Below are 46,322 nucleotides of genomic sequence, written 5' to 3' on the forward strand. Positions count from 1 at the left end.
TTTAAGCCGAATTGTCGAATGATATTTGGTGATGCAAAAGAAACATTGAATAGTCTTGTGCGTCAATTTGCAGATTAAATTAACTAAAGGCTCAATATATGATGTTATTTTCAGATTTACTTAACGGGCAGAAAATCCTGCCAATTATACAAACTAGCTCTGTTGAAGAGGGAGTACAAATAGCAAAGGCGATGCAGGAAGGAGGCTTGAACTTAGTTGAAGTGGTGTTGCGTAGCGAGGCCTCATTAGCGGCGCTCAGTGCTATCAAAGATCAGGTTCCAGGTTTGTTAGTGGGCGCAGGAACGGTTACTGACAGTGATGTTTTGCAACAAGCTATTGATGCTGGAGCTGATTTTATTGTTACTCCAGCGATATCCCCGCGTTTATTGGATGCCCTGAGCTGCTGTAAGATACCTGTATTACCAGGGGTATCCAACACTGCAGATATTTTACTTGCTAAAGAGTTTGGTTTTACACAAATGAAGTTTTTTCCCGCAAATTTAAGTGGTGGAGCTGCTTTTATAAAAGGTGTCGCAACTGTTTTTCCAACCATTAGTTTTTGCCCTACAGGAGGCATTAATGCGGAGAATAGGCAAGATTATCTCGCTTTAAATAATGTATTAGCTGTAGGTGGCACTTGGGTCTGCCAACCTCAATGGCTTGAAAATAAACAATGGCAACATATTAGCCAAGCCTGTAAAGAAGCTAATAGCTAAAAGTTATTGGCTGATAAGGATATTGGCCTTTTTAAATTGCATCGCAAGGGTCACAACTACGTGACAGAAAATGAATATAAATGCTGTAGAGAGCTCACCTTAACACTTTAACATTGTTCTTCATTTTGACCCTCTTTTCTATACTGACTACTTGATAATCAAATACCTTAAAAAAATTTACGATTTAAATTCATTTTAATATCATAAAGTTAACATTTGGTAAGGCCGCTTTACATCAAGGCCACCTTGCCTTTTCTGTGTTTGATGATAAATTGTTCTAAGCGCATATTTATTGTGCTCACACACAAAGATAATAAAATTAAAGATCGTTGGGGAACTCAATGGGTACTATTAGAAAAAATAAGACAATAAAGTTTAAACGTTCAGTGCTAAGCAGTGTAATCGCATTATATTGTTTAAATGGGGTTGCAGCCGAAACTGTTGCAAATAAAAATGAGTTCGAAGTTATTGAAGTGACAAGTGGCTTTAAACAAAATTTAGAGTCGGCTATTTTTGATAAAAAAGCATCGGATGAAATTGGTGACAGCATTTCTGCGGAAGATATAGGTTCATTACCAGCTCTAGATATGGGGGAGGCATTACAAGCCGTTCCGGGTGTACAACTAAATCGTGAAGGCTCACGTCGTGAATCGAGTGTTAATTTGCGAGGGTTGCCATCAGGTTTTGTTTTGACGACTGCCAATAATCAAGCTATTGCAACACCTACGCGTAACTCATCTAGCTCAGCATTTGGCCCAGGTAACCCATTTGGTGCTTATGACCCGTCTGTTTTTAGTGGCCTAAAAGTAGTTAAGTCATTATCTGCGGATATGATTGAAGGTGGTATCGCGGGTACTATTGACCAAGGCTTAAAGGGCGCACTAAGTAAAAAAGATTCATTTGTTACTCAAATTGGTGCTCGCTATGAAGAGCTAGCTGATGAAACTGATTTGGAAGGTGTTATTTCTGGTACCAAACATTTAATAGAAGATACTTTGGCTATTACTGCGACATTAGCTTATTCAGATCAATCGTTTCGACGCGATGCTATTAGAATAAACGCTTATGACACCATTTCAGAACAGCAATTTGATCAAGGTAATAACACTGACAGTTTTGCTGAATATAAAGCAGCGAATAATCTTCCTGACAACGCAATACTACAAATGCCTGGTGAATATCGCCAACAAAGCGAAACTAATTCAGGAGACCGAATTTCGTTTTCTGGCGGGATTGAGTATCAAGCGACAGAAGACTTGAAGCTTGGTTTTAATACTATCATCACAAAAAGAGAATTAAGTGGTGCTCGTTTAGAGCAACTTGAAATGCGCTTGGACCAAAAAACGGTGGGTATTACCCCTAAAGATGAATTCAAGCCTCGTGATACCGGGCAAACAGGCACCTCTGGTGAACCTATTTATGTTTTATCTGGCGTAGATTTTAACAATATACGTTATTACTTTGATAACCGCGGTGAAGCGCAAAAAGAGCAAGCGCAAGCGTATATTTTTGATGCAGAATACACCCTTGGTATGTGGAAGTTTGATGGTGCATTAACACTTTCATCGGCTGAAAATGAGTGGTCACAAGTGTTGATTTCTTCACGTATAGATAGCCCATCAGGTGTTGATGGTAGTATTTATACAGGTGAAGGGAATATTGAAAACTTTTATATGAATTTAACTGGCACTGAAAACTCTATGGATTGGGATGGTGCTACGTGGGTACCTAAAATGCAAGTTGCAAATACAGCTGTTACAAGCACAACCGGTGCTAATGGTTTATATATGTTACTTACAGGAAACTATGAAAAAATAGAGCACCAAAATGATTCATTTGAAATAAATGCAGAGCGAGATTTTGACGACAGTTTTATCAAAAGTATTCGTTTTGGTTATCGTTATGCAGAGACCACGCTTGATTCAGCATATGCAAAAGGTTCACCAGTGGGGGTAGATCCTACAGGTATTTTGACTTCAGATGCGATGATTGATCCATCTTATGTCAACGAGCATGCATTCTTTGGTGGCGATGCTCCTGGTTTTGTGACAGCGGCAAATGGTTGGCGCTCATTTGATTTTGATTCAGTAAACAGTGCGTTATTATCAACTATCGATATTAATCAAATATCACCTTCTGCAGATGGTGAAAAACCTGTTTTATCACCAACTGGTTACGTGACTCGTGGTGGTCGTCAAGCTGATGGTTTAGTATATTCATCAACACTTGAAACAAATGCTCTGTATTTAATGGCCAATTATGAGTTTATATTTGGCGATCATTATCTACGCGGTAACTTAGGTGGGCGGTATATTGAGTCTAAAACGGAATCTCGTGCACCACTTGCCGGTCAGGGTGATATAAATAATCTAGAAGAAGGGATATATCCTGATGATTACAATCACTTCTTGCCAACTTTAAATGCAGCAATTAATTTAGATGAAGATGACGATCTATTGTTACGCTTTGCGTATGGACAGTCGTTAGTACGACCAGATTTACGTTCAGCAACCCCATCAGCGTCGTTTAACTATATTCCAGGTTTAACAACAGTTCGCCTACCTGGCGTTGGCATTAAGCCATTTGAAGCAGACTCTTATGATTTATCGCTAGAGTGGTATAACCGACCAGGCAGTGCCATTAGTGTGGCCTTATTTCAAAAAGAAATTAAAAATTTATTCCAATCACAGCAGGTTTGTGATGCCTCTACCCTTGCTGGAACCGGTGTTAGTTTAGGTAAACTTACGGAAGATGCTGACGGTACATGCCGAACAGATGGTAATGATAATTTGACCGACACTGGATTAGTTTCTGCCGGTGATGAAGTACGCCTAAGTGGTATTGTTAATATCGAAGATACTATTGAAGTTAGAGGTTATGAACTATCAATTCAGCAAAATTTAGATTTTTTACCATACCCGTGGAATGGCTTTGGTGGTGTATTTAACTACTCAAAAACGTCGCAAGATGACTCTGATGAGATCCGTGTATCTGGTATTTCAGAAGATACTTTTAATGTGATCGGTTATTACGAACAAGAAAACTATGGGTTTAGGCTTGCATATAACTACCGCTCAGATTATGACTTAAGAACGGTAGGTACCTCAAATGGTTCAGGTGATAGAAGTGTTAAAGCTGCTGGTCGTTTAGATGCTTCAATTTATTACAACTTTAGTGAACAATTAACAATGAGTTTAAAAGCATATAACTTAACTAATACTTTGTATGAAGAGTATCAGAATAACGAATGGCAACCTCGTTCTACCATGTATGATGGCCAAGTTTATGCGTTAGCAATGAAGTATACTTTTTAATAATTACTGATAATAAAATTACAGTTGAGGTTAAACAATGTTTAACCTCAACTGCTGCATAAGATCATCAATTCCTGCTTTTTATAGGTGTGATGATTACTCTCATCTTTAGCTAACCCCCCCCTAAGCATTTATTGTGCAGTTGTTACTTTTAAACTTTTAACTACATGATATATAAGATATAAATCATTTGTCTTTTTCTTGAAAAATACCACATTGGCAAGGTTGCCTTACCAATAATTGTGTTCTATTGTTTAAAACGGTTGCAGTGAATTGCTTTTTGAGTCGCTGTACAAACCTCTAATAAAAAATCAGGACACACAATGAAAATAAATAAAAAAACAATCGCGGCTTTCAAGCTGAGTAACCTTGTTGCATGTATAATTTTAAGTACATATGTACAAGCTGAAGTAGTGCAGGTTTACACTGCTACTGAATTGCAAAATGCGTTGAAAACCGCCAGTGCGGGCGATGAAATAGTCGTAAATGCTGGCAGTTACGTTGGCAACAAAGCAACCAGTGGTAGTAGCAAAGCACATTTTTACAGTGATCGAAGTGGTGAAGCTAATGATCCAATAATACTCAGAAGCGCTGATATTAGTAATAAGCAAGTACTTAAAGGGTCTACCATTGATTCAGGTTATATCTTCTACCTTAATGGTGATAACTGGGTTATTAAAGATTTAAAATTTAGCACTGCACAAAAAGGCATCATGCTCGAAGGTTCAAACCACAACGAGATTGATAATGTAGAGTTATCAAATTTAGGTGCAGAAGCAGTACATATGCGTTATTTCAGTAGTGATAATGTACTGTCTAATTGCTATATCCACGACACAGGTAAGCGTGTTGGGCAGGAAGGCTTTGGTGAAGGAGTATATATTGGTACTCATGATGGTCATACTGCAGAAAAGCTTGACCATAGCGACAATAATCGCATTGGCGGCTGTGTTATTGGCCCAAACGTAACAGCCGAAGCATTTGATATTAAAGCGGGTGTAAGTGGTACTGTGATTGAATTTAACTCTATTAATGGCAGTGGCATTATTGGTGATGCAGGTAATCCTGCTGCAGATAGTTTTATTGATTTAAAAGGTACAAATAATGTGATTAGAAATAATCATCTTGATTGGGGGGGAGACAGTAATATTGCCCATGCGATTTTTACTTATCAGGAACATCGTTCTTCCAATATATATAACAATAAAATCAACCTAAGCGTCGACGCTCCCACTTATAAAATATTAGAAGAAACTATTCACGCACAAAATAATATCCGCTTAGATGGTGGAACCAAGCAGGTTGATGCAAGTTACCAAGCTAATAAAATTGATAGCATTCTTGATCAGTCAATTGAAAAACCTTCACGAAGCTATACTTGTTTTGATGAACTCAATGGTTGCGGTATGCCTACTACTTCCCCTAATCCGCCACCAACGTATCCAATTGTCACCGCTAGTAGTAATGATGGCAATGTACCTGAAAATACAGTTGATGGTGATTTGTCAGAAAGTTCTCGTTGGTCTGCTTATGGCATAGGAGAGTGGGTTAAGTTTGAGTTAGCGCAAGCTGAAAATGTCGCTTTATTGAAAATTGCTTTTTATATGGGCGATACACGCCAAAGTAATATTCAGATTCAGCGTTCTCTTGATGGTAATAGTTGGGATAACTTACTTACAACAACCAGTAGTGGTGAGACATTAGGGTTTGAGTCATTTAATTTAAATGGTGCACAAGGGCGTTACTTTAAAATAATTGGTAACGGAAATAGTGTTAATGACTGGAATAGCTTTACTGAAGTTGCATTTGAATTTGGTCAAGAAACAGCACCACCATCAAGTATTGCAGGCTGCAATGGAATAGCTGATATTAGCTGGGGAGATAAAACCGAGGTAAGTATAGCCGCAACTGACTGCATTCGTTTTGATACCGACCTAACAAATGGCGTTTTACAAGCTTGGGATAGTGATGCAAATAATTCATGCGATTTTAGAGGTGAAATTACGGCAACAAACAACAGCTCTATTGGTGTAACCATCAATTCAAACTATCACGCTATTAATAGCTTAAGTGGTAAAACATTTAAACTTAGCCCGAGTAATAACTGTCAATACATCAAACTCAGGGCGTATTAACCGCTTTTTATCCAACGTATATCCAAGTTTTTGAATAGTGGCTTGGGTATACATTCCCCTTTTTTCTTAGAAACAATCCCCATGAATATGAAAACATTGTATTTACAAAAAATTTAACCTTTTAAGTTATTGATCTTTAATTATTTACAAAAAATGTAGCAATTATTTTATTGGTAAGGCCGCTTTGCCGCTTTACCTTGGTGTGTTGAGGTGATATGTTGAGCTATAAATCACACACAATGATACATTTTAAGGTAATAAAGATGACTATAAGAAAACAGAATAAACATTCTCTAAACTTAAAAAAAACATTACTCGCTTCATTGATTGCTATGAATGTTACAAGTGTTAGTGCGCAATCGGAGCAAGAGCAACTTACCGAAGATGATCAAATTGAGGTTATAGAGGTCTCTGGTCTGCGTGATTCATACAAAAACGCTATCAGTACTAAACGTGCTGCAGTAACAATTGTGGATTCCATCTCGCTCGAGGATATGGGTGCTTTACCTGATAATTCAGTGGCTGAAACTTTAGAGCGTATTACAGGTGTTGCAGCTGATCGATTTAAAGGTGGAGCTAGTGAAATATCTATTCGTGGTTTAGGCCCTTTCTTAGGCATGTCGACACTTAATGGGCGTGCAATTTCGTCAGGTAGCGGTAACCGTAGTGTTGCGTTTAGCCAATTTCCATCTGAGCTCGTGAATGGGGTTAAAGTCTATAAATCACAATCGGCTAACCTACTTGAAGGGGGTGTTTCAGGTGTGATTGACCTCGGTACTATTAAACCAGTTGATTACGGTAAAGAGAATTTTCAAGCTGAGGTAAAAGGCACCTACGACGAATATCAAAGCAAATTAGAAGATGATAATGGATTTGGTAATAAAATATCATTTTCATATACCAATACTTATGATGTTGGCGATGGTCAGTTAGGCTTTGCTATTGGTTATGCTGGCGGCGAGTCTCCACGTCCTGAAGAAACATATTTAACGAGTTCAACACTTAGAAATTGTAACTCAGATTATGGTTTGGATGGCGGGAGCAGCTGTAGTTTTAAAGACGCAAATGCTGCAGCAAACGGCGGTGATGCAATTGATGGTGATTACTATTTTATCTCTAATGCATTTACTTATCGTCAAATGGAATCTGTTGAAGATGATGATGCAGTGATTGCTGCAGTGCAATGGAAACCAACTGATAAATTAGATATAAATTTTGATGCACAATGGTCCGAAAGTTCATATTTTGAAGATCGTCACGACCTAAGTTTCGACGATGCAAGACGTCGCGTGTCAAACTGGCAAACAAATGATGATCATATTCTTACCAGTTATACTGGCGAGTCTCGGATTGCGAATATGAACGAAATGCGTACCCGTGACGAAGAATATAAAGGTGCAGGTTTTAATGTTAAGTGGCAAGTTACAGATGATTTAGAACTTGCATTTGACGCTGCATACTCAGGTACAAATAGATGGCAAGATCGTACTTATACGCGCTTTAGAAGTAAGCGTAAATTTTATGACTGGCAGCAAAGAAATAGTCAACAATTTCCGGATGTAACAAATGTATATACCGATTTTGATGATGCTGCAGGTAGTAGTATTAACTGGCAAAGTGATGTAAATGATTTGGCATTCTTTGATGACGATAGTGAAGCACGTAAATATCGCTTTGAAATCGACGACCGAATTCGCAGTACTAAACTAGATGCTAAATACTTATTAGATGCTGGTATGTTTACCTTTTTGAGTTCAGGTTTTGCGTATTCTTCACGCTCTCATCAAAACTATGCCGAAGATCAGGTAAGTAAAGCAACAGCAGCAGATGATCGTGCAGATGTGCTCGCAAGTGCCGCAAGTTGTCTCGAGTCTTGGCCCCAATCGGGTTATGGTGAGGATGGAGATAGCCCTGTATCACAATGGGCATATTTAGATACATCATGTGCTTATAACACCTTGGTTGGAAGTGATGTGTTATCCCCTGATCCCAAAGCACCATCAGAAGCTGACATTGACTTAACTGAAGAAATAACGTCTTTCTATGTGATGTCTGATTTTGAGAGTGAATTAGGTGGTATGTATGTTCGTGGTAATGTTGGGGTTCGTTATGTTCACACCAATATTGAATCAAAAGGGGTGACACAATCCTATACAGTCCAAACTAATGAAAATGGCTTTATAGAATTAGACGGTAATAATTCAGTTGAAATTAATCACTTCGAGAACTCATTCAGTAATGTTTTACCAAGCTTAAATGTAATTCTAGAATTACGTGAAGATACTGAACTTCGTTTTGCTGCATTTAAAGCTATTTCTCGTCCTGATATGTGGTTTTATGGTGCTGGGCGTGAAGTGAGTGATATTACATACGACGATGGTTATACAACCCCAGAGCAAGCACTTGATGATGGTAATGTTTCTGCCCGCGGTAATCCAAATTTAGAGCTGATCAAATCAAATAACTATGAGTTAGGGCTAAATTGGTATTGGGAAGATGAAACGATGCTTTCAGCTTCATACTATTATAAAACTTTTTCAGCGCGTTTTGGGGCGGATACATCTGATGAGCAAATCATTGTAGATGGCACGTCGTATGATACAACAGTACAAGGTGTACCAACTATTTATGATGATGAATCGAGCATCCAAGGTGTTGAATTTACTGCGGTCCATCGTTTTAAAACATTACCAGAACCATTTGATGGCTTAGGTTTATCTTTAAGCTATAACTACTCTGATTCTGACTATATTACACCAGAAGCTGGTGGTTCTATAACTGAAGATGTGCGAGCAGAAGTGACCCCTGGTAATTTGGCTGGTTTGTCTGAACACGTAGCTAACACACAAGTTTATTGGGAAGGTGAAGCTGCTTCTATTCGTTTATCGTATAAATATCGCTCAGATTATTTAAAGCCATTCGGTAATGATTTATCACAAACTAATCGCTTTGTTGATGATCAAAAAACGGTAGATCTAAGTTTAGGTTACAAGTTAACGAAACAGCTTACTGCTAAGTTCGAAGTTTTAAACTTGACTAATGAGCCTGCGGTACAGCAACGCGTGGCGCAAGGAGCTTATAATCAAATAGAGTACAGCGGTTCTAAAGTATTCTTTGGTATTAAATACAAAATGTAGCCTCATCTTGAATTAACGTTAATCGATAGCTTCCTTCGCTGTCGGTTAACGTCCCTCCTATTTCATTTTTAGTTTTAAGGCAAAAATATGACGTCTTTTATAATGAAAGCACTCACGTTCATGGTGTTCTACTTCGCAGTATCTGTTACCTCTGCTATTGCAAATGGGCCGGATGTGTTTAATAAAGTTTATTTACCTGATTACTCATATGCTGGTTATGAATTTGGTGAGAAACAACCCAACATAAAAGGATGGCGAGTAATAAATGTGGTTGATCATGGTTTAATTGCCAATGATGGCCTAGATGATACGCAGGCGCTTCAGGTGTTACTTAAAAAATTACAAAACGACCCTGAACCCGTAGTAATTCAGTTCGGGATCGGTCGTTATCAAATATCAGATATTATTCGCATTAGTCGAAGTCATCTAGTGATCCGTGGTGCAGGCAAGTCGGCAACAGAGTTTTACTTCCCTCGACCGCTAATGTACGCAACAATTCCTCGAGAGATGGAGGAGTTGTCTGATTATTTAACTCGTGAAAGTAAAGTACAAAAAGAAAAGAAGCAAAATATACTTTTGCCCTACACACTATGGTCATGGAGTGGCGGTTTTTTTTGGACAGGTGTTGAAGGTGTTAGAGTTAAAGCGTATTTGAGTAGTTATGATTCGTCAGAGCCTGTATTAGCTAAAGTGGTAAGCGGTAAGAAAGATGATTTTTCTTTTGAGGTAAATAATGTAGAAAAACTGGAAGTCGGTCAGGTTGTTGAGATTGAATGGCACAACCCTGAAGGTAAAACTGGCTCCTTTTTACAACAGTTATATGGTGAGAGTGATGTAAAACTTGGCTCTAGACACTGGGAAAACCCAGAACTTGCTTTATCTAAACAACAGGCACTTATCACTTCAAGAAATGCAAACAAAGTGACGATTAAAAGCCCATTATTGCATGATATTGAAACAAAATGGAATGTTAACGTCCGTCGTTGGCAGCATATCGAACAGGTTGGTTTTGAGCATTTTAGTATTCGTTTTGATGAACACCCATATGTTGCTCATCATGTAGAGAGTGGTTATAACGCTATTTATTTAACACGTACGTTCAATAGTTGGGTTAAAGATATTACGATTGAAAATTCAGATAGTGCTATTTTGACTGAGAGTATCGCTAACGTCACAATCGCTGATGTGACAACCACGGGGAAATCTTTAGCTCATTATACGGTGCAACTTGGTGGTGTGCATAATGTATTGGTAAAAGGATTAACTATAGAGAACCCGTCAATTCATCCATTGAGTTTTAATACTTTCGCTAATAAAAATGTCTATTTAGATTCTGATGTGAGAGTACAGCCCGTGTTAGATCAGCACTCAGGCGCGAATCATCATAATTTATTCGATAATACGCGTGTTCACATTACGCTTAAAGAAACCCAAAACCAATATAAATACCCCTTATTTTTGGGTGGCGGCGCATCTTACTGGAAACCTTCGCACGGTAATTACACCACTTTATGGAACACCCGTATTAACTTTACAAATGGCGCGCTGAGTGATCAGCCTATCGTTCTTTATGGCATGAAAGATGGTACAAATGCTCGTCTAGTTGGTGTGTCTGCAAACTTACCTTTTAAAATCGAATATGGCCCGAACAGCTATCAAGAAGGAATTGGGGAGTATTTTACTAATATTCCTTCTTTATATATTTATCAATTACAAAAGCGACTTAGCAAACTCAAATCACTCTGAATTTTTGCTTAAATTAATTTATGGATAGATAGAAACGATATGACTCAGTTAATCAATTTAGTACCTAGTGGTGTTGTCAGTGGTCAGCATTTAAAAACTTTGTATCGAGTAGCACGTGAAAATCAGTTTGCTTACCCTGCAGTAAATGTTGTGAGTACAAATTCAATAAATGCGGCTTTAGAAGCGGCTCATAAATGCAAGTCTCCAATTATTATTCAGTTATCTTACGGTGGAGCTGCTTTTTTTGCAGGCAAAGGCATCCCTTTACAAGGACATGAAGCTGCAATTGTAGGGGCTATTGCCGCTGCCCATTACATCCATACTGTAGCGCAAAGTTACGGTATACCAGTAGTTCTTCATACTGATCATGCGTCTAAAAAGTTATTGCCTTGGATCGATGGTTTGCTGGATGCAGGTGAAACCTATTATAAATTGCATAACAAGCCGTTGTTTAGTTCTCATATGCTCGATTTATCTGAAGAAAGTGTAGAAGAAAATATTACAGTTTGTCAGCGTTATTTGGCGCGTATGCACACTATGGATATGGCAATTGAAATAGAGCTTGGGTGTACTGGTGGTGAAGAAGATGGCATTGATAACTCTGATCTTGATAGTTCGCTACTTTATACTCAGCCAGAGGATGTTAGCTTTGCATTTGAGAAATTAAGGAAAGTTAGTGATTTATTTACTATCGCCGCAGCATTTGGCAACGTACATGGTGTTTATAAACCAGGTAATGTACAACTCACTCCTAAAATACTAAAGAACTCTCAACAATATGTCGCAAACAAGTTTGATACCTGTTCTAAACCAATTGATTTTGTATTTCATGGCGGTTCTGGATCGCTGCAAGATGAAATAAACGAAGCCATTAGTTACGGGGTGGTAAAAATGAATATTGATACCGATACCCAGTGGGCATCTTGGCAAGGTGTTCTTACATATTATCAAGATCATCAGGCGTTTTTGCACAGTCAAATTGGTAATCCACTTGGTGATGATATTCCTAATAAAAAATATTACGACCCACGTGCATGGTTACGGCATCTAGAAGAATCAATGACAGAGCGTTTAATCACTTCTTTCACGGCATTAAACTGTTTAGGTAGATTTTAAAGTTATGATCAGCATTGATGAAAAACTCAAAGAACAACATACAAAAGAGGACTTATGTCTGCTTATTAATGTGATTTTAGATACCACAAAAGTCATTGATTATAAGGTTAATCAAGGTGCACTTGGTGATATTTTAGGCGCAACCAGCGAGGTTAATATTCAAGGTGAAACACAAAAAAAACTGGATGTTATCTGTAACCAGTTATTAAAAGACAGTCTTAAGTCATGTGGCTTGGTAAGAACGATTGCATCAGAAGAAGAGGATTTTGTAGTAGAAGGGCATCTAGATGCACCTTATATAGTCGCTTTTGATCCACTTGATGGTTCATCAAATATAGATATAAATGGTCAAATTGGCACCATTTTTACTATTTACCAAGCACGCAGCGATGTCGCAAGTAACAGTGAAGAGCAATTTTCACAAGCGGGGCATGCACAGGTATGTGCAGGATATGTTTTATACTCTGCTTCTACCATGTTGGCAATTACCACGACGGGGCCGACTAGTTTTTATACATTAGATAAAAATTCACAAGCATACATATTAACCACTGACAGCATTGAACTTCCTACGCAAACGAATGAGTTCTCAGTCAATATGGCCAACAGTGCATGTTGGTCTCAAGGTTTTAATAATTATATTAATGACTTAGTGAGCTCAGATAATACACGTGGACGGCGGTTTAATATGCGCTGGAATGGTGCAATGGTTGCAGATATTCACCGTGTATTGTCTCGTGGTGGAATTTTTTGTTACCCAACACATTTTGATACACCACAGCCCTCAGCCAAGTTAAGGCTACTCTATGAAGCTAACCCAATGGCGCTCTTAATTGAAAAGGCCGGTGGTAAAGCATACACAGAGTCTACTCGTATCTTGGATTTAAAACCGGATGATATTCATCAACGAGTTGCTGTCATTATGGGATCAGCGAGTGAAGTTGATTTTTGCTTAGGTTATCTGGACTAAAACAACTGCATTAGTATCTTGTAGAAAATAAATACAATGTGGTATGGTGGCATTACCAATTTAAACGCTTACACTAATAATAAAGGGCACAATGATGAAGAAAACACTTTGTTTACTGTTAAGTATGGGGATCTTTGGTTGTTCTCAGCAAGTAACAAATACAACTGTTGATAATGACAGTAAAAACAAATTAGGCTCTACGGCTGAGTTCTCGAACGAAATGGCGCACGCAAATTTAGCGTTTATTAAAGACCAATATATCAGAATGATTGAAAATGTAGAAAACAATCAGCACGTTAAATATGCTAAAGGGTGCCATGCGGAACAAACAGTTTGCTTTCCTCGCTCAGAAGAACACGGTGACATCTTTTTAGAAAAGCCAGCAAAATGGACGAATGGTTTTTACCCTGGAGTATTATGGAAGCTGTTAAGTGAGCGAGATAAAATTGACGGCTTTTCAGCTGCTGAACAGCAACTTATATTTACAAAAGCTAAGTATTATCAGGATGCGCTTACACCAGAGGCAAAAAGAGGGTCAACCCATGATTTAGGGTTTATTTTATATGATTCATTTGGTGAAGCATTACACTTTAATAACCTAACGGCACAGGACAAACTGCGTTATACACACACTCTTGAAGAAGGCAGAAAAACGTTAATCACGCGTTTTGATCAAGGAAAAGGCGTAATTAAATCATGGGATTTTGGTCCAACTTTTCCTGCTCATTATAAGCAAGATGACGATATAAAAAATCAAAATATGTCATTAGCAGATCCGTGGACCTTCCCAGTTATTGTCGATAACATGATGAACTTAGAATTCTTAATGAGCAGTGACAATGAACAATATCGAGATATTGCATTTAGTCATGCTAAACAGACTTATGAGCATCATTATTTCTATGACAAAGATGACAAAAATCAAGAGTTTCCAATTGCATATCATTTATTTGATTATGACTCTATGCGTCCAGGTAATTGGCAAGGAGTTGGTAATGTCTCTGCATGGGCGCGTGGTCAAGGTTGGTCGTTGTATGGCTATGTGACTGTCGTCGAAGCGTTACAGCAGAAAAGCTCTCAGCAATCATTACCTGACTTCGAAAAACATGTTGAGCGTCTTGTTAACTCATTAGATAATTTACTAGAAACTGATGTTGTTCCAGACTGGGATTTTTTTGCGGCATCAAATAACGCGCAAGCTATCGCTGAAGATCAAAGCTCAGATACAGTGCGATACTCTCGAATTTTAGATTTATGTGATTTTGAAATACCAAACAACATTCTTCCTTATAAGGGATATCGCCCTATTAAAATCGATAAGTCTATCCTTTCTGAGCAAACACTAGACGCTTTATCAACAATGACTTCAGCTTATGATCAACCTTTTATTCAAGGTGACTCAGTCCTACCATGTGGTAGTAAAGCATATCAACGCAATGCGACTCATATTCCTAAAGATACATCGGCTGCAGCACTTTATGCAGCGGCATTATATCGCTTAGCTCAGCTAAGTATTACTGAACAATTACGGGACAAATCGATTATTTTGGCTGATAAAATTATGGCGGAATTAACAAATAATTACCTGACCAAAAATGAGAAAGGCCGTGACTTTGAACTTGGGTTTGTTTTGAATCAAGCTACAGGTAATTTACCTAATGCGAGTGAAATCAATACTTCTATTGTTTATGCCGACTTTTATTTCTTAGAAGCAAATATTCGCAAATTAGCACTGCAAGATAGTTTATAAACGTAAGGGGTATAGTTATGCGCATTAAATGTATTAATCACTTGCTTATAGCTTCGTTAAGCTTGTGGGTATCGGCCTTGCTATTGGGTTGTAATAGCAAGGCCAAGCCATCTGAAAGCAACGAGAGCCTTTTAGAAAGTAATGCTAATGAACAGCAAGAAATTAGAGCTTATGCGCGTTTTGTTCCTCAAAGAAACGACGACTTTGCATGGGAAAATGATAAGGTCGCGTTTCGTGTGTATGGGCCAGCTGCACCACTTAAAGGGCATGGTAGCGGTGTTGATGCTTGGTTTAAAAAAGTCAATTATTCAATTATAGATAAATGGTATGACAACCATTTAAGTGGTTTGTCATACCATGTTGACCGTGGTGAAGGTTATGATCCATACCATACAGGAACGAGTCGTGGAGTAGGTAGCACTGCTGTATGGATTCAAGGTCAAGCATATTTTGCTCATAGCTTTAAAAACTACAATATTGAGGTTAACAACTCTACTAAAGTGGTTTTCACACTTGAATATGAATGGCAGACTCCACTAGGTCTAGTGCATGAGAGTAAAACAGTTTCACTGTTCTTAGGCAGCCAACTATTTTCAGTTAATTCAGTTTTTTCATTAGATGGAGTACCTACGTCATTACCCATTGCGTTAGGTGTTACAACACATGATGAAAAAGCCACTGTGTCATTCAATTATGAAACTGGGCGAATCGCCGCATGGGAAATTATTGATGGGATAGGTGTGGGCACTGGTGCATTGATTGCTCCCAGTAAAATTAAAGGGATCAAACATATGCCTAGTACCGAGAAGGATAAAAGTCATATTTGGATATTCACTAATAGTGATGAGAATGGCTCTTTACACTATTCAGCTGGGTTTGCATGGGCTGGTGCAAAAGATATCACGAGTTTTGAACAGTGGAATAAGTACTTAGATAACTACAAGTAATTTGCGAGTTGTTTAGATATTTTTGCGTGCTAAATTTTGAGACCATCAGTTGACTGATGGTCTTACGCTGTTATGGCGCAAAAATGTTGACTTAAACTCGGATCACAGAGGTACTTGCAATGGGGATTGAGGGGAATACATGTGCTAGTTGTTGAGGTGTTAATTTCCAGTGTTCATTGAGGATCTTAGCAATCCACGAAAACGTATTTGAAGTAGGCATTAAATCCCGTTTTTCAAAAAGCAGCTCATCAGCAAGGCCGGGCCACTGGCCAGCAATTTGTCCACCTTTTACTTTTCCACCAGCGATAAACATGGCACTTGCGGTGCCGTGATCTGTACCTAGGGTACCATTTTCTTTAACCGTTCGACCAAACTCAGTAGCTACTATTACAACCGTGTTTTGCCATTGCGTTCCAAGTCCCTGTTTAAGCGCGTGCAAGCCGTTATCAAGTTCTTCTAGTTGTCTCGCTAAGCGATTGTTTTGATTGCTATGTGTGTCCCACCCACCAAGCTCTAGCATGGCGCAGTCAACATTACTTTTTGGGTCAATAATTAACTTGGCACATGCTTTACTTAAATCAACAAATCTACCAGTGCTTTTGTTTGATTCTTGTTGCGTGAGCCCTTGTAATGCTAGGCCTTGGTTTAAACGATCAAGTAACAATTTATCATCAGCATACATAGATGATAATGCTTGATACACATCACTATCAGCATCTTTCAATCTACTCGGATACCAAGTATTTGCTTGTGGTGTATTACGTAAGCTAATAGGGGTTGAGCGTGCAAGGGCAATGGCATTAACATTCCTTTGAGATATAGCCCTTGCTAGCCAGCCAGAGTCATGATCAATACTAGCTAAACCACTTTCCAAATAATCTTGCCCATCAAAATGAGAGCGTTCTTTATAGCCAGATGAAACAGCAACAACAGGTAAAAGCTGCTTATCTTTATACCATTGATGAAGGTTTGCTAGTGCTGGGTGAAAACCATACCCCTTATCCAACGGTAATAGTTGTTCTTTGATACTGCTTGCGAGTTTTGGCCGTTGCTTTAGAAGATTTGCATCAAATGCAGGAACTAAAGTACCCAGTGAGTCCATAGCTCCACGCAATACAACCCACACAAGCTTTGCCGGTTGTGCACTTGCTGGCTGCTTAGTTTCTAAGCTCATTGCGAGTAATGGGGTTTGAAACACCACTAAACTTGCGCCTAACGCTTTAATAAAGTCTCTACGTTCCATCATTATCTCCTTAAAAACTCTGGGCTCATTAAAAACAATGTCAGCGCTTGCTTGCGACTTTCTGCTCTAGATATGGTTTGATAGCTCAATTGACTAATAGACTCTGAAAAACTATTTTTTATGATGGCTTCAATCTGTACTTTTTTGGCTCTAGCTGCAACCGTGGCTGCCCAGTTAACCCTTGAAATTAAAGCACTAGCGCCATTCCAATCATCTTCTTTATCACTGTAACCTGCCGGAGATCCTGCTTTAAATGGTTGTTGACCAAGAGTTACCAGCGATGAATATAGTTGTCGATTATTGGTTTTTAAATCCAGTGCTCTAAGCGAGGAAATTACAAATTCGCGAGGCGTTTTAAATTTTAGCTTCTCAGCGTGCCATGCTTCATCTGCGTTGATCATTGTGGTCATGACTGCTTTGAGATCACCATTTGTAGCCAGCCAATTATCAGCCATTTTATTTACTAGGCTTGCTGGAGGATTATCGCTAATAAAGTGATGGGCTAGTTTGTAGCTAATATGCTTGGCTGTTGCTGGGTGTATAGCTAAATCCCGAAGCATACTTTTGCCTTGCTCACTATCTTTTTGTGAATACATTTTATTTAATAGAGTACGTACGCCAGGTTCATGTCCTGAACGACGATATTTAAAGCCCTGCTCTTTATCCTTAAGTGGGTTAGCTACGCTCCAACCAGTAATTCCTTTCGCCAACTCAATTACATCTTTTTGGCTGTAGCCACTGTCGACACCTAATGTATGCAGCTCTAAAATTTCCCGGGCTAAGTTTTCGTTTAAACCTCTACCACTCTTTTTAGCAACCTTTGAATTAGGCCCAAATGATTTTTCGTTATTCAAATAAATTAACATGGCTGGGTGTTGTATAACACTAATGAGCAAATCATCAAATCGGCCCAATAAATTAGGGGCAACGGCTTCTCGCTCTAGCGTTGGTGCTAATGCAGTCATCACAGGACCTGCACCACTAACACTAAAATGATTAGAGAAAAAGTCTAACAGTCGCCAATTTAAACTATGCTCTGAGTTAATTGCATGTTCAAGTGTATCAATACTTAATTGCAGGTAAATTTGTCGGTGATAACTTACTTTTGGTGCTTTAGTTTGCGGTGTTTCAGAGGGTTTATCACTTTTTAGATTATTTTTATCAGATTTCTTTTGTTCACGTAATTCAGCCAACTTCTGTATGATTTCATTCGAGTGGGCTACATTTGAGTCAAAATGAATGGCTGGTTTTAAATGCAATTGATTAATAAGCCATTGCTTAGGATCTTTATTAGCGATAGTGAGCTCTGAGGGTTTAGCTCCCAAACCAAAACGATTTATCGCAATAGTAGCTTGAATTGACATAATGACCTCAAACGGTTGTACTTAATAATGAAAATAAACTTTCCAGCTTTTATCGCTATTTAATTTACATATCTTTACTCAACTCACTTCTATTCAGTCCGATGATATCAAGCAAAGTTCCTTAATAATTAAACAAAGCACTAGATGATTGGGTTGATATAGGAAATAGTGTTTTTTATTATTGCTGATATACAACTAATTGCAACTCAAGTAAATTGAAGTAAGTCCATCTGATTACATGTTTTATTGGAAACAAAATGATTATTTCAGCCTCTACAGATTATCGCAAAGCCGCTAAAGCAAAGTTACCGCCATTCCTTTTTCACTATATTGATGGCGGCTCTTATAAAGAACATACTTTAAATAGAAACGTACAAGACTTGTCTGATATTGCCTTGAGACAGCGTGTATTAAAGGATATGTCTGACTTAGATTTAAGTACGGAATTATTTGGCGAAAAGTTGAGCCTACCTTTAATTTTAGCGCCAGTGGGCTTAACAGGTATGTATGCAAGGCGAGGAGAAGTACAAGCTGCTAAGGCGGCAGAAAATAAAGGCATCCCCTTCACAATGTCTACAGTGTCTGTATGCCCAATTGAAGAGGTAACCCCTAATATTGATCGCGCTATGTGGTTCCAGTTATATGTATTAAGAGATAGGGGCTTCATGAAAAATGCGCTTGAAAGAGCCAAAGCTGCAGGAGTTAAAACGCTTGTATTTACGGTTGATATGCCTGTCCCAGGTGCGCGATACCGGGATATGCACTCTGGGATGAGTGGCCCATTTGCAGCTTCAAGAAGAATTTTGCAAGCAATGACACACCCTCGCTGGGCTATGGACGTGGGTTTAATGGGTAAACCTCATGATCTTGGCAATATCTCTGCTTACCGTAATGAGAAAACTTCGCTAGTCGATTATATCGGTTGGTTAGGAAGTAATTTTGATCCATCAATAAGTTGGAAGGACCTTGAGTGGATCAGGGATTTTTGGGATGGTCCGATGATCATAAAGGGTATCCTTGACGAAGAAGACGCTAAAGATGCAGTTCGCTTCGGCGCAGACGGGATTGTTGTATCCAATCATGGTGGTCGACAACTTGATGGCGTTTTGTCGTCGGCTAGAGCTTTACCTAAGATAGCCGATGCAGTGAAGGGTGATATAAAAATTCTCGTAGACTCAGGTATTCGAAATGGGCTTGATGTAGTCAGAATGTTGGCTTTAGGTGCCGATTCCGCGATGTTAGGGCGCTCCTATATTTATGCCTTAGCAGCTAAGGGTCAGAAAGGGGTTGAGCATCTTCTTGATCTGTATACCAATGAAATGAAAGTTGCTATGACGTTGACCGGTGCAAAATCGATTAAAGACTTGGGTGCACACTCCTTAGTATCGTATTAACGGTTTATGCAACGAGCTAAAGTCTTTAGCCATTGGATTTAGTTTAATTTTCTGCGTTTATCAGGCTTGAAGCTCACTAATTATTTATAAAACTTCAGAGTCAAAGAAATTTGCCCCACTGGGCAAAAGAGCCTTAAAGGCCACTACTGGTAAAGCTTACTTTTTAATTTATGCCTTGCAGAGCAATATAGCCCTGTAAGGCATTTTTATAAGTATTGAATATAAGTAATCAAATCGATGTAAATAAAAGATGTTTCTATGTCTGAATATGACTTGCATCAATTATACCGCAGGCATTTTTCAAAACTCTGGTGTATTTAACTTCTTTAATTCATATGGTTTTTTACGTATGTAACACCAAAATTAAGCGTTACTGGTAAAGCCAGTAACGTAGGGAGTAGGGTTTTGTACCAACTCTTAAAAACTGAAAATTTGCTTATGGTCGATGAATTTTATTTTTATATATTAAATTCAGGTGGTTATAGATTATTGTTTGCGCCAGTAACACAAAAATTCAGAAAGTTTTAATACGTTACTGGCAAAGCCAGTAACGTAGGGAGTAGGGTTTTGTATCAGGTTAAAAAGAGGCTAGTTTTCATTACTTTTGCGCGACCGGAAGGTTCTGATACTTTAGGGCGCTTACCTCGTGAGGCATAACAAGTTGATTTTGATAAATCATGTCGCTGGCATGTACATTTAACTAGGCCAATTTATTTAGCCGATGCTCAAACTTGAGTTTTAGCATCGGACAGTATTTTGTTGCTATAAAGCTTCAATATTCCACGTGCCACCTGTTACTTTAAATTTTAAGTATTTTCTATCAGCTTCTATAAATGTTACCCCTTCAATGTTTTTTGGTTTAGACCAAAATGAGGCGTCTTTAAGCCACGCTTTAGCGTCATTAAAGCTGACACTTTCTATATTAAAAAACTCTCTAGGAATCCCGACTATTGCGCTGGTGTTTTGTGGAAGCTTAATGGATATGTTGATTGAATCATCATTACGTTTTATCTCATAGTCGATATCGCCTTTTACAGAAGGTACTCGTTGTTTAATCGTCTTCAAATGGACCATATTTGGGAGCACTCTGAATGTCTCCCATGCCACGGAAGTGGGTTCAATACCTGCAATATACTGGCTCAACACTGTACTTGGTGCATTCCATGCGTGGTTTTCTGTACCGCCGCTTGGTAGGTATTCAGCGAGTGTAGATAAGGCTGGGTTGTTAACTTGTTTAGCATAGCGATCTTTCATTCTTGCTAAAGCGTCTTCATAGCGCCCAGCTTTAGCCATTGCGTTATATACCATCCACTCAAAATGGGGGCTTGCGAATTGATTAGGCACTAACACATTATCAACAATTTTTTTATATTGAGATGGGTCTGCTAAGTCATACAAGATAGCAAGAGCATTTGCGCGATCATCCTTAAATTTTTCAGGGTTACTGCTATAAAATCCGTTCTGCCAATATAGCTTTTGATAGGCATCTTTAATTGATCCTATGCGGGTATCGTAATAATCAAGGTGCTCTTTATTGTTAAGTGTAATAGCCATCTTTTTCGCTGCGACTAATGCACTGTAATATAAAGCACTTTGGATAGCGTCGTAATCAATTGTCTCTTGAGGGCCCCAATCAGTCCATTTCCAGTCACCACTTCTAAAAGTAGGGAGTCCATTGTCTTTAATGTCCCATAATGTTAAATAACGATGCACGTAAGGGTATGCAAACTCGAGTGTTTCCAAATCACCTGTATTGTAATAGTAATGCCAAATTGCTTGGTCAATAAATTGAAGACTCTGTGCTGGAAGTTCACGAAAACGACCTGGACCTAAACCTGCGAAGATACCCGATTCGCTATCACTAAAGGTCATTGTAACTTTGATCGCTTTTTTAAGTAAATCATGCCCAGGTTTATCCATAGAGTAAAACAAGTAACTGGCTTGGTCAGCTACGTCACCAATCCAAAGCCCTCTTTCGCGATCAGGAGTATCCATAAAATTATCCCGAGCACATATATAAAGCGTATTTTCAGCCATTTGCCATATACGAGTAAACCATGCATCATCAGACTCAAAGTGGCCAGGTGTGCTTCCAACTCCTGTCCATCGATACTTTAAGCCGTGTACTGTTATACCTTTAGGTATTGTATATTCAATAAAGCGACCATTGGTCCATGAGAGAGACTCAAATTGTTGACGGCCTTTTTTTGTCGTGTAAAAAGTTTCAATAGTATTTAGTCGCATGTTTGATTTTATATGGATTTTCTGACCTTCAGAGGCCTCAATATCAAAATAGGGTGTGAAGTTTTTATTTATATCGAGGTAACATTTTACTTTTTTACCATCACTAATAAACGGAAAATCAGACTCCGAAAAATTAGTGCAATTGGCTAGACCAAAATCATTTAAAATTGGGATTTCACTAGGAAATAGCTCATAAAAAGGAGCAGTAGGCGGTCTTCGCATGCTTTTAGCCTCTAGCCATTCAGAGTCATCAAAACCTGGTAAATACCAAGCTTGCTCACTCCAATCACCTAAATCTTTTCTTGCATCGTAATTAATGTTCCATGCAGCAACCCTGTATGGTGAATTTTTAAACGTTTGTTGGTAGGCAGTGTGATCCTGTGCCTTCCATGTTTGATCGGAAACAACGGTCGTGTCATCAATCTGCGCTTGAAAAATAAAACCAGCCTTTGACGCTGAAATATGTGTCCCTTTTTTTCCGTTATCTCCGTAATACCAAGCTAAGGCTGCAATTGTATTGTTACCTTTTTTTAAGTATTTTTTGATATCAACAGTGTCGTAGTATTTATTTGACGCTATTGCAAAATCATCAACCCTAGGGGAGCTTTTAACAGGAGAGGGTCCTCCTGTGTAGCTGCCTTCAAAAACAACCATTTCTCCATTGATCCAAAGCCAATACTTGGTATCAGCACTGATATACGCGGTGGCTGATTGATTAATATCATCAAGGGTTACTTCCTTACGCAAAGCAACCCATGTGTTTGGATTACCAGCTCGTTGTTTGGTCCAAATCCACTCGGCCTCCCAATCTATAGCGAATAAATTAAAGGAGCTGGTAGCTATTATTAATGTAATAACGTTAACTATGTTTGTTATTTTCATGTTTTTGCTCATCATGTTGTCAAGTTATAGGCTGGGTTGGATTATACGAACAGGGCCTATTAGCCCCGAGCTCTGCAGCTTTTTATTTTTCTCTTTCGCAAAAAAGTTATATCCTGTGAAAGTCACACGCTGACTCTTTGGCGGTGGTTCATTTGCATTGAGCCAAGGGACAGTTTTACCTGTCATTTTATAGCCACTGGTATCTGGAAGTGCTTCATCACCAACTAATCGGTTCACCCATGTATTCGTTATTTTTACTTCGAGTTCATTGCGACCAACCCTGATCGCTTTACTAATGTTTAAAGCGAATGGTGGTTTCCACAATGTTCCTAACTTTTTACCATTAAGTGAGACTTCTGCTATTTGCTGTACTTCACCTAAATCAAGATAAATAGCTTTATCAGAACTGATTTGCTGCTTAGTGATAGAAAATGTTTTGGAATAATTGGCGGTGCCAGAGTAATGTTTGATGTCTTCTTCTTTACGTGTGATCCAATCTTGTAATCTATCAAAAGTAACTAAGCCTGGACCTGCCAACTTTTGATCAAACTCAATGGTCCATGGGCCTGTGAGCTCTTGTACCTTTGTTTCTTTTTTATCATTTAGATACACATCTTTAACTAGTTGAGAGTGGGCACCGGTATATTGTGGCGTGTTTTTATCACGACGAATCAAAATAAATCGGCTGGCATAAGGCTCAAGCGCTAAGTCAATGATGATTCGATTACCGTCCCTGCGGTAATTTTGGACTTGTTCAATCGTGCCATCCGTATTGTTCCAAATCTCCGGTGAGCCACCACCATCACGGATTTCGACGCTGATTTGTTGAAACTCTGGTTTTTCACTGTGAAAAAAGTATAAGTCGTTACCATCAATGCGGCGTTTAGCAAAAACTTTTACGGGTTCGTCGTTTATCAAAAGATCTGGTTGTAATTTAAGTTGTTTAATTGTCTCAGCAAGACTTAAATTGCTTACAAGGCCTTTTTGATAAGCTTTAATGGTGTTTGCAGTGTTTGGCCAAAGCTCATCAGCAATTTGCTTAAATTTGGCTTTATTTGGCCACTCACTAAACCCGATCACATCTTTCGGTTTGTTACCAATAACGGTTGCACCAGCAGCTACTAACGACTGTATACGTTTTAACGTTTTTAAGTGGAGGTAATCAGTTTTGGTCAAGTATAATGCTTTATAGCGCGTACCTTCAGGTAGGACAAGCCAGCCATCTTTTACGCTTATACGATTAAGCAATACATCGGTATTGGTGAAGTCGTGGCCAAAGCCCACAGGTATTTCAACTTCGCTATTTCCTCGTACTGGTGCAACATCGCCTAAATGCACTAAAAAGTCAGCGTCCGGCACACCTTGTTGTAATAGGTAAGATCCACGGGCTAAATATTTAAACCAATGCGTACCCCCATTATTCCACCATGTTTGAGTGCGATCGATATGAGACCCAATTGAGTCCATTGTCATACCCGGCTTAATATGATTGTTGGGCTGATGTGCAAAGCGGTGAAACATGGTCTCGTTAATGCCTCGAGCCCACATACGATCACCATGATGTTTGTAATAGAATGGGTGGCCTTTCCAGTTAACGGTTGTAGAGGTAAATGACTCCGCGGAGATGATTTTTTTACCGTAAATATGACCTGATGAAATAGCAGCACTGGTTCGCCCATGATAAACCTTGTCTGTGCCTGGGAATGATTTCACCCAAAACTCGCCCATTAAACGGTCTGCTTTACCGCCTGAGGCTAATTCATCAAAAGGGCCCCAGCCATAAGGTTCAATGTATGACTCTAAGCCATATTGGTGTGATAAACGAGTAAACTCACCAAAGTAGTTTTCAACCATTAAATCTGATTGATGCTGGCGGAGCTCTTGTAAAATAGCTCCCGTATGTTCTGCTGATTCAATTACGCGGCCAGTTAGTAAAGGTAACCACTTAATTAAGTCGTAACCGAACTTTTCTTGGAAGGTGTTTTCTATCCCTGCGGTCCAATTTTGTCCACCCACTTCATAGCTATCAATTTCAGTGGTTTTTAGTGAGTTAATGCCTTTTGCTTGCACTTTTTTCACTAATTTCCCTACAAAAGCATCAAAGTGGAACTGTAAGGCTTTTGCATCAAACTTATCAACCTCTAACCCTTCCCCTTCAACTGTCGCGGGTACATTATAAGCGCCGGTACTGGTGTAACCAAAACGCAAGACGCGCCACTTACCTTCAGGGAGTTTGATGCCATTTTTGGGTAACTCGCCACGATTCAACACTAAAACATCTTTTGCTTTGGTAATCGCTAATGGATTAATTTTAGGTGCTAAACTTACTCGGCCTCGTTCCATCGAATTCATCGAAAACCAATCATCAATTCGTGGTACAGACCACAAGTCAAAACGTTTAAGTGTAATTGGTTTATCGAAAACTAAGCGAAAATACTTAGCTTTATAGCCATCTGTTTTATCACTGACAAGTTGCGGGCTAAAAGCCCATAACCTAGCACCTGGGCGAGGGCGCCTTAGCTTTTCAACGACGGTATTGAAGTTAATACCATCAGCTGATATTTGTAATGCTGCATCACCATGACGGTTAGGGGTTTCAATATGTAAACTACGCAATGTGGTTGGTTCATCAACTTCCACTTGTACCCAATAGCTGTTGTCTTTGTTTGCGTTGAACGTTAATGTGCTATCCCAATCATTGTCAGTAAGTAGTTCTGCATTTAATGTTGGATCTGAAACCGTTATTTTCGCATTGGCAAATGCGTTACTCTGGTTGTATTTATTTGCCGGTAGTGCAATCACCGCAACATCACGATAAAATTGTTCATAATAGCCAGGCTGTGGCGGTAAAAACATTTTGTTATTATGGTCATTTTGGTTTACTTGGACATATTGCTCTGACCAAGTGATCCTTTTCATTGACATTTCAGGAGTCACCCAAGGTCCACCACTTGAAGTCCAACCATCGGCGTTATGAATGCCAAATTCAATGTTATTTTTATCGGCTTGTGCGGCAGCATGAACAAGGTGATCATAAAATTCTTCAGTGCCAAATCGAATAGGACCATCTGATGAATATGGTTTATCACGGCGATGTACATGAAAAAATATAGCCCCTCCAATGCCCGCTTCTTTCATGGCTTTAAAGTCTTGAGTAAACCCCGGTTTACTGAGGTTACCGTTCATTGCATGCATCCACGTTTTAGGTAAATAATTTTGTTCGGGATCATTAAACGAGTCAGGGGATAATTGTTCTGCTAAAGCATTTAGAGAAAATACAGCTATAGCTAATGGCAGAATGGTATGAGTTTTGAGTTTCATATTGTTCTCTTTAAAAATTTAAGGCATTGATTTAGCTTAGAGGGAAGCGTTTGTTTTACTCTTTAGGGGAAAATAAACAGAGTATATGGGTTTAGCACTTGGCTAAACCCACCTTAGAACGCCATACTAGTTAGCCTTTGACGCAACGTCCTGGTAGTTAATATCATCCCCTTGTGCTTGACGCACTTCATCAAGGTACATGATTACATCTTGATCACGCTTGGCATAATCACCCCATAAGTACCAGCCGAATGATGGATAAACACCCATATCATCGTTATAACCAACTTTAACATTGGTACGATTAACTACGTGTTTACCATCGATCCATAGGTTTAGTTCGCCTTTTTTTTCAAAAGGATTCGTTTTGACTTTGAGAACGAAATCGACCCAACGGTCTTGATAATCTGCTAGCTTGGCTGGTATCTCAAACGTTTTATTCCCTTCTCCGTGAGTGCTCGTGCTGAGTTTTTTACTGTCCCATGAATAACCCATGGTAAAGCCGTCTTTGACCAAGTTGATAGAAACTGGAGGGATGCGATTAGGTTCTTTATTACCATCTCTCGCACCATGTATCTGGAAGAACAATGCACCTTGCCCCTCTTTTAATTGTGTATCCTCACTTGGGAAATAAGCGCTAAATCCATACCAAACCGTGGCAATATTACTCTGGGCTTTATAGCCATGAAACATAGCCTTTCTATCAGTGTTATCAAGTACTTTTGGGTCGCCATTGTATTTTGTTTGGTTGGCATGTTTCCAGTGCAGTTTAGCTGAGTAGTCTCCATAGCGAACAATTGATTGCTCTGCGCTAAAGGAGTGCGGCCCTTGTAATTGTGCGAATAAGAAGTTTTTTGGTAATGCAGTATTTAGCCCCGGTTGATGAGTGCTAATACTTAACGTCGTGTTTTCTGCATTCCAGCCCCCTTGCTCGAACGACTCATAGATAACCGTTTTCAACGTTGGGGTAGCATTATTCATATTTTCTGTTTGAGTACTACAACCAGTGAGCACTAATGCTAAAGCTGGTAGTAGATAATTTATATTTTTCATTAAATTTACTTCTTCATTTTAATCGAGTTATTAAAGGGTAAATTACCAACGGATCTGATACTTTTGCACAGCAAAAGAGGGCAACGTATTGTTAATTTTTACTAATGAGTTTCCAGAGAGCTCACTAGACGTCGTTTCGCCTTGTCGCCATTTACCCCAATTTAGTTTATTTTTTTTGCCATATTTTGAGTAAGTTTGTTCATAAGCTTGAATACCCTCTTCATTTAATGCGTTTGCGACAGAAGCGGTGGGGTGGGCATCTTCTTTTCGCCATCCACCTTGACTCTGTGGTATGTTGGCTTTTGGGTGCTCAGCAAAAAATAATTGATCAAGGTTACTTGTTTGATCTATCTGCGCAACACGATACTGGAATTTTGTACCCTCATTTTTATCTACCCGTAATGACAGTGAAATGGGCTCTGGCTTTTGATATTCCATATTGTCTTTATTAAAATTAAACAACAGGACATCAATATCTTGATTACCTTGCTTCTGAGAGAAAATACCATCGACACGATTTCCTTTTACGGCTGGATCTCCATTAACAGTATTGTTGTAAAACGTATCACCGACCATATCATTCAGTGCTAATTGGGTCATTGCCTCAGGACTGTACGAGCCATTTTTAGCATTACCCCATTGAAAAACCTCTTTTATGTCTTTATCTAGCATCATCTTTGATAGCATGGCAAAAAATGCAGAGTTATGTGAGGTTGCGACACTCACAAAGCCTGCTCGTTTCATTTTTACTATGAATTTATATTCATGAATTTCGAAACTGGCATTTGGATTATAATCAGGGTTTTCAAGGATCGGTGCTATCTGCTCCTGATAAACTTGTTCCATATCCATTTCGTGGGGGTGGGTGATGTGCGGATAATATGAAATAGCTAAGAAATCATAAGGTACGTTATTCTGTTTTGCCCAAGTAACAAAGTATGGTGCATAAGCTTCTTCGGTATTACCAGTATAATCTACATACGTACTTTTATGACTTGCTTCTCTAAAGTGAGTACCGACTATCGCATTTGGTAGCACGGATTTAACTGCTGTAACAGTGTTTAAGTAATGATCAAAAAATTCTTGGCGAGTAGCAGCCCAGTGTTGTGGTCGAGTGTCTATTTCTGAGCCAACTCTAAAGCGCCATTTCATAACAACATCTTCGCCATAGGTTTTAACAAGGTGTGTTATGAAGGCTTCGATATAATTATGCCAAGCCTGAGGATCATTGGGTGGCAAACCATTCCCGTATACGCCAACTCGGTCTTTTTCTAAATAATTTTTACCGTTTGGTTTATCTACAAATGTATAGCCTTGCTGAAATGCCCAAGGTGGGTTATCTAATACTATTTGAAAAACGTCCCAGTCATCATTGAGCCAGCTATCAATTCGTTTAGTCGCTTGATCAAAGTTGTACGTGTATTTTTCTCCATCCCACAAGTACGTATCGCCCGTTATATCTTGATTGTACCATCCACCTAACATGCGCACTGTATTAACTTTAGCTTTGCGGCCAAATGTTGCTGGTTTGGATTTTGGGTTTCCACGCTCTGTTCTTACTGCAACGTCAAAGAAATCGTAAATGATACCCGCTTGCTCAGTATCACTGGTAAAGTCAGCATATAACATTGTTGATGGTTGGGCTATTACATCAACTGTCGTCTCATTTTTTTCAGGTGATAAAGCTGATTGGCAACCGGCAGTACATAGGAGTGCGGGCAGTAACATTTTTCTCAGTAGCTTCATGATTTTTCCTTACCTCGTCTTAATGATTATTCACATGTCGTTTTACATAAAACGAAGGTGCATTAAGAGGAAACTTGTTATGCAATAGTGCTTTTAAATGTTGTTCGAGTTCATGGTATTGTGGTCTACCTGAAATATTTGCTATGGCTACATCGCTGGTGGTGTGATCGTATAGTTCAGTATCTTTAATTTCTTGGGTTGCGGCATTGCGCCATTCTGTGTAACGCCATTGACCGTTTGTGACAGAAACACCCATAATCTTCCCGCGATTAAATAAACTGTATGCTGCTTCTTTAAATTGCATATCAGGGTTATCAAGCAAAGGTAATAAGCTTTGGCCATCTACTTTCGGCATTTCTAAGCCTGCGGCTTGAGCAACCGATGGGAAAATATCAACATTTTCAACAAGTGCGTTTGACGTTACACCCGCTTTACGGTTTTCATGTGATAACTCACGGCTGATAATAAGGGGAACTTTTGTGTCTAGTTCCATATTGCTGTGCTTATTCCATGCACCATATTCTCCCAGCTTATATCCGTGATCGCTCATAAAAACGACCATTGTATTGTCACGCAAGCCCATTTCATCTACCGCTTTCATAACACGGCCTATTTGTGCATCCATGTAACTTACCGATGCGTAGTAAGCGTGAATAAGCGTTTTAGTCAGCTCATCATCAACATCACCTTTTTTCGGAATGCCGCCATACATGCGAAGTTCCCCCCACTTGGTTAGAGCTAGCCTATACATATTGTCTGGTTTATCTTTACTAGGAACGGTGAACTGTTCTCGATCATAAAGATCCCAATATTTCTTAGGAGCATTAAAGGGTAGGTGTGGTTTACTTAAACCGACAAACATTAAAAATTTATCGTCTTTGAGCTGTTGTAATGTTTTTATTGCATCAGTTGCGACTTTACCATCTTTGTAAAAGTCATCTTCTACATCACCTGCTTCATAGGCAAACTTAGTTTTAGCTTTTTCAGGATCAGCATAAAAGTTATCGAGTTTTTTTATGTGCGTAGACCAATTGTCTTGATCATCCGTTACGCTGTGATAAACCTTACCGATGCTGACCGTTTTGTATCCATTGTTCTTAAATAACTCTGGCATTGAAACTACGTTTGGCTGGTTAGGACGTAGACGGCCATTTTTGTCTATTGTATACAATCCCGTTGTTTCAGGCCGTAAGCCAGTCATGATACTTACACGAGAAGGCCCACAAATAGCTTGTTGTGCGTAAGCGTGAGTAAATTTCACGCCTTCGTTGGCCAGTTTATCAATGTTTGGGCTAAGTACATGGCTGTGCCCATAGGTGCCAAGATCTGAACGTAGATCATCTACCAAGAAAATGAGCACATTTAACGGCTCTTGAATCTTGGTTTGAGATACTGTTTGCTCTACTTTTTGTGCACTACAAGCACTGAGTAAAAAAGCGAGCAATACTGTTAAAGTTTTAGAGTTTGCCATTTATTTGATACTCACCTGGTGTTAATTTTTCATGATTACTGATTTGGATACCGTTTTGTGCAACGGTCACTTCTTGTAAATGTGTTAAGTCTAAAATGGCCGCTGAGTTTTTAGGTACTAGAAGGTTGATAGATACTTCATCAGCTTTTACAAACCAATTAATTTCAATTTCACCATTCATTGTATGAACAGTGCCATTCGCTTGATCCAAATAGTGCGAAAATTGCGGTGATACTTTGAACTCTTTAAAGCCAGGAAGCGTTTGTTGTATGCCTAAAATGCCTTCATAAAACCAGCGGGAAACAGTTCCGTAAGCGTAGTGGTTTAGCGAATTCATACCTTGAGGATTAAAACCATCCTCCAATGAATATGAATTCCAACGTTCCCATGTTGTTGTTGCACCATTGTTTATTGAATAAAACCATGATGGGTAAGTTTCTTTAAATAACAACTGATAGATTAAATCACTTCTTCCTGCATCTTGTAGCACTGAGGTAAGTAAAGGCGTACCTAAGAAACCTGTGCGAAGGTGGTTATCAGCTTGGCCAATAAGCGCTATTAACAGCTCTTGCGCTTTTAACTTTTCTTGAGCATTGAATAGATTGAACTCTAATGCCAGTAGATACGCAGTTTGAGTTGCTTCACCTTTTTTAGGCGTAAGTTGAACATCAAAAAAGTGTGTTCTGAAAGCGTTTTTTATGCGTGCATGTAATGCCGATAAAGCGTCAATATCAGCTTGTTTTTGTAGAACTGTTGCGGCTTTGAGTGTTAACTCAACCGATCGTGCATAAAAAGCAGTACCGATCAGGTTAAAATCTGTATCACCCCGGTTTGCTCCTTTACCTTCGGCTTTAGGGTAGGGTTGTAACCAGTCACCAAAGGTATTCATTTTTGAAATACTATTTGTACTTTGGCTTGTATGGTAATCCACCCATTTTTTCATCATGTCATAGTTTTCGGTTAGGATGGTTTCATCCCCGGTCATTGTGTACAGTTCCCAAGGGATTATCGTTGCTGCATCTCCCCAGCCAGACGATGCCCAATTGATCCAGGTAATAAAAGGAACATATAAAGGGATCATCCCATCACTGGCTTGCTCTTCTCTCATGCTTTCAAGCCATGCTGACCAGAAACCATAAACGTCTGCTATATACATTGAAGGTGTAACAAATGCGTTTGCATCACCTGTCCATCCTAAACGTTCATCTCGTTGTGGGCAGTCCAGTGGAATGTCATAAAAATTACCGCGTAGACCCCAATTTATATTACTAAAGAGCTTATTTAATTTAGGGTGCGAGCTATTAAAGTTATTGTAGAGTTTGATATCTGAGTGTTGAACGAGCGACGTGACCCAATCTTTTGATGGGGCTTTAGACGCATCAAAGCCTGATAATTTGATATAGCGATAACCATGAAAAGTAAAAGTTGGTTGGTATTGGATAAATTCAGTTTTAGCTGGGGAGTAAAAGTTGGTAGATAAAGCACTGCGATAATTGTCTGTATAAAACTCACCTTTATGTAATGCTTCTGCAAATTCAACTTTAACTTGTTGGTTAGCAACGACAGGAATATTTAAACGAGGCACGCCGACCATATTTTGGCCAAAATCAAAGATAACACTATTTTCATTGTGCTCTAAAAGAGCAATCGGGCTCAGTTCATCAACGATACGAATAGGTTCGTGGCGTTTAGGTCTTAGCTTGATCGCATTATCGATATCTTGTGCGTAAGCATTTTGCCAACTACTGCTGTCAAACTTTGTTCGGTTCCAGTTTGGCATTTCAAACGCTTGGTCGTAACGTTCGCCATCATAATTACTTGCAAATCGAATCGGGCCTTGCTGTGTCGCTTTCCATGTTTCATCGGTAGTTATTGTTTGTTTAGTACCATCAATGAGTGTAATTTCTAGTTGTGCTAATAGCCGAGGAGGAAGAGTATGTTCAGGCTCTTTCAAGTCAGCCACTCGTGCTGAGTACCAACCACCAGCAAGCGATGCTGCTATGGTATTTTCCCCTAAATTTAGCTTATCAGTTAAGTCATATGTTAAGGTTTCTATACGCTGACTATAAGGCGTCCAACCTGGGGTCATAACATCTTTTGCAGATACCTCATCACCATTTATATATGGCTTAAATACTCCTTTGGCTGTGATATAAAGACGCGCATCTGCGACTTTGTTAGAAAGGGTGAATGATTTTCTAAAGTATTGTGGTGTTGCGATTAAGTCTTTGCTTGGTTGATTTGCAAGGGCTGTATCAGGGTGTCCAATCCATTTGGCCTGCCAATCTTCATTTTTAAGCAAACCAAGTTCGAGGGTTTGCACATCACTCCAGCGAGAAGCTTTATCACTTTCATCCCATAAACGAACACGCCAATATACTTGTTGTCTAGAGCTTAGCGGCTGTCCTTGATAATGTATCCAGCTTGTATTTGTTGAATTTATTTTGCTGCTGTCCCATAAATCTGGTTGCGTTGAAAATAGTTCTGGAGTAGAGCTTACCTGTATTTGATATGCAGATTGGGCACTAGATTGACTGTTTTGAGGCATTTGCCAAGAGAACCGAGGTGTACTTTCATAATATCCAACGGGGGCTTTAAACCCTTCACCTACTTTTAATTCAATAGGGGCTGCTATCAAGCTTATAGTTTGTTGTGGTGAATTTAAGGCCTCTTTTTCGTTACTACAAGAAGCACTTAGGCACACTACGAGAGCTAATGATAATGGTTTTACTACGCTCTTAAATAGGCTGTTCAATCTTGGCTTATTCATTTTTTTGTTGTTTATGTTAATCAATAATTGTTTTACAGTAACATTAAAATTGTCATTTTCAAGCTAAATGAGTCATAGTGTGTGATTATATTGATTGAATATGATTTTTAATGTATTTTGCTTTAGCAGAATTTTTATAGGTGGATAACATGCTAATTTATTGTAAGTATATGTTTTTTATATTTTTGATTTCTATTTCATTTGCTTCCCTTAGCGTAGCAGCCGAAGAAAAAGAAACTGAATCTGGGCAGCCAAATATCTTATTTATTCTAGCCGATGATCATCGTTGGGATTTACTAGGTAAAACACATCCAATAATAAAAACCCCCAACCTTGATAAGCTGGCTGATCAAGGTGTTCGTTTTTCTAATTCATTCGTTACCACGCCAATTTGTGCTTCTAGCCGTATTAGTATATTAACGGGATTAACGGAACGTACGCATGACTATACCTTTAGTCGCCCACCGACAGGCAAGATAGAGTCCGAAAACATTTACCCTAAGCAATTAAAGAATCAAGGTTATACATCAGGGTTTGTAGGTAAATACGAAATTAAGTTAACAGGTGAAGATTTTGACCGATTTGATTACTTTGAGCCATTGCTGCATTCAAAAACAAATACTTATAAAGGGAATGATATTCCACAGACTAACTACATAACGCAAAGAGCAAAAGATTTCTTAGAAAGGGCTCAAGATTCATCAAAACCATGGGTATTAAATGTTAACTTTTGGAACCCTCATGCACTTGATAGTGATAAAAAGGATCAATACCACTACCCAGCAAAGTTTGAACATTTGTACACTGATATAACTATTCCTCCTGCTAAACTATCGGATGATGCAACATTTGCAGCACTGCCAGAGTTTTTAAAAACCTCTATGGGTCGTGTTCGTTGGGAGTATAGATATTCGAATGAGGCACTGTATCAAAAAATGATCAAACGCCATTATCGTGCGATAAGTGCGGTTGATGAAGGGGTAGGTCAGATTATTCAGCAGCTTGAAAAGCTAGATATGCTCAAAAACACTGTCATTATTTACACTGGCGATAATGGTTACAGCTTAAATGAACGCCAGTTAGCAGGTAAGTGGTTTGGTTGGGAAGAAGATCTCAGAGTTCCTTTAATTATTTATGATCCGCGTAATACGAGTCAGCAAGGTCAGGTTATTGATAAAACAGTACTTAATATCGATATTGCTCCTACTATTTTAGATTATGCTCGTGTTGCTATCCCTGAATCGTATCAAGGTCAGAGTTTAGTTGATTTGATGGAAGGTAAAACCCCTGCGAATTGGCGAGATGAATTCTTTTTTGAACATATGTATCAGCCTAAAAGAGCATCAATTCCACCAATTGTTGGGGTTCGTAACAATACTTGGAAATTTGTTGATTTTTATAAAAATGATTATATTCAGCTATATAATTTAAAAGACGATCCACAAGAAAAAGTAAATCTTGCGCAATTGCCTGAATATAAATCAAAGGTGGAAGAATTACGCAAGCGCACTGCTTATTATATTGATAAGTATGAAAGTCAGCGAACGGAAGAAGTTAAAAGTAGAACATCTTTTTTAAACTCAGAAGATTAATTCGTTATTTTCATTTAAATACCTCAACTTAATAAAGGTCGTCTTATTATCCATAAGGCGACCTTTTATTTTTTGATACTGTATGTTGTATAAGCAGAAAGCTACTAACCAGATTATTTAATCTGAAGCCAAATGAACGTTTGTTGTTACTTTTCTCGATAGTGAGCGGAAGTGGTTACTTAGACTTGCTGACTATTTCGCTTTACGCTGCTGACGAATTAAGAATTAATATAATCAAATCAGTTATTAATTTACTCGATTTGGTGATGGCAGCACGGCTCTGCTATTTTAAGGTGGATATGAAATTAGCTGCCGTTAAACTTAAGTTTAACGGCAGCTAAAATGATGTTTTTACGAAAATGAGTTGAAAGGGGAGTCACCTACAATTAGCAAGCACCTAGTCTAATTTAAATACCTTAACGGCTTGTTGTAGCTCATTAGATATCATTGATAGTTCGTTTGCATTTTCTACCGTGCCATCAGAACTAATCGCTGTTTTATTGGCTAAGTCCCTTATTGAGACAATACTCTGATTGATATCGGACGCTACGTTTGTCTGTTCTTCAGCCGCAGCTGCTATTTGAGTGCTCATGCTTTCAATAAATATAATGGACTCCCTAATTCCCTCAAGAGCTTGACTTGCAGTCGTTGATTTTTGTGCTGTCGACTGAGCGTCTTGCATATTTTTTTTCATGAGTGAAACAGATTGCTGAGCAGCATTTTGTAGCTGCGAAATCATTTGCTGAATTTCTTCGGTACTTTGCTGTGTTCTAGTAGCTAAGTGTCTAACTTCATCTGCTACCACTGCAAAACCTCTCCCTTGTTCACCAGCTCTTGCGGCTTCTATAGCCGCATTAAGAGCAAGTAAATTTGTTTGCTCTGAAATGCCACGAATGACATCTAAAATACTGCCAATGCCTACCGTTTTTACTTCAAGCTCAGTAATAACTTGCTGTACTTGTTCCATACCAGCTAGCAAGCATGTAATACTCTGGTTCATACTTGAGACAATTTTATTCCCTTGGTCTGCGTTTTCATTCGCGCTTTGTGTTGCATTAGCTGCATCAAGCGCGTTACGAGCGACTTCTTCAGCAGTAAATGTCATTTCATTCATTGCTGTCGCTGTTTGCTCAAGTTGCTCCATTTGCGTCTGTGAATCAAGTTTAACCAGATGTGCACTTTCTATCATTCTGCCTGCAGAAGTATTAAGTGAATGTGTAGCGCTATTAATACCTGAAATTATATTCTGTAGCTTGTTCACCATTTGATAAACCGCACCATAAATTCCTATTGGTTCAATATTACCTCGATTTATCGATGTAAAATCCCCAGATGCAATCCTTTGTACAACGGATTCTATTTCATAAGGTTCACCACCAATTACAGCGTATAAACGTTTAACAAATGCAAAAGCAAGCATGACTACAATCAGTAATAATGCAAATGAAACTAATATTAAGTTTCTAATTAAATAGTTGAGTTCAGCCTCTCCTTTGCTTTGTTTTTCTTTGATAGTGTGCGCAATTTCATCGATATAAAAGCCAGTTCCTATATACCAGTTAGTATTTGGGATCATTTCCAAGTAAGCCATTTTTTCATGAACGCCAGAATCATCGCCTGGGCGGCCTGAAAGATAAGTTAAATAACCATCTTTTTTTGTAACCGCTTCGATTTGATTTAGCACGCTTTTATTGTTGCTAAAATCTTTCCCTCTAATAGCTGGGTTTCTGCCATTTGCGAGTGCAGTTCCATCTAATGTCATGATGAAGAAGTAGTTTGAAGTATCAAATTTGAGGGTGTTTATTATATCTATAGCCTGATCTAAATTACCTTCAGAAACAGGTTTTTCTATGGTGTTAATCGCGAGGCTAACTAAGCTTTTTAAATGAGCACGTTTTGCCTTTTTAATATCAATTTGATACTGGCTTAAATCGTTTTCAAAAGTATCCATTGAGTTATGATAAGTGAGAATTACAAATGCAGTAATAATCACAATAATAGGTGTAATAACGCTAAGTATTGTTTTTTTTCTAAAGCTTAAATCCATATTCATTCCTGCCCTGAGAATGCTATTTTTATGCGAACATGGTTATAAAGTTTGCATAAAATTTAAAGATGGTGCTTGTTGCAGTTATATAGTTTGTTGCGATGGGAGAATCACCGAGTACATGGTGTTGTCAGGCAATTAGCCAGCTTCTACTAGATGCTTTGAAACAGCTGAATAGTGGTTGTGTTGATAATTTTCAAACATAATTGTTACCTAAAATTGTGTGTGTTTATTCAGATAAGCGTCAAACTTATTGACTCTTTTTGATTTGTTGTGATTGACTTTGCTTATATTGGTTAGTGTTTTGTTAAATGTCAAGAGTGACTTTGATGAAGTGAGTTGTGACGGACAATATTAATTTGCGCTTCAATACATTATTTTTAGTTTGTATTGAGTTAATTAAAAATATGCTCAAGTGAGCGATAGGCTTGTTTTATGTTTTCAATCAATAAGGTAATTTTTTCTGGTTTGTGCCGAGTGTAAGGGTAAATAGCAAATACGCCTAATGAGCGCGCTTTATACTGCTGTAATACTTGTACAAGTGAGCCATCTCGTAGTTCTTCATACACACTGCATTTTGGAACGTAAATTACACCCATATCGTTCAGAGCTGCTTTTTTTAATGAAAGGGCATTGTTTGATGACATGCTTCCTTTGACGAGAATTGACTTCTGTTGCTCGCCTTTAGTAAAACGCCATTCATTGCCACCGTTTGCCTGTAAATCATAGCAAAGGCAGTTGTGCATTTTTAGGTCGTCGATCTCTTTAAGTGGGTTTGTAGAGTTTAGATATTCAGGAGAGCAACAAACAACCCAACTTGATTGTAATAATGGCACTGCTATTAGTGATGAGTCAGCAAGTTCAGCCGTTCTTATAGCTAAATCCACCCCTTCTTCAACTAAATCTACCAGTTTATTTTCAAGCCTTAATTCAATGCTAACTTTAGGGTATTTTTTACAAAATTTAGCAACTAAATCAGCTAAAAGTAACTCCCCTGAAATTGTGGGGACTGACATAATAATATGACCAGAGACTTCTTGAGAAAGCTCATTAATTGCTGTGAATGCATCATTTGCTTGCTGGTTAATTCCTTTTGCATGCTTGTATAAAAGTTTTCCTGCATCAGTTAGGCTCAGCTTTCTTGTTGTTCTGTAAAGTAGTTGGGTATTTAATTCTTGCTCTAACGCAGAGACTTTTTTGCTTACCACTGTTTTTGACAAACCAATTTTTAATGCTGCTTGACTGAATGAGCTTTCCTCAACAACAGCAGCAAAAATAGCAAGTTCAGACGCGCCTATCATAAAGTAACCTTGATTATGTCTTGTTTCGAAACAGTTTGTTTATTTATTGTCAATATACACATAAATGACGGCGGAGTATATTGTTTAGCTGGTTAATAGCTAGGAAGCGTTTTGGTCCATGTGCTTGAATTGCAGGCGATCAGCGACGTTAAAAGATCATGATAAAAATCTAGGAAATTAAATTGCAAAGATTAATACCTGTACTAAAGAGAGATAATGTTGAACTTGAGTTGATCATGCTTATAAGAACAGTTCTTGCTGCATCGAAAGAAATTTCATTTCGGGTTAGCCAAGGCGCATTAGCAGGTGTACTCGGCTCTACATTGGATGAAAACATTCAAGGTGAGGTTCAGAAAAAACTAGATGTTTTGGCTAATCAACTGCTCAAAGATATGCTTTTAGATGATGATTCAGTAAGAGCAATTGCATCTGAAGAGGAGGACTTTGTGGTAGCTGGTACGCCAAACGCTCCTTATATTGTCGCCTTTGATCCACTTGATGGCTCTTCTAATGTTGATATTAATGGCCAAATAGGGACTATCTTTACAATCTATAAGGCTCGAAATGATGTACCTGATGATAGTGAACTCCAGTTTGCTCAACCAGGTAATCAACAGTTGTGTGCAGGATATGTGCTTTATGGAGCGTCAACTTTGCTTGTGATGACAACTGGCGGACCTACACGTTGTTACACACTGGACTCAACACATGGTGGCTACCTACTTACAGAAAATAGCTTTGAAATACCATTAAAAACAAAAGAATTTGCCGTTAATTTAGCCAATTACCGCTACTGGTCTGAAAGTATACAATCCTACTTTAACGAAATTTTATATAAGAGTGATGAACATGCCGGCTCGTCAATGCGATGGAATGCAGCTATGGTCGGTGATATCCATCGTGTGATCAGTCGTGGTGGGCTATTTTTATACCCTCAAGATTCAAGAAGTGGCAATGAAAATGGAAAAATTAGGCTGCTTTATGAAGCTAATCCGCTCGCTTTGTTGGTTGAAAATAGTGGCGGGCAAGCATTCAGTTTAGGACAACCAATCTTAGACATTCAGCCAACCTCTTTACATCAACGAGTACCTGTCGCCATTGGCTCTAAAGAGCAAGTTGAGTACTATAATAAGTTTCTTTAATCAGTTGTTTTTTATGTAAATGTAAAAGCTCCAAAGAGAAGGCTTTTACATTTACTTTTCTCCGCTCATTAATATGAGGTGTAGCAATTTTTCCATGCGATCAATGTTGTGATTGATTATGTTTGGTTTTGACTTATTTTGTTGTAATGATGGCAGGGGTTGATACAATAGCTACTTTGTTGCGAGTGCAAATGTAACTGAATTTGTACGTTTGAATTACGGATAGGAGCGCATCAGTTTTGCTTAGTCATATTTTTGATATTGATGGTACTTTAACTAAAAGTGGTCATGATCTTTGGTTTTTAACAATGCAGGAGTTATGTGAGCCTATTGCTTTCAAAGCGTTAGTTACTGAATGGGAGAAAAAAAATAAGACGTATGAGCATTCTTATCAATTGCTTGTTGGTACGCTCAAGTTACTACGTGATATTTCAAATCCTGAAGAGCAGATCTTTAATACAGCCAAAAGATTAACCCTTGGCTTAATTGATGAGCAGCTTGTTCCTGCACAAGCAATTCTAACACTAAGACAGAGTATTCGCTTATGTGACTTGGTGGTATTGAATACCGCAAACTATCGTGAGGCTGCGAAAGGCTTCACTGCGGCATTATTAGAACGCGATTTAATTAGTTTATCTGAATATAAGAAGTTGGTTATTCTAGCAACAAATACAAATTGGGCCGATTATTCAGCTGAATGCTTTAATATGGGGGATGTTAAAATCCACACATATTATAGATATTTACAACGTGAAGGCTACCCAGTGAAAGTACCCGATAAAGCATTTGTGGATGACCCTTTCTTTAATGATGCTTCTTTAGCAAGCGATGCTTTGGAAGTCGTTGTAGTAGATAATGCAAAAAATAAAGACTATGTCAGAAAGACGGGGTTTGAGCGTGTTTTTTGGTATTAATTCAGGGTACTCGTTATTAAGTAAAAGAATAACGAGTACTTCCCCATTATAGATAATGAGTATTAATCGATAGCATCAACAATTAATACTTCAATATTTTGACTTTCAAACTTTTTAATCAGTGCCGGCTCGGCATTTGAATCAGTGATTAAAATATCCACTTCAGACAGTGGGCAAAATATAAAATTACTATGTTGGCCTAGCTTGGTACTGTCAGCTAGGATAACTAGTTTTTCCGTTTGTCTTTTTAACTTTTGTTCTGAGCGGATAAGTAGTGGATCTGATTCCATTACGCCAAATTCACCAAGACCAGGGGTTCCCATAAACATCATTGAGCCACGATAATTTTCAGTCGTATCGCTTTCATAAGAGCTCAAGATTATCCCTTGCTCTCGATATATTTCTCCACCAGGGAGTGAAACCTGATTATCGCTATTTTCTGTTAGGTAATTTGCTAGAACAAACGAGTTTGTAAGTATATTTAGCTGCAGTTTACAAAGGTATTCACCCATCATGTAAGTAGAACTACCGCCATTGATAATTATTGAATCACCTTCCGAACACAACGACACTGCGCGTCGAGCAATCAGCTTTTTGGTTTTTTCTCGCTTGGTTTTATCGACACTAAACGAGGTGCTTGAGATTTGTTTTTTGGTTTTCTCGCCATTTATTGCTTCTGCACCTCCTCTTATCTTAGTGATTTCACCTCGCTTAGACATTTTAGTGATATCGCGTCGAATTGTCGCCTCGGAAGCATTGAGCTGCTGAGTCAAACTTCGAACGCTAGCAAATTGACTTTGTTCTAAAATGTCTATGATTAGTTGTTGTCTGTGCTTTTCGAGCATTGGTAGCGCTTGCTCATCATTCTCAGTTTTTCCAAGGGAGTTATTCATATTTATCGATAGATCATCCAGTCATTAATTGAAACTTAATTATACACAATTTGATTGTAAAAGACATTTTTTGACGATAATTGTTTCTTTTAGTTATAAGGGTCGCTCAATAATTATAAGTAATTGCCTATTTTTTATGTGCTTTTATTATTTCGGCCTGCTTAATCGTCGATTAATCTTATCGGAAAATGTCTCATATTTGACAAATATAAAACATTCGGTCAATATCGCTCAATATAATCATTTACAATCACGCAACCTGTAGTTAAAATCATTCACTTCCACACACTAATATGTTTTCTTCTGTCGGTGGGTAGTAAATAGCAATGATTTTATTAAAAAGCAGCTTATGTGAATTAAATCTAAAGGTGAATTGTGAAAGTAGCAGTATTAGGTGAATGCATGGTTGAGTTGAGTCAGCAAGCCGCTGATCAGTTTAAAATTGGTTTTGGTGGGGATACTTTAAATACTGCTATTTATTTATGCCGCTGCCACGGTAACGCCGATTATTTTACGGCTTTAGGTAATGATCATTATAGCAAGGTTATGCTGGAAGCATGGCAAGAAGAAGGGATCGGCATTGAGCATGTTAGAATCAAAAATGGTCAGTTACCTGGTTTGTACATAATAAATAATGATGACAATGGTGAACGTTATTTTCATTATTGGCGTCAAAATGCGCCAGCCAGAACTTTATTGACAGACTTTCCAGAAGTTTTGAATGAAATAAAACAATACGACATGGTGTTCCTTAGTGGAATTACATTATCTCTTTACCCTCAAGATGATCTAATTGCTTTATTCAACTGCTTATCACAGTATCGAAAAAATGGTGGTTTAGTTGTTTTCGATAATAATTATCGTGCGCGTAATTGGATGGATGTAAGCACTGCGATACAGGTGTTTACTAAGATGATGTCCTTAACGGATATTGCCCTTATTAGTTTTGATGATGAGAAAACTCTCTATGGCGATCATACGGCTGAAGAGTGTATCGATCGTTGGGCTGATGCAGGTGTGGGCGAGATTGTTGTTAAAAATGGACACCATGGTTGTCATTTATACAAAGACAACCAGCGTTTATTTTATCCATTAAAATCGGTTCTAACACCTGTTGATACTACAGCAGCAGGCGATTCATTCAATGGCGCATACCTTGCAGCAAAATTACAAGGCAAAAGTGTTCAAGCGTGTATTAAGGCTGGGCAGCAATGCGCTAGTACTGTAATTATGCATAAAGGTGCAATTATAAACCGAAGTATTCCGCTTATGGGTGAGGGGGTATGATGTATATGCGTACTTTTATTAAACTCTTTATGATTACAGTATCTTGCCTCGTTTTATCAGCATGTAATAAAAGTGATGAAAGACATACATCAATTCGGTTGGCTCATCATTTAGATACTCAACATCCGGTTCATAAATCACTCGTTCACATGAATGAAGTACTCCAGCAGCTTTCAGGTGGAACGATGGAGTTAATTATTTATCCTTCTGCACAAGTTGGTACCGAACGCGAAGTACTTGAACTTTTACAGATTGGCAGTATGGGGATGACAAAGGTTTCTGCCAGCTCACTTGAAGCATTCGTTCCGCAAATGAAGGTATTTAGCCTTCCTTACTTATTTAATGATCATGCGCATTATTGGAAGACATTAGATAGTGATATTGGTCGAGACTTATTAAACGCGGGTACTCCATTTCTGATCAAAGGTTTAGGTTATTTTGATGCAGGCAGCCGTAGTTTCTATACGACAAAACGAAAAGTTGAAAGCCCAGCAGATTTAAACGGGTTGAAAATTCGTGTGATGAGTAGCCAAACCGCCGTTGATATGGTCAATACGATGGGCGGTGCAGCAACGCCAGTAAGCTGGGGTGAGCTCTATACAGCGTTACAACAAGGTATTGTTGGAGGTGCAGAAAATAATCCCCCTAGTTTCTATTATTCAAAGCACTATGAGGTGAGTAAATATTATTTATTAGATGAGCATACCTCTATTCCAGACGTAATCGTTATTGGCACTAAAGTGTGGGACAAGCTAAAGCCTCAAGAACAGCAATGGTTAAGTCAAGCTATGCATGAAGCAACTGAGTATCAAAAAGTACTTTGGGCAGAATCGACTGAGATGTCTTTACAGAAAGTAGAAGAAGCAGGTGTTGAAATTATTACTGCAGATAAAACCCTGTTTCAAGACAGCGTAAGCTCAATTTATGATTCATTGGAAGGCACTATGCTCGAGCCTCTCGTTGACAGTATTAAAGCTATGGGAGAATCAGAGTGAAACAGTTTGAACACGTCTTACACACAATTGACCGTTCTTTACGGGTTTTATTAGCCATTATGCTGACTTTATTAGTTGTAGATGTTACTTGGCAAGTTTTAACGCGGTTTGTGTTACCGCAGCCAAGTTCTTTTACTGAGGAAGTAGCTAGGTTTTTACTTATTTGGATAAGTTTGCTAGGTGGGGCTTACGCGTATAGAGAGCATAGTCACCTAGGGTTTGACTTAATTGTAAGGAATTTATCAGTAGCGAAAGCCAAAATCGTTTTTCAACTATGTTGTCTATTGGTCGCTATATTTGCGATCACTGTATTGATAATTGGTGGTTTGAATTTAGTACTTCTAACTTGGACATTAGGCCAACACTCGGCGGTATTAAATGTACCAATGGCAGCTGTATACCTCGTACTGCCTCTTAGTGGATTGCTTTTTTTACTCTATAGCATCTATTTCTTTTTTAATGCCCCAAATCATTCAATAGAGCAGGAGGACATCATATGACGAGCATGATTTTATTTGGTGTTTTTGCACTGTTATTGCTAATTAATTTACCTATAGCACTGGCTATTATCTTCGCTACATTAGTTACTATGTTAGCAACAATAGACACACTACCTGCACTGACTACTATCGCACAGAGGTTAACAGCTGGTATTGATAGTTTTGCTTTATTAGCTATTCCATACTTTATTTTATCTGGGTATATCATGGGGCAAGGCGGTATTGCATTAAGATTAATTGAATTTGCTAAAGTCTTAGTCGGACGCCTTCCTGGTGGATTGGCATTTGTTAATGTGATTTCATGCGCATTGTTTGGCTCAATCTCAGGGTCGGCTGTTGCTGCTACCTCCGCAATTGGCGGCTTTATGATCCCAGCAATGAAAAAAGAAGGCTACGATAAACCTTTTAGTACTGCTGTAACTGTAACCGCTGCGACTACAGGGATGCTTATTCCGCCTAGTAATATTTTGATCATCTATTCACTGGCTAGTGGTGGGGTGTCAATAGCAGCCTTATTTATTGCCGGTTACTTACCTGGATTATTAGTCACGCTCTTATTAATCATAGGTGCTGCTATTTACGTTAAACGTAAAAATATTCAGCCGTTATCTAAAGAGTCAATTGGTCCATTTTGGCCTTCGCTTTTTGGTGCCGTTCCTAGTTTATTTCTAATTTTCTTGATAATCGGTGGCATTATTGGTGGCTTTTTCACACCAACAGAAGCGGGTGCAATAGCTGTACTCTATTCATTGGTTATTTCTCTGTATTTTTATAAAGAACTTAATTATAAAGATCTGTATCCAATTTTGCTTAAAGCCGTTAATACAACAGCTATTGTGATGCTATTGATCGGTGCATCTTCCGCAATGTCGTGGTTAATGTCTTACGAATTGATCCCACAAACTATTAGTCAGACATTATTAGCCTTGTCAGAGAACCCATTAATTATCCTATTAATAATTAATATTACGTTGTTATTGATTGGTACATTTATGGATATGACCCCAGCGGTACTCATTTTCACCCCAATCTTTTTACCTGTTGCTGAGTCTCTAGGGATATCGCCCTTACACTTTGGCATCATGATGATTCTAAATTTATCAATCGGCCTGTGCACACCACCTGTAGGTAGCGTGTTATTCGTCGGCTGCAGTATAGGTAAGGTTTCTATTAGTGAAATAGTTAAGCCTATTTTACCTTTGTATGCGGCAATGGTCGTTGCACTTGTTTTAGTCACTATCTTCCCTTCGATCAGTGAATTCTTACCTCAACTTTTAGGCTTAATTTAAGAATTAAGCTGTTTATAGGAGTTTTAAAATGAACACATATTTGCAAGAACAGTTTGGTTTAGAAAATAAGGTTGCAATTGTTACTGGTGCTAGCCGTGGTTTGGGCCAAGCCATGGCGGTTGCTTTAGGTGAAGCAGGTGCAACAGTCGTTGCAATTGGTTCAAAGGTTGAGAATGTTGAAGCGACAATCTCTTTACTAAAAGACAAGGGTGTTTCGTGCCTGGCGCTTGGCTGTGATCAAGGTGATGGCGAACAAATCAAGCAGGCAATTGCAGATACTATTAGCGAATTTGGACGAATTGATATTCTAGTGAATAACGCAGGCACTATTAAACGTGCGCCAGCACATGAATTCTCTGATGAAGATTGGAATGAAGTTATCAATACTAACTTAAATGGTGTGTTCAAATTCTGTCGTGAAGCCGGTAAGCACATGCTTAAACAAGGCTCGGGTAAAATTATCAATATCGCATCATTATTAAGTTTTTCTGGCGGTATTACTGTTCCAGCTTATGCCGCAAGTAAAGGTGGTGTAGCGCAGTTAACTAAAGCTTTAGCAAATGAATGGGCGGCTAGCAACATTCAAGTGAATGCTATTGCACCGGGTTATTTTGAAACTGATAACACGTATAACCTTCGCCAAGACAAAGAACGTCATCAAAGTATTACGGCGCGAATTCCAAGTGGTGTTTGGGGTAAACCTGAAGATCTTGCCGGTGCTACCGTATTTTTATCAAGCAATGCAGCCAATTATGTTAATGGACATGTGATGTTAGTTGATGGCGGTTGGATGGCTCGCTAAGCCATTATTATTTTAATTTTTTAAGATGTATAAACAAATTATACAAAGGGGCAATTATGGACTTTATGTTCTCAGCGGATATCAGAAGTTATAAAACCATGCGTAATGATGAATTACGTGATGCATTCATCACCGCGCCATTATTTGAAAGCGGTAAGATCAACCTAACTTACACTGATGTCGACCGCGCTGTGATTGGGGGGATTACTCCGGCCGCGGAACCGATTTTGTTACCGACCCA

At 38.6% G+C, this 46,322-nt stretch carries 29 protein-coding genes and 1 pseudogene; 19 read left to right on the forward strand and 11 right to left on the reverse strand.

Annotated features, from left to right (window positions below; all coding sequences use genetic code 11):
- Positions 1 to 98 precede the first annotated feature (98 nt).
- From eda to PHAL_RS0121165, 9 genes are all read left to right on the forward strand, one after another.
- The gene (gene eda / locus PHAL_RS0121125) at positions 99 to 716 is read left to right on the forward strand and encodes a bifunctional 4-hydroxy-2-oxoglutarate aldolase/2-dehydro-3-deoxy-phosphogluconate aldolase (protein ID WP_016710428.1); all 618 of its coding nucleotides are present in this window, start codon (positions 99 to 101) and stop codon (positions 714 to 716) included.
- Between the two features lie 341 nt (positions 717 to 1,057).
- Entirely contained in the window at positions 1,058 to 4,030 is a 2,973-nt protein-coding gene (locus PHAL_RS0121130) for a TonB-dependent receptor (protein WP_016710429.1), read from the forward strand.
- A gap of 323 nt (positions 4,031 to 4,353) precedes the next feature.
- Positions 4,354 to 6,165, forward strand: coding sequence for a discoidin domain-containing protein (locus PHAL_RS24290; protein WP_016710430.1), 1,812 nt, complete (start codon positions 4,354 to 4,356; stop codon positions 6,163 to 6,165).
- Between the two features lie 263 nt (positions 6,166 to 6,428).
- Positions 6,429 to 9,302 (forward strand): TonB-dependent receptor, encoded by a 2,874-nt coding sequence (locus PHAL_RS0121140; protein ID WP_016710431.1) that lies wholly within the window; start codon positions 6,429 to 6,431, stop codon positions 9,300 to 9,302.
- 87 nt (positions 9,303 to 9,389) lie between these two features.
- Positions 9,390 to 11,048 (forward strand): hypothetical protein, encoded by a 1,659-nt coding sequence (locus tag PHAL_RS23300; RefSeq protein ID WP_016710432.1) that lies wholly within the window; start codon positions 9,390 to 9,392, stop codon positions 11,046 to 11,048.
- 39 nt (positions 11,049 to 11,087) lie between these two features.
- The gene (fbaA, locus tag PHAL_RS0121150) at positions 11,088 to 12,164 is read left to right on the forward strand and encodes a class II fructose-bisphosphate aldolase (RefSeq protein WP_016710433.1); all 1,077 of its coding nucleotides are present in this window, start codon (positions 11,088 to 11,090) and stop codon (positions 12,162 to 12,164) included.
- Between the two features lie 4 nt (positions 12,165 to 12,168).
- Positions 12,169 to 13,134, forward strand: coding sequence for a class 1 fructose-bisphosphatase (locus PHAL_RS0121155; protein ID WP_016710434.1), 966 nt, complete (start codon positions 12,169 to 12,171; stop codon positions 13,132 to 13,134).
- Between the two features lie 91 nt (positions 13,135 to 13,225).
- Positions 13,226 to 14,884, forward strand: coding sequence for a glycoside hydrolase family 88 protein (locus PHAL_RS0121160; RefSeq protein WP_080571557.1), 1,659 nt, complete (start codon positions 13,226 to 13,228; stop codon positions 14,882 to 14,884).
- Positions 14,885 to 14,901: 17 nt separating this feature from the next.
- On the forward strand, positions 14,902 to 15,831 hold the full coding sequence (locus PHAL_RS0121165) for a DUF4861 family protein (protein ID WP_016710436.1): 930 nt from the start codon (positions 14,902 to 14,904) through the stop codon (positions 15,829 to 15,831).
- Positions 15,832 to 15,922: 91 nt separating this feature from the next.
- Here the strand turns inward: PHAL_RS0121165 and PHAL_RS0121170 are convergent, their stop codons facing one another.
- Positions 15,923 to 17,077 (reverse strand): DUF1501 domain-containing protein, encoded by a 1,155-nt coding sequence (locus PHAL_RS0121170; protein ID WP_232321843.1) that lies wholly within the window; start codon positions 17,075 to 17,077, stop codon positions 15,923 to 15,925.
- On the reverse strand, positions 17,077 to 18,438 hold the full coding sequence (locus PHAL_RS0121175; RefSeq protein WP_016710438.1) for a DUF1800 domain-containing protein: 1,362 nt from the start codon (positions 18,436 to 18,438) through the stop codon (positions 17,077 to 17,079). The genes PHAL_RS0121170 and PHAL_RS0121175 overlap by 1 nt, the downstream gene beginning before the upstream one ends.
- Positions 18,439 to 18,695: 257 nt before the next feature.
- Here PHAL_RS0121175 and lldD point away from each other — a divergent pair, with 257 nt between their 5' ends.
- Positions 18,696 to 19,832: an FMN-dependent L-lactate dehydrogenase LldD gene (gene lldD, locus PHAL_RS0121180; RefSeq protein WP_016710440.1), complete on the forward strand. Its 1,137-nt coding sequence runs from the start codon at positions 18,696 to 18,698 to the stop codon at positions 19,830 to 19,832.
- A gap of 762 nt (positions 19,833 to 20,594) precedes the next feature.
- Here the strand turns inward: lldD and PHAL_RS0121185 are convergent.
- The 6 genes from PHAL_RS0121185 to PHAL_RS0121210 form a co-directional block, all read right to left on the reverse strand.
- A complete protein-coding gene (locus tag PHAL_RS0121185; protein ID WP_016710441.1) occupies positions 20,595 to 22,958 on the reverse strand; it encodes an alpha-L-rhamnosidase-related protein in 2,364 nt (787 codons plus the stop codon).
- Between the two features lie 24 nt (positions 22,959 to 22,982).
- Positions 22,983 to 26,279, reverse strand: coding sequence for a glycosyl hydrolase (locus tag PHAL_RS0121190; protein ID WP_016710442.1), 3,297 nt, complete (start codon positions 26,277 to 26,279; stop codon positions 22,983 to 22,985).
- Positions 26,280 to 26,405: 126 nt separating this feature from the next.
- The gene (locus PHAL_RS0121195) at positions 26,406 to 27,332 is read right to left on the reverse strand and encodes a heparin lyase I family protein (protein ID WP_016710443.1); all 927 of its coding nucleotides are present in this window, start codon (positions 27,330 to 27,332) and stop codon (positions 26,406 to 26,408) included.
- A gap of 42 nt (positions 27,333 to 27,374) precedes the next feature.
- A complete protein-coding gene (locus PHAL_RS0121200; RefSeq protein ID WP_016710444.1) occupies positions 27,375 to 29,078 on the reverse strand; it encodes a GH39 family glycosyl hydrolase in 1,704 nt (567 codons plus the stop codon).
- A 19-nt stretch (positions 29,079 to 29,097) separates the two neighbouring features.
- The gene (locus tag PHAL_RS0121205; protein ID WP_016710445.1) at positions 29,098 to 30,549 is read right to left on the reverse strand and encodes a sulfatase; all 1,452 of its coding nucleotides are present in this window, start codon (positions 30,547 to 30,549) and stop codon (positions 29,098 to 29,100) included.
- Positions 30,536 to 33,319 carry an alpha-L-rhamnosidase gene (locus PHAL_RS0121210; RefSeq protein WP_016710446.1) on the reverse strand — a complete coding sequence of 928 codons (2,784 nt, stop codon included), beginning with the start codon at positions 33,317 to 33,319 and terminating at the stop codon, positions 30,536 to 30,538. The genes PHAL_RS0121205 and PHAL_RS0121210 overlap by 14 nt, the downstream gene beginning before the upstream one ends.
- A gap of 149 nt (positions 33,320 to 33,468) precedes the next feature.
- Between PHAL_RS0121210 and PHAL_RS0121215 the strand changes: the two genes are divergently transcribed.
- The gene (locus PHAL_RS0121215; RefSeq protein ID WP_016710447.1) at positions 33,469 to 34,911 is read left to right on the forward strand and encodes a sulfatase family protein; all 1,443 of its coding nucleotides are present in this window, start codon (positions 33,469 to 33,471) and stop codon (positions 34,909 to 34,911) included.
- Between the two features lie 397 nt (positions 34,912 to 35,308).
- Here the strand turns inward: PHAL_RS0121215 and PHAL_RS23305 are convergent, their stop codons facing one another.
- On the reverse strand, positions 35,309 to 36,958 hold the full coding sequence (locus PHAL_RS23305; RefSeq protein ID WP_016710449.1) for a methyl-accepting chemotaxis protein: 1,650 nt from the start codon (positions 36,956 to 36,958) through the stop codon (positions 35,309 to 35,311).
- 395 nt (positions 36,959 to 37,353) lie between these two features.
- Positions 37,354 to 38,259, reverse strand: coding sequence for a LysR family transcriptional regulator (locus PHAL_RS0121230; protein WP_016710450.1), 906 nt, complete (start codon positions 38,257 to 38,259; stop codon positions 37,354 to 37,356).
- 182 nt (positions 38,260 to 38,441) lie between these two features.
- On the opposite strand from PHAL_RS0121230, the gene PHAL_RS0121235 reads away from it, so the two are divergent.
- Together PHAL_RS0121235 and PHAL_RS0121240 are read left to right on the forward strand one after the other, a co-directional pair.
- On the forward strand, positions 38,442 to 39,401 hold the full coding sequence (locus tag PHAL_RS0121235; RefSeq protein WP_016710451.1) for a class 1 fructose-bisphosphatase: 960 nt from the start codon (positions 38,442 to 38,444) through the stop codon (positions 39,399 to 39,401).
- Positions 39,402 to 39,640: 239 nt separating this feature from the next.
- Complete coding sequence (locus PHAL_RS0121240; RefSeq protein WP_016710452.1) at positions 39,641 to 40,315, forward strand: hypothetical protein; 675 nt, start codon at positions 39,641 to 39,643, stop codon at positions 40,313 to 40,315.
- Between the two features lie 62 nt (positions 40,316 to 40,377).
- On the opposite strand, the gene PHAL_RS0121245 is transcribed toward PHAL_RS0121240, so the two are convergent.
- Positions 40,378 to 41,208, reverse strand: a complete 831-nt coding sequence (locus tag PHAL_RS0121245; RefSeq protein ID WP_016710453.1) for a DeoR/GlpR family DNA-binding transcription regulator — start codon at positions 41,206 to 41,208, stop codon at positions 40,378 to 40,380.
- A 375-nt stretch (positions 41,209 to 41,583) separates the two neighbouring features.
- Between PHAL_RS0121245 and PHAL_RS0121250 the strand changes: the two genes are divergently transcribed.
- The 6 genes and pseudogenes from PHAL_RS0121250 to PHAL_RS0121275 all read left to right on the forward strand — a co-directional run.
- On the forward strand, positions 41,584 to 42,495 hold the full coding sequence (locus PHAL_RS0121250; RefSeq protein ID WP_016710454.1) for a sugar kinase: 912 nt from the start codon (positions 41,584 to 41,586) through the stop codon (positions 42,493 to 42,495).
- Positions 42,495 to 43,490, forward strand: coding sequence for a TRAP transporter substrate-binding protein (locus PHAL_RS0121255; protein WP_016710455.1), 996 nt, complete (start codon positions 42,495 to 42,497; stop codon positions 43,488 to 43,490). Before PHAL_RS0121250 ends, PHAL_RS0121255 begins: the two co-directional genes overlap by 1 nt.
- Entirely contained in the window at positions 43,487 to 43,990 is a 504-nt protein-coding gene (locus tag PHAL_RS0121260; protein ID WP_016710456.1) for a TRAP transporter small permease, read from the forward strand. Before PHAL_RS0121255 ends, PHAL_RS0121260 begins: the two co-directional genes overlap by 4 nt.
- Positions 43,987 to 45,279 (forward strand): TRAP transporter large permease, encoded by a 1,293-nt coding sequence (locus tag PHAL_RS0121265; protein ID WP_016710457.1) that lies wholly within the window; start codon positions 43,987 to 43,989, stop codon positions 45,277 to 45,279. Before PHAL_RS0121260 ends, PHAL_RS0121265 begins: the two co-directional genes overlap by 4 nt.
- A 28-nt stretch (positions 45,280 to 45,307) precedes the next feature.
- Positions 45,308 to 46,081, forward strand: coding sequence for a glucose 1-dehydrogenase (locus tag PHAL_RS0121270; protein WP_016710458.1), 774 nt, complete (start codon positions 45,308 to 45,310; stop codon positions 46,079 to 46,081).
- A 56-nt stretch (positions 46,082 to 46,137) separates the two neighbouring features.
- Positions 46,138 to 46,322, forward strand: a pseudogene (locus PHAL_RS0121275) (5-dehydro-4-deoxy-D-glucuronate isomerase); the annotation flags it as partial.

The sequence above is a fragment of the Pseudoalteromonas haloplanktis ATCC 14393 genome, from assembly GCF_000238355.1.
Lineage (GTDB): Bacteria > Pseudomonadota > Gammaproteobacteria > Enterobacterales > Alteromonadaceae > Pseudoalteromonas > Pseudoalteromonas haloplanktis.

Coding starts and splice junctions, on each gene's coding strand:
- PHAL_RS23305 (WP_016710449.1), bottom strand. CDS start 36,958: ATGGATTTAAGCTTTAGAAAAAAAACAATACTTAGCGTTATTACACCT.
- PHAL_RS0121230 (WP_016710450.1), bottom strand. CDS start 38,259: ATGATAGGCGCGTCTGAACTTGCTATTTTTGCTGCTGTTGTTGAGGAA.
- PHAL_RS0121205 (WP_016710445.1), bottom strand. CDS start 30,549: ATGGCAAACTCTAAAACTTTAACAGTATTGCTCGCTTTTTTACTCAGT.
- PHAL_RS0121130 (WP_016710429.1), top strand. CDS start 1,058: ATGGGTACTATTAGAAAAAATAAGACAATAAAGTTTAAACGTTCAGTG.
- PHAL_RS0121165 (WP_016710436.1), top strand. CDS start 14,902: ATGCGCATTAAATGTATTAATCACTTGCTTATAGCTTCGTTAAGCTTG.
- PHAL_RS23300 (WP_016710432.1), top strand. CDS start 9,390: ATGACGTCTTTTATAATGAAAGCACTCACGTTCATGGTGTTCTACTTC.
- PHAL_RS0121185 (WP_016710441.1), bottom strand. CDS start 22,958: ATGAAAATAACAAACATAGTTAACGTTATTACATTAATAATAGCTACC.
- PHAL_RS0121210 (WP_016710446.1), bottom strand. CDS start 33,319: ATGAATAAGCCAAGATTGAACAGCCTATTTAAGAGCGTAGTAAAACCA.
- PHAL_RS0121160 (WP_080571557.1), top strand. CDS start 13,226: ATGATGAAGAAAACACTTTGTTTACTGTTAAGTATGGGGATCTTTGGT.
- PHAL_RS0121200 (WP_016710444.1), bottom strand. CDS start 29,078: ATGAAGCTACTGAGAAAAATGTTACTGCCCGCACTCCTATGTACTGCC.
- PHAL_RS0121245 (WP_016710453.1), bottom strand. CDS start 41,208: ATGAATAACTCCCTTGGAAAAACTGAGAATGATGAGCAAGCGCTACCA.
- PHAL_RS0121215 (WP_016710447.1), top strand. CDS start 33,469: ATGCTAATTTATTGTAAGTATATGTTTTTTATATTTTTGATTTCTATT.
- PHAL_RS0121155 (WP_016710434.1), top strand. CDS start 12,169: ATGATCAGCATTGATGAAAAACTCAAAGAACAACATACAAAAGAGGAC.
- PHAL_RS0121190 (WP_016710442.1), bottom strand. CDS start 26,279: ATGAAACTCAAAACTCATACCATTCTGCCATTAGCTATAGCTGTATTT.
- PHAL_RS0121270 (WP_016710458.1), top strand. CDS start 45,308: ATGAACACATATTTGCAAGAACAGTTTGGTTTAGAAAATAAGGTTGCA.
- PHAL_RS0121140 (WP_016710431.1), top strand. CDS start 6,429: ATGACTATAAGAAAACAGAATAAACATTCTCTAAACTTAAAAAAAACA.
- lldD (WP_016710440.1), top strand. CDS start 18,696: ATGATTATTTCAGCCTCTACAGATTATCGCAAAGCCGCTAAAGCAAAG.
- fbaA (WP_016710433.1), top strand. CDS start 11,088: ATGACTCAGTTAATCAATTTAGTACCTAGTGGTGTTGTCAGTGGTCAG.
- PHAL_RS0121265 (WP_016710457.1), top strand. CDS start 43,987: ATGACGAGCATGATTTTATTTGGTGTTTTTGCACTGTTATTGCTAATT.
- PHAL_RS0121170 (WP_232321843.1), bottom strand. CDS start 17,077: ATGATGGAACGTAGAGACTTTATTAAAGCGTTAGGCGCAAGTTTAGTG.
- PHAL_RS0121195 (WP_016710443.1), bottom strand. CDS start 27,332: ATGAAAAATATAAATTATCTACTACCAGCTTTAGCATTAGTGCTCACT.
- PHAL_RS24290 (WP_016710430.1), top strand. CDS start 4,354: ATGAAAATAAATAAAAAAACAATCGCGGCTTTCAAGCTGAGTAACCTT.
- PHAL_RS0121255 (WP_016710455.1), top strand. CDS start 42,495: ATGTATATGCGTACTTTTATTAAACTCTTTATGATTACAGTATCTTGC.
- eda (WP_016710428.1), top strand. CDS start 99: ATGATGTTATTTTCAGATTTACTTAACGGGCAGAAAATCCTGCCAATT.
- PHAL_RS0121175 (WP_016710438.1), bottom strand. CDS start 18,438: ATGTCAATTCAAGCTACTATTGCGATAAATCGTTTTGGTTTGGGAGCT.